We start from the raw sequence: 57,671 nt of genomic DNA, 5'->3' as shown, positions 1-57,671 counted from the left end.
CATCGAAAGATGTGCTAATACCGCATATTCTCTGAGGAGGAAAGTAGGGGATCGAAAGACCTTATGCTTTTGGAGCGGCCGATGTCTGATTAGCTAGTTGGTAAGGTAATGGCTTACCAAGGCGACGATCAGTAGTTGGTCTGAGAGGACGACCAGCCACACTGGGACTGAGACACGGCCCAGACTCCTACGGGAGGCAGCAGTGGGGAATTTTGGACAATGGGCGCAAGCCTGATCCAGCAATGCCGCGTGAGTGAAGAAGGCCTTCGGGTTGTAAAGCTCTTTCAGTTGAAAAGAAAAAGCCGTGACTAATAATCATGGTTCATGACGGTATCAACAGAAGAAGCACCGGCTAACTACGTGCCAGCAGCCGCGGTAATACGTAGGGTGCAAGCGTTAATCGGAATTACTGGGCGTAAAGGGTGCGCAGGCGGTTCTGTAAGTCAGATGTGAAATCCCCGGGCTTAACCTGGGAACTGCGTTTGAAACTGCAGAGCTAGAGTGCGGCAGAGGGAGGTGGAATTCCATGTGTAGCAGTGAAATGCGTAGAGATATGGAAGAACATCGATGGCGAAGGCAACCTCCTGGGCTAGCACTGACGCTCATGCACGAAAGCGTGGGGAGCAAACAGGATTAGATACCCTGGTAGTCCACGCCCTAAACTATGTCAACTAGTTGTCGGGCCTTAATAGGCTTGGTAACGTAGCTAACGCGTGAAGTTGACCGCCTGGGGAGTACGGTCGCAAGATTAAAACTCAAAGGAATTGACGGGGACCCGCACAAGCGGTGGATTATGTGGATTAATTCGATGCAACGCGAAAAACCTTACCTACCCTTGACATGTCAGAAAATTTTCAGAGATGAATTTGTGCCCGAAAGGGAATCTGAACACAGGTGCTGCATGGCTGTCGTCAGCTCGTGTCGTGAGATGTTGGGTTAAGTCCCGCAACGAGCGCAACCCTTGTCATTAATTGCCATCATTTGGTTGGGCACTTTAATGAGACTGCCGGTGATAAACCGGAGGAAGGTGGGGATGACGTCAAGTCCTCATGGCCCTTATGGGTAGGGCTTCACACGTAATACAATGGCGCGTACAGAGGGTTGCCAACCCGCGAGGGGGAGCTAATCTCAGAAAGCGCGTCGTAGTCCGGATCGGAGTCTGCAACTCGACTCCGTGAAGTTGGAATCGCTAGTAATCGCGGATCAGCATGTCGCGGTGAATACGTTCCCGGGTCTTGTACACACCGCCCGTCACACCATGGGAGTGGGTTTCACCAGAAGCAGGTAGTCTAACCGCAAGGAGGGCGCTTGCCACGGTGAGGTTCATGACTGGGGTGAAGTCGTAACAAGGTAGCCGTAGGGGAACCTGCGGCTGGATCACCTCCTTTCAAGAGTATCTCTTTTAAGTACTCACAACCTATCGATTGTTTATGGACAAGATTTAAAATCAAAAGCTTGTGCTGATGTTTGAGTGGGATTTGGGCTCATCAAGGGTCTGTAGCTCAGTTGGTTAGAGCACACGCTTGATAAGCGTGGGGTCGGTGGTTCAAGTCCACCCAGACCCACCATATTTGGGGGTGTAGCTCAGCTGGGAGAGCACCTGCTTTGCAAGCAGGGGGTCATCGGTTCGATCCCGTTCACCTCCACCAATTTATAGTTACTATATTTAAGTAAACTATTATTTTGTCATCATGAGCTTATGTAATAAATTTCTTGTCTGTCGAAATTAATTTCGTTCTTTAAAAATTTGGAAAAAGTAAAATATTTATTTGTGTTAAATAATTGTGAATTTTTTATTATTTATGAAATAAATTATGGGTTAGATTGTATCTAAAAAATAATGCAACAAGTAGTAGAAACTACAACTTTAATAAGTTATTAAAGTTATAGGATCAAGTGAATAAGTGCATGTGGTGGATGCCTTGGCGATTACAGGCGATGAAGGACGTGGAAGCCTGCGAAAAGCTTCGGGGAGCTGGCAAACGAGCTATGATCCGGAGATATCCGAATGGGGAAACCTGACTCTTGCTTAATTAGTTTTGCTACGATATAAGAGTAAAATTAATTGAGCAAGAGTCAACCTTGGCTGAATATATAGGCTGAGTGTGGCGAACCTGGAGAACTGAAACATCTAAGTATCCAGAGGAAAAGAAATCAACCGAGATTCCCAAAGTAGTGGCGAGCGAACTGGGAGCAGCCTTCAATATTTAATATTTGAATTAGTCAAATTTTCTGGAAAGTTAAACCATAGTGGGTGATAGTCCCGTAGGCGAAAATTCAAATATAGAACTAAGATTGAGATAAGTAGAGCGGGACACGTGAAATCCTGTTTGAAGATAGGGGGACCATCCTCTAAGGCTAAATACTCGTAATCGACCGATAGTGAACCAGTACCGTGAGGGAAAGGCGAAAAGAACCCCGGAAGGGGAGTGAAATAGATCCTGAAACCGCATGCATACAAACAGTGGGAGCCCGTAAGGGTGACTGCGTACCTTTTGTATAATGGGTCAGCGACTTACATTCAGTAGCAAGCTTAACCGAATAGGGGAGGCGCAGCGAAAGCGAGTCTTAATAGGGCGTATAGTTGCTGGGTGTAGACCCGAAACCAGATGATCTACTCATGGCCAGGATGAAGCGAGGGTAACACCTCGTGGAGGTCCGAACCCACTAATGTTGAAAAATTAGGGGATGAGCTGTGGGTAGGGGTGAAAGGCTAAACAAATCTGGAAATAGCTGGTTCTCTCCGAAAACTATTTAGGTAGTGCCTCATGTATCACCTTTGGGGGTAGAGCACTGTTATGGCTAGGGGGTCATTGAGACTTACCAAACCATTGCAAACTCCGAATACCAAAGAGTGCGAGCATGGGAGACAGACATCGGGTGCTAACGTCCGGTGTCAAAAGGGAAACAACCCAGACCCTCAGCTAAGGTCCCCAAGACACAATTAAGTGGGAAACGAAGTGGGAAGGCATAGACAGTCAGGAGGTTGGCTTAGAAGCAGCCACCCTTTAAAGAAAGCGTAATAGCTCACTGATCGAGTCGTCCTGCGCGGAAGATGTAACGGGGCTCAAATTGTGCACCGAAGCTAGGGATTTACATTTTATGTAGATGGTAGGAGAGCGTTCCGTAAGCCTGTGAAGGTGGTTTGTAAAGACTGCTGGAGGTATCGGAAGTGCGAATGCTGACATGAGTAGCGATAAAGGGAGTGAAAGACTCCCTCGCCGAAAACCCAAGGTTTCCTGTGCAACGTTAATCGGCGCAGGGTGAGTCGGCCCCTAAGGTGAGGCAGAAATGCGTAACTGATGGGAAACTGGTTAAAATTCCAGTACCTTTGTTCAATGCGATGTGGGGACGAAGAAGGTTAGCTCAGCCGGGTGTTGGATGTCCCGGTTCAAGCGTGTAGATGTGCTGTTTAGGTAAATCCGAGCGGCTTAGTTGAGACGTGATAACGCAACACTCTTCGGAGTGCCAAGTGAGTGATACCATGCTTCCAGGAAAAGCCACTAAGCTTCAGTTGAATAGAGACCGTACCGTAAACCAACACAGGTGGGTAGGATGAGAATTCTAAGGCGCTTGAGAGAACTCAGGAGAAGGAACTCGGCAAAATAGCACCGTAACTTCGGGAAAAGGTGTGCCCTTTGTATGTGTAGCGCCTCGCGCGTGAAGCAGAACAGGGTTGCAATGAATTGGTGGCTGCGACTGTTTAATAAAAACATAGCACTCTGCAAACACGTAAGTGGACGTATAGAGTGTGACGCCTGCCCGGTGCCGGAAGGTTAAATGATGGGGTGCAAGCTCTTGATTGAAGCCCCGGTAAACGGCGGCCGTAACTATAACGGTCCTAAGGTAGCGAAATTCCTTGTCGGGTAAGTTCCGACCTGCACGAATGGCGTAACGATGGCCACACTGTCTCCTCCTGGGACTCAGCGAAGTTGAAATGTTTGTGAAGATGCAATCTCCCCGCGGCTAGACGGAAAGACCCCGTGCACCTTTACTGTAGCTTTACATTGGACTTTGATAACACTTGTGTAGGATAGGTGGGAGGCTTTGAAGTGGATTCGCTAGAATTCATGGAGCCATCCTTGAAATACCACCCTGGTGTTGTTGAGGTTCTAACCTAAATCCATTATCTGGATTGGGGACCGTGTATGGTAGGCAGTTTGACTGGGGCGGTCTCCTCCCAAATTGTAACGGAGGAGTACGAAGGTACGCTAGGTACGGTCGGAAATCGTGCTGATAGTGCAATGGCAAAAGCGTGCTTAACTGCGAGACTGACAAGTCGAGCAGGTGCGAAAGCAGGTCATAGTGATCCGGTGGTTCTGTATGGAAGGGCCATCGCTCAACGGATAAAAGGTACGCCGGGGATAACAGGCTGATTCCTCCCAAGAGTTCATATCGACGGGGGAGTTTGGCACCTCGATGTCGGCTCATCACATCCTGGGGCTGTAGCCGGTCCCAAGGGTATGGCTGTTCGCCATTTAAAGTGGTACGTGAGCTGGGTTTAAAACGTCGTGAGACAGTTTGGTCCCTATCTGCCGTGGGCGTTGGAAGTTTGAGAGGACCTGCTCCTAGTACGAGAGGACCGGAGTGGACGCACCTCTGGTGTACCGGTTATGACGCCAGTCGTATCGCCGGGTAGCTATGTGCGGACGAGATAACCGCTGAAAGCATCTAAGCGGGAAACTCTCCTCAAGATAAGACTTCCCGAGGGTATAACCCTCCTAAAGGTTCGTCGAAGACTACGACGTTGATAGGTCGGGTGTGGAAGCATAGTAATATGTTAAGCTAACCGATACTAATTGACCGTGAGGCTTGATCCTATAACTTTGATAATTTATGTTATTGATATATTCTGATCCAATTTACTTTTTCCTTTTTGAATAATATTTGTTTAATATTATTCAGTGTCAAGTTACGCTTGGCGGCCATAGCACTTTGGACCCACCTCTTCCCATCCCGAACAGAACCGTGAAACGAAGCTGCGCCGATGATAGTGTGCATTCGCATGTGAAAGTAGGTTACCGCCAGGCACTCTTATTTAGAGACCTCTCATCAATATTGATTTGATGAGAGGTTTTCTATTTTATGCTTAAAGAATTTGTAACACTTTAATTTTCTACAATATTTTTATTGACTGAAAATAGTCGACAAAAATTCTCTTAATATCAAATTGCAATTATTTGCATTATTTTCAATAATATTCATTTCTGATTTGAGTGGGCGGCTATGAGTGAGTCTGAAGTTAAAAAAGATGATTGGGAAAGAGATCTAATTGAAAATCTTGCTTTGGCATCTCTTCGTGAGCAGCGCCGCACGCGCAATTGGGGGATATTTTTTAAGCTAATTACTTTTTTGTATCTGTTCATTTTGTTATTTTTCGCCTTAGGCTGGATAGAAGACGGTAGAGTTCGTATTGCCGAAAAGCATACAGCACTGATTGATTTACGCGGCATGATTACTCCCGATAGCATGAGTAATGCTGATAAAGTTAATGCCAGTCTACGCTCAGCGTTTCAAGATAAAAATACTAAAGGTGTAGTATTACGCATAAATAGCCCTGGAGGAAGCCCGGTTCAAGCTGGATATATCAATGATGAAATACGCCGCTTGCGAACCAAATATCCGGATATACCGCTTTATGCAGTGGTTGGAGACATTTGTGCTTCGGGTGGATATTATGTGGCTGTGGCTGCTGATAAAATTTTTGTTGATAAAGCCAGCTTGATTGGTTCAATTGGTGTGCTGATAGATGGCTTCGGCTTTACCGGCACCTTAGAAAAACTAGGTATTGAAAGGCGATTGCTTACTGCCGGTGAGAATAAAAATTTCCTGGATCCTTTTGCACCTTTAGATCCTATACAAAAGGAACATGCGACACATTTATTGCGTGAAATTCACGAGCAATTCATTCAGGTAGTAAAACAAGGTCGAGGTGAACGTTTAAAAGATGCTCCGGAAATATTCAGCGGAATTGTGTGGACAGGTCAAAAAAGCATTGATTTAGGGCTAGCCGATGAAATGGGCAATGCCGAATATGTCGCACGGGAAATTATTCAAGCAGAAGTTTTGGTTGATTTTACGCCGCATGAAGGTTTGTCGGACTTGTTCAGTAAACGATTTGGTCAAATCGTTTTTAATATGCTTTCCGACTATGTGCTAACAATGCGCTAAGAGCAAATTTTTTTGCTTGATCATTTTCTTCAAATTATTCACTGAGCAGTTCTGTTAGTGTTCGTGCTGTTCCGGTTTGCCATGATGGCAAAATAAGACCAAAAGTTTTTGTCAGTTTTTCAATATTGAGACGAGAATTGAACGGACGTTTTGCAGGCAGAGGAAAATCACTGCTAGGAATAGGTTGCAATGCAGTGGATTGGATTTTGAGCTGATAATTCATGCGTTCTGCATTTTCCAGAATAAATTTAGCAAACCCATACCATGAAGTGCTTCCAGTAGCAGTTAAGTGATATAAACCGGAGACCTCGGGTTTTTGCTTAACCATGCGCAATGCATGAGCGGTAATATCTGCAATTAGCTCTGCTCCGGTTGGTGAGCCGACTTGATCATCCACGATGGTCAATTTATCGCGCTGCTGCGCCAAGCGGAGTATCGTTTTTATGAAATTATTTCCATGAGCGGCATAGACCCAGCTGGTACGAAAAATCAAATGTGAGCAGCCGGAAGTGAGGATATTTTTCTCACCCTCCAATTTAGATTTACCATAGACGTTGAGCGGATCGCAATCATCAGTTTCAAGATAGGGTTGACTGCTATGTCCATTGAAGACGTAATCGGTTGAGTAGTGGATGAGCCATGCGTTGAGTCTTTTTGCCTCTTGTGCCAGCACAGCAGGTGCTTGAGCATTGAGCGCATAAGCCCGTTCAGGCTCACTTTCTGCTTTGTCGACGGCAGTATAAGCTGCTGCATTGACGATAATATCGGGCGAGATTAGCCGCAGGGTTTGTTGTATACCGGCGAAATCGGTCAAGTCACCGCAAAATTCTTCACTGCTTGAACTTAATGCGATTAATTCACCCAGCGGTGCGAGACTGCGCTGCAATTCCCATCCGACTTGGCCGTTTTTGCCGAATAATAGAATTTTCATGACTGCAATCCGGCGTAATGCGTTTTGATCCATTCCTGGTAAGCACCGGTTTGCACATCAGTTACCCATTGCCGGTTGTTCAAGTACCATTGGATCGTTTTTCGTATGCCGGTAGCGAATGTTTCGACCGGTCTCCAGTCGAGTTCGCGTTCGATTTTCGTCGCATCAATGGCATAGCGTCTGTCGTGTCCTGGCCGATCCTGAACGTACGTGATGAGGTTATGAAAATTTGCGCTGGGATAAGATTCTTCTAGTAGGCTGCAGATGGTCTGCACAATTTCAATATTAGGCTTCTCGTTCCAGCCGCCTATATTATAAGTTTCTCCCGGAGTGCCGCGCTCCAATACACGCCGGATCGCACTGCAATGATCGGCAACATAGAGCCAGTCACGTACTTGTTGACCATCTCCATATACCGGTAAGGATTTTCCTGCTAATGCATTCACGATCATTAAAGGAATCAATTTTTCCGGAAACTGGAACGGGCCATAATTGTTAGAACAATTGGTGGTCAGTATGGGTAACCCATAGGTATGGTGATAGGCGCGCACTAAGTGATCGCTGGCTGCTTTGCTGGCTGAATGGGGGCTATTGGGTTCATAACGATGCGCTTCGGTAAATGCAGGTTCATTTTTTCTCAATGAACCGTAAACCTCATCGGTTGAAACATGAAGAAAACGGAAACTTTGTTTTGCAGCGGATTCCAGCTCGCGCCAATAGGCATGTGTTGCTTCCAATAAGCGAAACGTACCCAGGATATTGGTTTGAATAAAATCTTCCGGTCCGAGAATGGAGCGGTCGACATGACTTTCAGCTGCCAGGTTAAGGATTGCGCGCGGATGGTACTGAGTCAGCAATTGTGAAACCAATTGGGTATCACCGATATCGCCTTTAACAAATATATGCCGAGAATCTTGAGACAATGGCGCTAAATTTTGTAAATTCCCGGCATAAGTCAATTTATCAAGATTGATGATCTGCTCATCCGATTGTGCCAACCAATCGAGAATAAAATTACTGCCAATAAATCCTGCGCCTCCCGTGACTAAAATCATGCAATTTTCCAGTTGAGTAAATCGGTAATCTGAATTCCGGTCTTGTTCATGCGGAATCCCACAGCGGTAAAATCCCCGTTTCTCCCGATTTTACTTGAAATTCACAATCGATGCCGATTCCCGGAACCCATACCAGTTGTTCACCGCAGAACAGTAGCGGTAGAGTATTGCGTTGCCAGGGCGGGATGGATGCTTCTTGCAGTAAGTTTTTCAAGCTTCTGCGCGGGCGATTGCAAGCTGGCATGAAACGTTCGCCACCCTGCCGGGAACGGACGGTTACCGGTGCACTTGATAATTTTTGTTGGTTGATACCTTGATCCTTTACGTGCATAAAGCGGATGCTGCCGCTCAGATTCCGCAGTGCTAAACACGATTCTCCCTGCCATGTGCATTGTTCCGGATTTTGCGGTGAAGATTGCTTAGGCAGGATATGAACGGCACCTTTGAAACAACGAATTTCGCTATGACCAAAAACGATATGGAGGCGGTTGTCCTTATTCGCGGACAAAAGCTGATTCACAATATCTTCCAATTTTGCCGTGCTGGGAAGTAGCGCACCCTGTTGCGACAACCTATAGCGTAGGAGATTTTTTGCACGCGCAAAACTGAGCTTGCGCATGCGCTCGACTTGCAGCAAGCCGGAGACAACACAATTTTCACTGTCCATTGCAGCCAGTTCGTCCAGTAATAACGATGCTTCAGACAGGTGACGGCTGGTGCGCAGCAATGTTTTCGGATAACTGGGATAGCGTTTCTTCAGTATGGGCAGAATCTCGTGCCGCAGGAAATTCCGATTGAAACCAGTGTCGTCATTGCTTTCGTCGTTGATCCAGGTTAATTGATTTTTATGAGCGTAGGCTTCGATTCTACTCCGGGAGATTTCCAATAGCGGGCGCAGAATTTGCGGCGCGGTATCGGAATCTTGCTTTCTGATCAGCGGCATCGCGCTCAACCCGCGGATTCCAGCGCCGCGAAATAATTGCAGTAGCAGTGTTTCGGCCTGATCGTCCAAGTGTTGTGCAACAACCACGTAATCCGCATGCATACGGCTGAAGATGCGATAACGTTCTTCCCGGGCAATGGCTTCAAGGCTAACCCCGGCTTCTTTTTTTATTTGCAGAGAAGCTACGTGGATCGAAACACCATAAGCTGCGCAGAGATTGCTGCAAAAATTGCTCCAACCGGCTGCATTGCGGCTGATACCATGATTTACATGCACAGCGGAAAGCGTAAAGGGTATCTGTTGGGATAATTGAGCGAGTATATCCAGTAACACGACTGAATCGATACCGCCGCTTAGTGCAATGGTGAGATGATCGCCTGGTTTGATATACGCGAGTAATACTACTTCAGCGTCACCTAGCAGGCTATTCGATTTTGACTTCCTTGAATGAGCCATATGCCATAAGCCGGTCCAGACGTTTTGCCAGAAGCGTTTCACTGGAATGATCCTGAAATTTGCGCAGTGATTCCTGCAACACGGTTTTTACCGATTGCATGATGGCCGGGTAATCCCGGTGGGCGCCCCCGATCGGTTCCGTAATGATGCTGTCGATCAAATTCATTGCTTTCAAGCGGTCGGCGGTAATACCCATGATTTCTGCAGCTTCCGGTGCTTTGTCGGCACTTTTCCATAAAATGGAGGCGCAGCCTTCCGGTGATATGACGGAATAGGTGGCATACTGTAGCATGTGTATCACATCACCAACGGCAACAGCTAAAGCACCGCCGGAACCACCTTCACCAATAACGATGCAGATAATGGGAATTTTTAATTCCGCCAGGACATAAAGATTTCTGCCGATGGCTTCGGATTGTCCGCGCTCTTCCGCATCAATGCCGGGATATGCGCCGGGTGTATCGATAAAAGTAATCAGCGGAATCGAAAATTTTTCTGCCAAGCGCATTAAGCGCAATGCTTTGCGATAACCTTCCGGTTTCGGCATGCCAAAGTTGCGGTAGATTTTTTCCCGGGTGTCACGCCCTTTCTGATGGCCGATCACCATAACGGTCTGGCCGTTAAATCGCGCCAAACCGCCGACAATCGCATGATCATCCGAGAAATTCCGGTCACCATGCAGTTCTTCGAAGTCGGTAAATAGATGTTCTATATAGTCCAATGTATAAGGACGTTGCGGATGACGGGCTACTTGCGAGATCTGCCAGGGTGTCAGTTTTGCGTATACATTTTTTGTCAGAGATTGGCTTTTTGCTTGTAAGCGTGCAATTTCAGCGGAGATATCCAAGGCCGAATCATCTTGCGCAAAGCGTAATTCCTCAATTTTTGATTCAAATTCTGCGATATTTTGCTCAAATTCCAGAAAAGTGATTTTCATGTGGGCTAAGATATAATCCTAAAAACGAAATGATACAGGATTTGCGGCTAAATCTGCACCGCCGGATGCAGCAAAATCTTGGTTAGCGCGACCTGAGCATGGTACGTTTTAATTCAACTTGTCTGTTCAATGGACATTCTTTTTCAATGTAATAAGGCCGACGGGCCGTTTGGATGATATGAGGGTTTTTTATGAACCGGCGCATTTTTCTGCAACGGATGAGCGTATTGGCAGCGTTACCTGCCGTTTCGCTGATGTGGTCGTTGCGGCTCGCAGCAACAGGTATCAGTCCGGTGATTGTGCCGCTCAATAAGCCGCACGAAGCATGGCGCGGATTAGTGGCTCCGGAAGCTTACCGGATTTTGTTTGAAGAAGAAACCGAAGAGCCCGGTAGTAGTGAATTGAATAGCGAAGAGCGAGACGGGACATTTATTTGTGCCGCCTGTTACTTACCGCTGTTTGAGAGCCGGAATAAATATGAAAGCGGAAGCGGCTGGCCAAGTTTTACGCAACCGATTGCCGGGCATGTCGGCACCAAAGCGGATTATCAGTTAATTTTTCTGCGTACCGAGTATCATTGCGCGCGTTGCGAAGGGCATCAAGGACATGTTTTTAAAGATGGTCCGCCGCCCAAAGGGGAGCGCTGGTGCAATAACGGATTGGCGCTGAAATTCGTACTGCACACAGAATCATTGCCGGCATTGAGAAACTGAGAAACTGAGAAATGATAAAGGAATTGAACATCAGTAAGACAAAAACTATCTCATTGGGTGATGTGACCCCGAAGAATTTTTTGCGCGATTACTGGCAGAAGCAGCCTCTGCTGGTGAGAAATGCTTTACCGGGTTTTAATGGCTTACTAACACGCGAAGAATTGATGGCATTGGCGTGTGATGAAGATGCGCAGTCCCGTCTTGTCATACAGAGAAGCGGCAAATGGCATCTTACGCATGGTCCGTTAAGTGATCATGATTTGGCAAAGTTGCCTAAAAAACAATGGACATTGCTCGTGCAAGATGTGAATCATTTTCTTGCCCCGGCGCGCGATTTGTTATCAAAATTTCGCTTCATACCGCACGCCCGGCTGGATGATTTGATGGTGAGTTATGCCCCTAAGGGCGGCGGGATTGGCCCGCATTTCGATTCCTATGACGTGTTTTTATTGCAAGGGATGGGTTCCAGACGGTGGCAGATATCTGCGCAACTGGATGATGAATTTATCGCCGATGCGCCGCTCAGGATTTTGAAGAATTTTCAACCCGAGCAGGAATGGGTGCTAAACCCCGGTGATATGCTCTATTTGCCGCCTAAATACGCGCATAACGGTATTGCCGTGGATGATTGCATGACATATTCCATTGGCTTCCGTGCTCCGAGTCAGCAAGAATTGATAACGCAATTTCTCGTTCATTTGCAGGATACTATTTTAACGGATGGCTGGTATTCCGATCCTGATTTGCAATGGCAATCGCACCCTTCAAAAATTAGTGCTGCAATGCAATCCCAGGTTAATTCAGTCTTGAAGAAGATTAACTGGGGGCGTGATGACATCGAGGATTTTCTGGGTATTTATCTCTCGGAACCTAAATCACATGTTTTCTTTGCGCAGCCCGCTAAACTATCGTCATTGCGTGTTTTTCTCAAGCGAATTAAAGAAAATGGAGTGCAGCTGGATTTAAAAAGCAGAATGTTAAGCGGCCGTGATAAATTTTTTATTAACGGTGAGACTGTTAAGGTCGGTGCTGATGCATACAAGACATTGATTGAGTTAGCTGATAATTATGAATTGTCGCCCGCTTGCGAGATGGATAAAGAAACCGAAAATATTCTTTATCAGTGGTATGTCAGTGGTTATATTCGAGATAAAAACTAAGCGCTGTCTAAAGTAAAGTTTTTGTTCAATCGTTTTTGTTCAATCGAGTTGCTAGCTAATCTTCTCTGAAATAACCTGTAATAAATTGTATTAATTGAATAATTCATGGAAATGGGACGGAGTTTCATGAATCAAATTTGTATAATCGGATGAGTTCGATTATGCTATCGCACGTAAATCAAAACTAAGAAAATGGGAGATTGAATGTTTAGATTTTCACTTGTAGTAATCGCTTTTGCTATATTGACATTAAGTGCTTGTGAAGGAAAGAAAAGTCTTGATGGTTATCCAATGGATAAACCACCTCCATCCGCGTATGGACCTAGAGATTCTGAACCTCAAGAATTAAAATAAAAAGGAATAGCAAAGTTATTGCGAAAATATTATCGCAGTAATCTTCAAAAAGCTGTTTAGAAATGCGCTTTTTGAGTCACAGATTCTCGCAAGGAAATTTGTGACTTGCTGATTGATTATAGAAAGATAAATTTACTGGATATTGTTGGCGGTTTGTTTTTTTGTACATCAATCAAAATCTCTGGTTTCCATTTTCTCACTGCTATACTCAAGTAACAGGAAATGGATTTGCAGAAAGCAGGGATCATTTAGATATTTTTATTGTCCGGATGATTAAAACCTGAATGGCAGATATGAATGGATTCTTTCGGCTAAGTAACATGCTTGAAAGATGAGTTAAATTTTTTATATACTGCGTTGTTTATTTTAAGAACTTTTTATAAGGAAAATCATATGAAATATGCTCTTCTGGCTGCATTTTTACTATCTTTAACTTTATCAGCGTGTGGTGGAAAACCTAGCCAAGCACTGCCTGAAACTGAAAAAGCAAACTACGAAAAAATCATGAGTGGTGGGGAAGCAGATAGTAAAAAATAATTCTTCTGTTTGGAAGGATTAAATAAAAAACCGCCTTCGGGCGGTTTTTTATTTATAAACTTGTTTCTATTTTTTGTACTCTTCTTTTGTTACTTTGATAAGAACAGCTAAAAAACTAACTCTTCAAGAATCTGATCTGGGCTTCATTGCTCTTGCTATTTAAGCTGCTCATGCAATAGTTTCAAAATGCGGCTTGCGGTGGCAGAGCCTACGGCTGTTCCATCGTCATTCAGCAAAGTGACATTACTGGTGTTTGTGCCGGTGTTGTGTACCTGTATACGGTACTTCTCGGCTTTTGCGCTATCTTTATCCCCGCTACGCCAGAACATAATATTGGAAAGAATACCTTCGTCATCACCTTTTTTCTTACTGTCTTTGTCAGGGCTAACGTAACGTACAAAATAGATGCCTTGCTCCCGATTGCGATCCTCAACAGTAAAGCCAATTCGATCCAGCGCTAGGCCGACTCGCCGCCATGACCGGTCAAATGCTTCGTTAACGACCAGCGAAGTGCCCTCTGAGTTGATGAATGCGCGTTCCGTGGTCGAACTCCTGCCGGTGGTTAACTCCAGTTTTGCTTTTTGTTCTTCGACACCGAAGCGCATCATCAAGCGGGATAGCATTTCGGCTTCCAAATCAGGATCGGCCGGGCGTGGTTGCCAGACTGTGCGGTTGAGACTACCGCCTTCCAGTACTTCAGTCATACCGCGATGGCTGATATAGACCTCAGTGCTGGTGTCGTTGCGTTCCAGCCGGGTACGGAATTTGTCGCGTTCAGCGGTTGAATAAATACTATCCAGAAAGGTGGAGAGAAAAGTACGAATAATATCTTGTGGAATCTTGGCGCGATTCTCAGCCCAATCAGTTTCCATAATACCGGCTTCAGGAACTTCCATTTTGATCAGGAAACCCAGCTCTTGCCAGAATTCCTTAACCACCGGCCAAACAGCCTCGGGAGGCTGGGGAATGACCAGCCAGCGTTGTGTTCCGGCGCGCTCAATATGCACATTCTGAATGGATAGCGGTATTAAGGAGGAGCTGTCAGTTTTTTGTTGTCCGCCGCGTTCGTTGTTGTAGCTGGAGAAAGTGGTGCTGCCGGATGAATTCGCCTCGGGAATTGCGTAACGCTCATCAATAGCCGGTTGAATCAGGTCGGGCGGTATTTCCAAAGGCGGCAGTTTTCCTGCTGACTTGTAATCGATAGTTTTAGTTTCCGGGAACAGGTCGATCATTTTACAACCTGTACTTGCCAATGAAAGCGTCAATACCAGAGACGGTATGGTGACTTTCCGCCATTTCATTTTTGACATCTTACCTCTTCAAATCGTGGATATTGGCTGATTGCATTGCTTCGCGAATAAGTTGGTGGTACTGGCTGGATAAAGGCGTGAGCGGCAGACGTATTCCAGGGCCGATGAGTCCCATTTGCTCGACAGCCCATTTTACCGGGATAGGATTGGCTTCAACGAACAGATCAAGGTGTAAACGCAAAAGCTTATTATTGAGCGCACGCGCGGTATTGAGGTCGCCTGTAAATGCTGCAACGCACATGTCGTGCATCATCCGGGGCGCTACATTGGCCGTGACTGAAATCACGCCATGCCCGCCCAGCAGCAAAAATGCCAGCCCACTGACATCATCTCCGCTATAAATGAAGAAATCAGATGGCGCGCGTTGTAACAGATCGGAACCTCGTCCGATATCGCCGGTGGCATCTTTAATGCCGACGATGTTGGGAATCTGCGCTAAACGTAACGCCGTATCGTTACGGATATCAGCCACTGTCCGGCCCGGAACGTTATATAAAATGTGCGGGATATCCACGGCCTCGGCGATTGCTTTGAAGTGTTGATACAGTCCTTCCTGCGTCGGCTTGTTGTAATAAGGCGCAACCGAGAGGCAGGCATCAACGCCTGCATTCTTGGCGTAAACCGATAAATCGATCGCTTCTCGTGTTGAATTGGCACCCGTACCGGCAATCACCGGTATGCGTCCGGCTACATGATCGACCGCGGTACGCATCAACAGATGATGTTCCTCAAAATCTACTGTTGGGGATTCGCCTGTCGTACCAACGATGACGACACCGTCGGTACCCTGGTCTATGTGGAAATCGAGCAGAGCGCGGAAGCGATCCAGATCCAATCCATCTTCTTCATCCATCGGGGTGACGATAGCAACCAAGCTACCTTTAAACATGACAATCTATCCGGTAAAAAGAATACATTTTACCCGAATCTCGTCGCGTTTAAGTATATTCACCACGTCTCCCGGTCTATTTTTTCTGGCTGTTCATTTCCAATCCTATTTTGGGATTCACTGATAGCACGCGGTTATCCGCTCACACGCGTGAAACGGATCGTGTCATCGCTGAAATCAACCTTAATAGTATCTTTTGCAACAAATTTTCCTTCCAGAATCTCTTTGGCGAGCGGGTTCTCGATTTGCGTCTGGATCGCGCGTTTTAGAGGACGTGCGCCAAATACTGGGTCAAAACCTGTTTGTGAAATAGAAGACAATGCTGCATCACTGACTTCAAGCTTCATTTCCAGCTTGGCCAATCTTGCTTCAAGGTACTGCAATTGAATCTTCGCAATCGACTGAATATGTCTCTGATCAAGCGCATGGAATACGACCACTTCATCAATGCGATTAATGAATTCCGGGCGGAAGTATGTTTTCACCTCACCCATAACAGCCTGTTTGATAACTTGATAATCGTTCCCGGACATTTCCTGAATCATTTGCGATCCTAAATTGGATGTCATGACGATCACGGTATTTTTAAAATCGACCGTGCGTCCTTGACCATCGGTCATGCGTCCATCGTCGAGTACTTGCAGCAGCACATTAAACACATCCGGATGCGCTTTCTCCACTTCATCCAGCAAGATGACCGCATACGGTTTTCTGCGCACGAGTTCGGTTAAGTAGCCGCCTTCCTCATAGCCGACATAGCCCGGTGGCGCGCCGATCAGGCGTGCGACCGAATGTTTCTCCATGAATTCAGACATATCGACGCGGATTAAGTGATCTTCCGAGTCGAACAAAAATCCGGCCAAGGCTTTGCACAACTCGGTCTTGCCCACGCCGGTAGGGCCCAGGAATAGGAATGATCCGTAAGGCCGGTTGGGATCGGACAGACCGGCGCGGGAACGCCGGATCGCATCCGATACCAGCCGCACGGCTTCATCTTGTCCGACCACGCGGTCATGCAGCTTTTGTTCCATCAGCAGTAGTTTTTCACGTTCTCCCTGCATCATTTTCGATACCGGAATGCCGGTCGCGCGCGATACTACTTCGGCGATCTCTTCCGCGCCAACTTGCGTGCGCAATAACTTAGGCGCATTTGCAGCGCCTGGTTCAGCGCCTTCACTCTGTTGTTTCAGCTGGGATTGCAATTGCGCTTCCAGTTGCGGAAGCCGTCCATACTGCAATTCCGAAACTTTTTGCCAATCGCCTTTGCGGGTGGCCGCTTCGATTTCCAGCTTGATTTTTTCCATTTCTTCTTTGATTTGCTGCGAACCTTGCACCTGGAATTTTTCGGTTTTCCAGATTTCGGCGAGATCGGCATACTCACGTTCTTTTTGTCTTATTTCTTCTTCCAGCAACTGCAGCCGCTTTTGCGATGCTTCGTCTTTTTCTTTTTTGATCGCCTCACGTTCAATCTTGAGTTGGATTAAACGGCGATCCAGTTTATCCAGCGCCTCCGGTTTGGAGTCAATTTCCATGCGGATGCGTGCCGCGGCTTCGTCGATCAGGTCGATTGCTTTGTCCGGCAGAAAACGATCGGTAATGTAACGGTTGGATAATTCCGCAGCTGCGACGATAGCGGGATCGGTGATATCCACGCCATGATGCACTTCGTATTTCTCCTGTAAGCCGCGCAGGATTGCAATGGTGGCTTCCACACTCGGTTCTTCTACCAAGACTTTTTGGAAGCGCCGTTCCAGTGCAGCGTCTTTTTCAATGTATTTGCGGTATTCATCCAAGGTTGTCGCACCGACACAGTGCAATTCTCCGCGCGCCAACGCCGGCTTCAACATGTTGCCCGCATCCATCGCGCCTTCCGCTTTACCGGCACCCACCATGGTATGCAGTTCGTCGATGAAGACAATGGTTTTTCCTTCGTCTTGTGCGAGTTCTTTGAGTACCGATTTGAGGCGTTCCTCGAACTCACCGCGATACTTGGCGCCGGCCAGCAGGGCGGCCATATCCAAAGAGAGAACACGTTTGTCTTTCAAACTTTCCGGCACTTCACCGTTGACTATGCGCTGCGCCAAGCCTTCAACGATGGCGGTTTTTCCCACGCCCGGCTCACCGATCAGCACCGGATTGTTTTTGGTGCGCCGTTGCAATACTTGTACTGCCCGGCGGATTTCATCGTCGCGGCCGATGACCGGATCCAGTTTGCCTTGGCGTGCCCGTTCGGTAAGGTCCAGGGTATATTTTTTTAATGCTTCACGGCTGCTTTCCGCTTCCGCGCTGCTGACCTGTTCGCCGCCACGAATGGCGTTGATGGCGCGTTCCAGTGCTGCGGCATTGGCGCCGTGTTGCTTGAGCAGTGCGCTGATCTCGCCTTTGTCCTGCAAACAAGCGAGCAGGAACATTTCTGAAGCGATGAATTGATCATTGCGTTTTTGCGCTTCCTTATCCGCCAGATTGAGCAGATTATTCAGGGGGCGTGAGATATTGACTTCCCCGCCTGCGTTTTCAACTTTCGGCAGACGCTGCACATTCTGTTTGACGCTCTCCAGCAGCGGCGTGGTATTGACACCGGAGCGTTGCAGTAAAGAAACGGTACTGCCATCGTCTTGTTGCAGTAAAGCTAACAGAAGATGCTGTGGTTCGATGGCCGGATTATCCTGACCGACGGCGATACTCTGCGCATCCGCGAAGGCTTGTTGAAACTTAGTGGTTAGTTTGTCAAAACGCATTAAATTCTCCCATCGTAGGTTGTTATTGCCTACGTGGGGGAAATGTGTGAAATTTCAAGAGTGGATTAACCGGCCGAACGGATGGCGTGAATCTTTCTATGGCGTGATGCGGGTTTAATGAGCATGTGCTCGATTTCAGCAGCGGTGACCGGCTTGCTGAAATAATAGCCTTGATAGTGATTGCAATGCTGAGCACGCAAAAGATTGAGCTGTTCCTCTGTTTCTATGCCTTCTGCGATGACATCCATTTCCAGGCTGTGCGCCATCGCGATGATCGTTGCAACAATGGTGTGGTCGCTTCTGTCGGTGACGATGTCGCGCACAAAGGTGCGGTCGATTTTGAGCGTATGAATCGGAAAACGCTTCAGATAACTGAGACTTGAATAGCCGGTGCCGAAATCATCAATTGAGATACGAATGCCCATGGCGTTGAGACAATTGAGTGTTTCCACGACTTTCTCAATATTATCGATCAGCATGCTTTCGGTGATTTCCAGCGTGATGTAGTGGGCTGCTACGCCGGTTTCGTCCAAGATACGCGCAATATTATTGATTAACTCCTTATCACGGAATTGCCGCGCGGATAGGTTAATGGCTACTTTGGGGATGCGGTAGCCTCGCGCTTGCCAGGCGTTGATTTGTTCGCACACCGTTTTTACTACCCATTCACCGATCGGAATAATTAAACCGGTTTCTTCCGCCAGATTGATGAATTTATCCGGTGCGATCAGCTTGTGTTGCGGATGCCGCCAGCGCAACAACGCTTCGACACTGTGCAACTGATGATCCGGCATATCCATGATCGGCTGGTAATGTAAAACTAGCTCATTGCGCTCTAACGCATAACGTAAATCGAGGCCGAGCGTATGTCTTTCATGAGCTGATTTGTTGAGTTCATCAGTGAAGAACTGATAGTTGTTCCGGCCGTTTTCCTTGGCATGATACATGGCCACATCGCTGTTTTTCAGCAATGTTTCGGCATTAGCGCCATCGTCCGGGAAGACGGCGATGCCGATGCTGCCGCAGATATGTAATTCATTTTTGTGGATATAGTAGGGGCGAATCAATGCATCGAGAATTTTCTGCGCCACTTTGGCGGCATCCAGCGACTCCGCAATCGCATTCAGCACCACAATAAATTCATCGCCGCCTTGCCGGGCGACGGTATCTTCGCTGCGCACGCAAGTCAGCAGTCTCTCCGCGACCGCTTGCAGCAGCAGATCACCGATATCGTGACCGAGCGAGTCATTGATGGTTTTGAAATGATCCAAATCGATAAATAACACCGCCATTTGTTTTTGACTGCGTGTATCGTGAACCAGTGCCTGTTCGATGCGATCTTGCAGCAAATGCCGGTTGGGCAGGCCGGTTAGTGCATCGTGCGTGGCCATTTCGATGATGCGCTTTTCGGCTTCTTTACGCTCGTACCAGCGGCTCAGATCATGCGCAATCGTGTCAATAAGATTCTGCTCATAAGGTAAGGCGAATGGAATATCCTGCGTATAGGCTACTTCCAATCGTCCGCATGCTTCTCCATTAGCGATGATCGCGGCGTTTATCGTATGAGTAAGACTGTCTTGATATCCGGCAGTGGTGAACCGCGTACCGCCAAGTGTAATCGTAGCGGCGGCTATGTCAGAAAATTGCAGCGCCTGTATTAATGACCTTAATATGCTTTGGCAGGTTTTTTCGGTATCTTGATCCTGTTCCAGATAATTGCGCACCATATGCAAGCAATTGCTTTCTTTCAGCCGCTCGCTTAAGTCCAGATCATTTTGCTTGCGTGCGGTGATATCCACCCACACAGCTAGGTAACGATCGATTTCTCCGTGAACATTGACCAGCGGTACGATGGTCGAATCAACCCAGTAGAGCTTGCCTGATTTATCGCGATTGCAGACTTCCCGGTGCCAAGTTTGACCTTGTACGATAGTGGCCCACATTTCGTCGAAAAATGATTTTGGATGCGTGCATGAGTTCAGAATACGATGATTCTTGCCAATCAATTCTTCCTGCGTATAGCCGCTGACCTCGCAAAACTTTTCGTTGACCTGAATAATGTTGCCTGTGCGATCCGTGATTGAAATTAAGGCGAGTTTGCCTATCGCATTTAAATATGCGGTCAGCTCCAATGAAATTCTTTCAGCATTGTTTTTAGCTTGTAGCAATTCCTCATGCGCTTTGATCGAGGCATTTTTCGATTTAATCGTTTTGTGAATAAGTGGCTTGGTTAACCAATAAACAATCGCCATGCCAGCCAGAACAAGCAAGGCTAGGTAAAATAAGATCGTTCTGATTTGCTCGGAGAAATTGCCATAAAGTTCTTTTTCATCCATCTTGAGCACGGCGCCTAGGCCGTAGGCCACGGGCGAATGCGCCGCGACGACATCCATTTGCCGGTAATCCTTCGTAAATCTAACGCCGTTTTGTCCTTCAAGTGCAAAGTGCACCGGTAATGGTTTGTTGTGCATGATGCGTTGCATGCGTTTAAATTGGCTTCCATCCAGCTCACGCACGAAGCAATTCATATCGAGATTACTTTCTTGGATCGGCGCGCAAAGAAGAAAGTCGCCGGTTCTACCGATCAAAACGGCTTCTTTGAATATCCTCGTAAGACCGGGTATGTGTTCTTCGGTTGTGATCCGGCCAATGACGTGATTCTCGCCATTCAGTACCGGAAGGGAATTACGGATAATGAACTGTTCTTGCCACAATAGCATTGTGCGGATGCCGGGACCGGCGCTCAGTTCGATACCGGGGTGCGCGTGACTGGAATTAATGCCTGCATCGACGATAAGATTGTCTCCGGAGTCATAGATTTTGATGCCGGAGAAAGACGTGGTTAGTATTTTTTCCGTGGTTTTCAGTAGTACGGCAATGTCTTCGTGTTGGGATTCAGCGGCGTTAAGTTTTTCCAAGCTTTCAATCAGAGCCGTATTAACGGATATTGCCCGGCTATTTGCCAGGGAATGCGAGATCTGATTTTCTATCAGTCTAACGGTATTTTCTAAAGTGGCACGGAGTCCTGAAGTGGCCATGGCTTCGGTTTGCGGCTGCATGATGTTGTATACGGAAAAACCCGCTGACAAGATCAGGATACTCAGTGTCAATCCGCTGATAACACGGATTTTTTTATCGTCCTGATTGATGAAAAAAAGAAACATGTTTTGTCGTATGGCTATTGGCCGGTCAGTGGGTGTGGTTTCAGCGTAAGGCATGTATTATCGGTGGACTGACAATAGACTTAAGTCTTATTTAAAGGGCATTTTTACCCCTTATTTTCAGTATGATGAGGCGGGATTTAAATCGGGTTTTAATTCTTTAAGGCTGGGGCTAGCGTCCGATAAACAGCAGCTCGGCCGGAAAATGACCGGCGGATTTTTGAATCTATATTTTTTTCTTGCTAGGCTCCGGGTAAGGATAAAGGATATTCAGCGCTACGCTTTTGCCCGCCGTTTCGACGATACGCACATGTTCACGTTTAAATTGCCGCGCATGGCGCAAACCGCATGAATGGGCAATCATGTTGATTTCTTTGTTGACATTCCGGGCGTAATTCGCAACCCGCAGATATTTTTCTTCCACCACCAATCCGTTTTGCAGCCGTTCGTCATGCGTTGTAATGCCGGTCGGGCAGGTATTCAGATGGCAGCGCATCGCTTGGATGCACCCAAGTGAAAACATGAAACCGCGTGCGGTGTTGACAAAATCGGCACCGGCGCAGAGCGCCCAGGCCCCTTCTGCGGATGTCACCAGTTTTCCGGCTGCCACCACATAAATGCGCTTCTTCAGATCGGATTGCAGCAGCGCATCGACGACGCGTGGCAGGGCTTCCGCAATCGGCAGACTGACGTGATCCATCAAGGTTTGCGGTGCCGCGCCGCTGCCGCCTTCGCCGCCGTCGATGGTCAAAAAGTCCGGCGCATATTCGAGTCCACGGCGATTGATACTGTCGCACAGCTCATTGATGAAATTCCACCCGCCGATTGCCGTTTTGATGCCGACCGGGCGGCCGGTCAGCTCACGGATGTAATGAATTTTATCGAGCAGCTCGTCGATGTTGTTGATGTCCTTGTGGCGGTTCGGGCTGATCGAATCCTGATTGACCGGAATGCCGCGGATCGAGGCGATTTCTTCATGCACTTTACCGGCTGGCAGCAATCCGCCCTTGCCGGGTTTTGCGCCTTGCGATAGTTTGATCTCGAAGGCTTTGACGACTTTGCTGAGCTCTTTCGCGCGCTGCGCTGAGAAATTACCGTGCTCGTCGCGGATGCCGTACTTCGCGGTGCCGATTTGCATGATCAAATCGCAATCGCCTTCCAAATGATACGGCGCCAACCCGCCTTCACCGGTATTCATCCAGCAACCCGCCTGCGCGGCGCCGAGCGATAACGCCCGCACCGCCGGTTTGGAAATGGCGCCGTAACTCATGCCGCTGATATTGATGATCGATTTCGCTTCGAACGGCTGCTCGCAGTAGCCTTCGCCGATGCGTAACGACGGCGTGGGCAACTGATCTTCTTCTTGAATCGGGAAAGCGGCGTTGACGAAAATGATCGAACCTGGCTGGCGTAAATCATTGGTTGAACCGAAGCCGACCAGACTGCCCTTATTCTTGGAATTCTTGTAAATCCAGCCGCGCGTGGCCCGATTGAACGGCATCTCGTCGCGGTCGTTGGCGAAGAAATATTGCCGGAAGTATTTGCCCTGGATTTCGAAAAAATAACGCAACCGGCCAATCACCGGGTAATTGCGCAGGATCGAATGCTTTTTCTGCGTGACGTCCTGGATGAACCAAACGGCGATCAAACCGACAGCGGCTACGCCCAGCATTGCGGCAATACTGAAAAAGATCAAGTCAAAAGCGCTGGACATATACTCTCCTTATTTCGCAAGCCAATCGCTATACTAGCTGTTCGATTGGCGGAAGTGAACCACTTGTGTGCACTATAATGCATGGCTTCATGGCGGTTGAGGATAAAAATGCTGGATTTACACGATGAAATTCGCGCTAATGTGCAACGCGCGCTGCAAGAAGATATCGGCAGCGGTGATCTGACGGCGTCGCTGATTCCAAGCGGTAAAGTACTGAGCGCAACGGTTGTCAGCCGGGAAAATGCGGTGCTATGCGGGATGCAATGGTTCGAGACTTGTTTTCTGACACTGGCGGCGGACACCGAGATCGAATGGTTTGCCAAGGATGGCGATGCGGCGCAAGCCGGACAAGAATTATGCAAGATCAAGGGCAATGCTCGCACGCTGCTGACGGCGGAGCGTTCGGCGCTGAATTTTCTGCAATTGCTGTCTGCCGTAGCGACGCAAACTAAACGGTATGCCGATGCCGTCGCCGGTACCCGGGCGGTGATTGTCGATACGCGCAAAACGCTGCCGGGGTTGCGGCTGGCGCAGAAATACGCAGTGACGTGTGGCGGCGGGGTGAATCATCGCATCGGGTTGTACGACGGGATTCTGATCAAGGAGAACCACATCATCGCCGCCGGAGGGATTCAACCGGCTTTAAGTAGGGCGCGCGAAATCGCGCCGCCGGGCGTATTTATCCAAATCGAAGTGGAATCGTTGCAAGAATTGCAGGAAGCATTGGCAGCGGGCGCCCGGATGGTGTTGCTGGATAATTTTACGTTGAATCAGCTAGCGGATGCGGTGACGTTGACTCGCAAGCAAGCGGGGGAATCTGTCATATTGGAAGCATCCGGCAACATTACCTTGGATAACCTGCGGCAGGTGGCGGAAACAGGGGTGGATCGGATTTCGATTGGTGGCTTAACCAAAAATATTCAAGCGATCGATTTGTCGATGCGCTTTGCCGAGTCGGAATAAAACGGTCGAGCCGGGCGGGATTGTTAGTCGGATGATGGTTTTGCAGGTTGATCCAATGCCAGGAAGTGCGCCTGCGTATTTTCCGCTTCCGAAGCCGGTTCGAACCAAGCGAGATTCTGATGCAACTTGACGACTTGCCCGACGATGATCAGGGTCGGCGGGGTCAAATGAGCGGTTTCTGCAAGATCCGGCAGTGTTTGCAGGGTTCCGGTCACAATTCTTTGTTTTTGCGTGGTGCCTTGCTGAACGATAGCAGCGGGTGTGCTGTCCGGCAGGCCGTGCGCGATCAGTTGCTGGCATAGCACGGGCAGACCCAGGAGTCCCATATAAATCACGATGGTCTGATTCGGGCGGGCGAGATGGGGCCAGTCGAGATCGATACTGTTATTTTTCAAGTGGCCAGTGACAAAAATGCACGATTGCGCATAATCCCGGTGCGTCAACGGAATACCGGCGTAAGCGGCGACACCCGATGCGGCGGTAATGCCGGGCACGACTTGAAAAGGAATGCGGTGCGCAGCCAGGGTTTCGATTTCTTCGCCACCGCGGCCGAAAATGAACGGGTCGCCGCCTTTTAGCCGCAGCACGCGTTTGCCTTCCTGCGCCAGCCGTACCAGCAGTTGGTTGATCGATTCCTGCTGCAAAGTATGGCGGTTGCGCTCTTTGCCGGCATAAATGCGTTCGGCGTCGCGGCGCACCATGTCCAGAATCGCGGGTGAAACCAGACGGTCGTAAACCACGACATCGGCTTGCTGCATCAGGCGCATGGCGCGGAACGTCAGTAAGTCGAGATTTCCCGGCCCGGCACCGACCAGATAAACCTCGCCTTGCGGCGGTTTGTCTTTTTCCTGCTGCAAGGATTGCAATAAATAATCCTGTGCAGCTTCGTCTTTTCCCGCCAACACCATTTCGCTGAAACGGCCTTGCAGTGTCTTTTCCCAGAAAACCCGCCGCTTCTCCGGGTGTGTGAACTGTTGTTTAACTCGTTCGCGGAATTTTCCCGCCATTGCGGCGAGGTGCCCGTAAGCGGCCGGTATCATGGTTTCCAGTTGCGCGCGCAAAAGTCTCGCCAGAACGGGCGATTGCCCGCCGCTGGAGATGGCGATGAGCAACGGTGAACGGTCAACGATGGACGGCATGATAAACGTGCAAAGATCGGGATTGTCGACTACATTGACCGGAATCCGCTGCTGCTGCGCGGCTGCGGAAACTTGCTGGTTGGTGTCGCGGTCGTCGGTGGCGGCAATGACTAAAACGATATCTTCCAGATGTCCGGACTGAAAGAATTCAGCGTGGTGATTGATTTTGCCTTGCGCGTGGAATTCATTTAATGCGCTACTCAGCTCTGGCGATACCACCGAAACATGCGCACCGGTCTGAAGCAAAAGCATAACCTTGCGCGTGGCGACCTCGCCGCCGCCGACGACTAGGCAAGCTTTGTTTTTGATGTTGAGGAAGACCGGTAGAAAGTCCATGATGTTTCGACGAGTTCTTTAATCCCAATAATAAGGAAGCGCTGATCAATTCTAAGCCAAATACCGGCTTATGGGTTAATCAGCGCTTCCTTGAGTTGCGGCTATTTTCTACAGCGATATCCGTGTAGAAGTTTTTACCGGATGAAGGCTATAAGCTGGATTCCAGTTTAAGTATATCTTCCAGCTTGATGTTCGTTCCGGTTCCTTTGAACACAGTGCCTACTTTCTTCTTGTTCAGATGCTCGATGTTGAGGTTATAGACTTCTTTTGAGAGCGGGAAATATTTGACTTCCGTCACCAGCGCCGCGGCATTTTGCATATAAAAATTAACAAATTCCTGAATTTCGGGTTTTTCGGTGGACTTGGCGTTAATGTAGATGAATATCGGGCGCGATAATGGTTTATAGCTATTATTTTCAACCGTTGCAGCGGATGGCAGCACGCCGCCGTTGCCGTTGTCGATCGCGACGGCGCTGATTTTTTTACTATTTTCGATGTAATACGCGAAACCGAAGAATCCTAGCGCGTAAATGTCGCTGGCGACACCTTGTACTAGTACGTTGTCATCTTCAGAAGCAGTGAAATCGCCGCGGCTTGATTTGGCTTTGCCGACGACGGCTTCGGTGAAATACTCAAATGTGCCGGAATCCGCACCTGGACCGTAGAGCTTGATCTTTTTGTCCGGCCATTCGGGATTGATCTGATTCCAGTTGGTGATTTTACCTTGCGCACCGGGTTCCCAGATTTTTTTCAGTTCCTCGACAGTGATGGTTTTGCTCCAGGTATTTTTGGGATTAACAACGACGGTCAGAGCATCAAATGCGATCGGCATTTCGATATATTGCACACCCGCTTGCTTGCAGGCTTCCATTTCCAATTCAGTGATGGGGCGCGAAGCATTGACGATATCGATTTCATTGCGGCAGAATTTTTTGAATCCACCGCCGGTTCCGGAGATGCCGACAGTGACACGAACCGCACCGCGCTTGGCGATCTGGAAGTCTTCCGCAACCGCTTCGGTAATGGGGAAAACCGTGCTGGAGCCGTCAATCTTTACGATTGGACTGGCGATTGCTGTTGTAATAGCGGACGCGCTCAGCAGTGTAGCCGCTAGGAATGTTCTGAAGTTAAACGAGGTCAACATGAATATGTTCTCCAGGTGAGTCAATAAAATGGTCATGAAAGATTGTGCAACCGGTGCGGTATCTTATTTCAGAATTGTTACAGGATTATGACAATACTTTTTTTGTCTTAAGGCCGATGCGCGTGTGTTGATTTTTTGCGAATGTTTGTAAAAAATCTGCCGGTAAAAATAACGCCTGTATCAAGAATTGCTGGCCGTCTGTATGGTTGCAGCGATGCGCTCGGCCCAGTGGTTGATTTTATGCTTCGATTCACCTTCCACCATGACACGGATCAGCGGTTCCGTGCCCGATGCGCGAATCAGCACGCGCCCTTTGTCATTCAGATCGGTTTCGGCTTCTTCGCGTACGGCTTGGATCGCTTTATTGGCGCTGAAGTTAAACGGTTTGGGAGTTTTTACGTTGATCAAGCGTTGCGGGTAAAGCGAGACGCCGCGCAGGAACTCGGCCAGAGTTTTATTCGTATCGCGTAATGCATACAGCACTTGCAGAGCGGAAATAATGCCGTCGCCTGTCGTATGCTTATCCATGCAGATGATATGTCCGGAATTTTCACCACCGAGCTGCCATCCTTTCTCTTGCAATGCCTCCAACACGTAGCGGTCACCAACATTTGCGCGAAGAAATGGAATATTCATTTTTTTGAATTGCGCTTCGATCGCGAGATTGGTCATCAAGGTACCGGCAACTCCGCCGGTCAGCATTTTATTCTGCTGGCGGTGTTTGGCGATAATATAAATCAATTGATCGCCATCATAAATCCGACCATTTTTGTCGACCATCATGAGCCGGTCGCCGTCGCCATCCAACGCAATCCCTAAGTCGGCGTGGTGCTGTTTGACAGCTTTTTGCAACGTCGCGCAATGCGTTGCGCCGCACTCCAGGTTGATATTCAGTCCATTGGGCTGTACGCCAATGGTGACGACGTCTGCACCCAATTCGTGCATGACGTGACCGGCGATATGATAAGTGGCGCCATGTGCGCAATCGACGACGATACGTAGTCCGCGCAAATCAAGGTGATAAGGGAAAGTACTTTTGCAAAATTCGATATAACGTCCAGCGGCATCGTCAATACGCTGTACTTTTCCTAATTGCGCGGAAGGTTTGGTTTCGATCGGTGCATGGATGCCGCTTTCGATTTTATGCTCTATTTCGTCCGGCAGTTTTCTTCCTTCGGCAGAAAAGAATTTGACGCCGTTATCCTCGAATAGATTGTGCGAAGCCGAAATCACGATTCCGGCTTGCAGCCGCAAGGCGCGAATCAGGTACGCGATGGCCGGGGTCGGCATCGGCCCGGATAGAATGACATCCACACCGGCGGCGCATAAGCCTGCTTCCAAAGCGGATTCCAGCATATAACCCGATACCCGGGTATCCTTACCGATCAGAACGGTTGGACGTTTGCCTTGCATTAGATGCCAGTCCGCAGCAGCGAGAACTTTGCCGGCGGAGTAGCCTAGATGCAGAATAAAATCCGGCGTGATGGGTTCTTTGCCGACACGCCCGCGGATACCATCTGTTCCAAAATATTTTTTAGTCAATTTGAGTGGTGTTGTCAGTTGCGATTCGACGCGGTTAAGTTGATTTCCTGTGCAGCACAATTTTTCATGGCATTGTAGATCGCAAGTGCTTCCCTGGTTGCTTTGACATCGTGCACACGTACAATTTTGGCACCTTTGGTTACTGCTAGCAAGGCTGCCGCGATACTTTCATGAATGCGGTGATCTACGTTGTTTCCGGTAATCGCCCCGAGCATGGATTTGCGCGATAAGCCTGCTAACAATGGAACGCCAAGCGTAGTCAATTGATCCAGCTGGTTTAACAGGGTGAAGTTATGGTGCAGTGTTTTGCCAAAGCCGAAGCCTGGGTCGATAACTAGCCGGTTTTCCGCTATACCGGCTGCGGCTGCTGCCTGGATGCGTTGTTGCAGGAAATCGTTCACTTCATGAACGATATTCTGGTATTGCGGGTTTGCTTGCATCGTCTGCGGTGTGCCTTGCATATGCATTAAGCAAAGCTGCACATGATCGCTTTGTGCGACGGCTTCCAATGCGCCGGGGCTGCGTAGCGCATTCACGTCATTGATCATGAAAGCGCCCGCGGCTATGGCGTGTTTCATCACTTCGGGCTTTGAAGTATCGATCGATATAGAAATTCCGGTATCGGCAAGCGCTTCCAGCACAGGGATAACGCGCTTTAACTCTTCTCCGGTGCTGACTTGCTGACTCCCCGGGCGCGTTGATTCTCCACCGATGTCCAGGATGTCGGCGCCCTCATCGATCAGATTCCTGGCATGCGCAATGGCTTGCTGCGTTGATAAATACAATCCGCCATCCGAGAAAGAGTCCGGCGTTACGTTGATGATGCCCATGATCAACGGGCGGCTGCTTGAGAGAATAGGGTTTTGCTGTAATGAAGACACTATGCGTTAAGGAATTGTAAAAGTGAAAACGGGATACGATTTTATGGTCGTATCCCGTTTATTTGGATCGCAGATGATTAGTCTGCTTCTTTAGCTATTTCTTGCGGTGCTGCGGGTTCCTTGGGCTCATCCGTTTTAACCGCAGTAGATGGTTCTTCGCTTGCCGCTGTGGAAGACATTGATTGAGGCGGTTTGGGTGGACGTGGTGGACGGCCGTCCATAATATCGTTGATTTGATCACTATCGATCGTTTCCCATTCCAGCAATGCTTGTGTCATTGCTTCAATCTTGTCTTTGTTTTCTTCAATGAGTTTACGAGCAATCGCATACTGTTCATCCACAATGCGGCGAACTTCCGCATCAACGGCTTGCATCGTTTTTTCACTCATATTTTTATGCGTGGTTACTGAACGGCCGAGAAAAACCTCGCCTTCATTTTCACCATAAACCATCGGTCCAAGTACGTCAGACATCCCCCACTGGGTAACCATTTGCCGCGCCAATTCGGTAGCACGCTCAAAGTCATTGGATGCGCCGGTAGTCATTTGATGCATGAAAACTTCCTCAGCAATACGGCCACCAAACATCACGGAAATTCTTTGCAGAATTTCTTCCCGTTCCATGCTGAAACGGTCTTCCGTTGGCAATTGCATCGTGACACCCAATGCGCGGCCACGCGGAATAATCGTCACTTTGTGCACTGGATCGGTTTTCGGCAGCAACTGAGCCACTACCGCATGCCCCGATTCATGGTAAGCGGTATTGCGGCGTTCGTGCTCCGGCATGACCATCGAGCGGCGTTCCGCGCCCATGAAAATTTTGTCTTTGGCGCGTTCAAAGTCTTCCATGTCAACCAGCCGCTTGTTGCTGCGTGCGGCAAACAACGCTGCTTCATTGACCAGATTGGCCAGATCAGCGCCCGACATACCGGGAGTGCCACGCGCCAGAATATCCGCTTTGACATCGGGTGAAAGCGGTACTTTGCGCATATGTACATGCAGAATTTGTTCGCGCCCACGAATGTCCGGTAACGGTACCGTTACTTGACGGTCAAAACGGCCAGGACGTAACAATGCAGGATCCAATACGTCAGGACGGTTCGTTGCTGCGATTACGATCACGCCCATGGCACCTTCAAAACCGTCCATTTCCACCAGCAATTGGTTGAGCGTTTGTTCGCGTTCATCGTTCCCGCCACCTAGTCCGGCACCGCGTTGACGGCCAACTGCATCAATCTCGTCAATGAAGATAATGCAGGGCGCATGTTTTTTAGCTTGCTCGAACATGTCACGCACACGGGATGCGCCCACACCGACAAACATTTCAACGAAATCCGAACCGGAAATGCTGAAGAAAGGTACTCCAGCTTCTCCTGCGATGGCTCGCGCCAGCAATGTTTTACCAGTACCTGGGCTGCCTACCATCAAAACGCCGCGCGGGATTCGTCCGCCAAGTTTCTGGAATTTGGATGGGTCGCGCAGGAATTCAACCAGCTCTGCTACTTCTTCCTTTGCTTCCTCGCAACCTGCGACATCGTTGAAAGTCACTGTGTTGGCTGATTTATCTAACATGCGCGCTTTGCTTTTACCGAACGAGAATGCGCCGCCATTACGGCCGCCACCTTGCATTTGCCGCATGAAGAAAATCCATACTGCAATCAGTAATAGCATTGGGAACCATGAGATGAAAATACTCATCAGCATAGATGGTTCTTCTTCTGGCTTAGCTTCGACAATGACGCCAGCTTTGAGTAAATCACTGACCATCCATGGATCAGATGGTGCATAGGTTGTAAAGCGTCTGCCATCGGATTTCGTACCTTTCAGGGTACGGCCTTCAATGACAACTTTGGCAATTCTGCCTTGATTCAATTCAGAAATGAATTGAGAATATTCCATTGGTACTTGCGTCGGTTGACGTACGCTGAATTGGTTAAATACGGTCATCAACACAAGTGCAATTACCAGCCAAATGGCCATGTTTTTAATTAAGTTATTCAAGATAGCTCCTTGGTTTGCACCTTAAAAATCATTGATTGGACATTCTAACTCTATTTTGTCAAATAGAACAGAACAGTTCATGTTATAGAAATTTGCTATCAAACTATCATCCTACTCTTTACATTTGTCTTAATCACTGGGGGGATCCATTCATTTCTCAGCGGCTTCCGGTGTTACTTTTTTCCGAGTCCTAATAAATATAATTCGTTGCTGCGATCACGTGAGGCTTCTGGTTTTCGTACCACAACGCTTTTAAATCCGGTGCACATGTCGCGATGAAACTGCTCAAAATCCCTGCCTTGAAAAACTTTGACTAGGAAATTTCCGCCATAGTTCAGTTGTTCCATCGAGAATGCCAGCGCCAGTTCAGCCAAGTACATACTTCTGGCCTGATCGCTGACTACAATACCACTCATATTGGGCGCCATGTCTGAAATGACAAGATCCGGCTGCCGCTCCTCCAGATGTTTTCTTAATTCAAACAGAGCACGTTCTTCTCTAAAATCATCCTGAATAAATGCCACACCGGGCAAAGGCGCCATTTCCAGAATATCCAATGCAATTACTTTTCCTTTCTGGCCTACTTTCTGGCTGGCGACTTGCGACCAGCTGCCGGGTGCAGCACCTAAATCGACAACAATCATACCGGATTTAAATAGATGATCCCGTTCGGCGATCTCAAGCAGCTTGTAAGCGGCGCGAGAACGATAACCTTCTTTCTTGGATTGCTTGACGAAAAAATCATTAACATGTTCTTTCATCCAAGCTTTGCTGGTTTTAGCCCGTTTCATCAAGTAAAATAATACGTTTAAAGAGAATTTATGTTAACACTAACAATTGCTCAACGGCGCGAATTGAAAGCGCAAGCACACGCGCTCAATCCGGTTGTCATGATTGGGAAGTCGGGGTTGTCGGTCACGGTTATCGAAGAATTGGAGCGCGGGCTTACAAGTCATGAACTGATTAAGGTTAAGGTTCAAGTCGATGATCGGATCGCCAGGAATACGCTATTTGAAGAAATCTGTGAGAAGCTGAGTGCCGCACCGGTGCAGCATATTGGGAAAACTTTTGTTATTTACCGTCCCAAGCCGGAAGAGGCCGATAAAAAATCCGCGCGTCCTTCCCAGAAAAAGAAACGCGAGCCTTTTCGTACCAAACGTAGTTATCAGAATTGAGTTTTAGCGGCATCAAATGTATTTAACATCCAATATTTCGTATTCACGTATTCCGCCGGGTGCCTGAACTTCGGCGATATCGCCTGCATATTTGCCGATTAGAGCGCGTGAAATGGGGGAGCTGATGGAAATTTTTCCATTTTTGATGTTGGCTTCGTCGTCACCGACGATTTGATAGGTGACCGTATCACCGCTTTGCAAATCTTCTAGTTCAACAGTGGCGCCGAAAACACAAGCACCGTCGGCGTTAATCAGTGCGGGATTAATGATCTGAGCGCTGGAGAGTTTGCTTTCCAGCTCGGCAATACGGCCTTCAATAAACCCTTGTTTTTCCTTAGCAGCATCATATTCGGCATTTTCGGACAGATCGCCGTGCGAACGCGCTTCTGCAATCGCCGCAATGACTGCGGGGCGATGTACGGTTTTCATTTCGTGTAATTCTTTGCGTAGCGCTTCCGCTCCGGCTACTGTTAAAGGGATCGTGCTCATTGTGGTTGTTTGCCTTTCATTTTCATTCTGTTTCTTAATAATCAAGAAAAGTTAATTGCTTATGCCTTAAGTTGTACATGCAATTTCTGCAGATTATACGCTTGCAGTTCGCGTCTGTTGGTAATGCCGACACAGGCCGCACGCGCTCCCGCTAGCGTCGTATAGTAAGTTACTTTCGCCTGAAGCGCGGCGCGGCGGATCGAATACGAATCCTTTATCGCGCTGCTTTGATTCTTTACGGTATTGATGATTAGGTTAATTTCCCCATTTTTGATCATATCGACGATATGCGGACGGCCTTCCGCTACTTTATTAACGATGATAACGTCGATTCCCGCTTCGGTTATGGCGGCGGCAGTGCCGCGCGTAGCATAAAGGGTGAAGCCGAGTCCGGCCAGGTTGCGTGCGATTTCAATCGCATGTGGTTTGTCGGATTGCCGCACACTGATAAAAATTTTACCCGATTCAGGTAAGCGGACATCGGTTGCCAATTGAGATTTGATAAACGCCTCGGCGAAAGTGGCGCCCATTCCCATGACTTCGCCGGTCGACTTCATTTCCGGTCCCAGTATCGTATCCACACCGGGAAGTTTGATGAAGGGGAAAACCGCTTCTTTGACCGAATAATACGCCGGTATCACTTCTTCGGTAATGTTCTGAGCAATCAGACTATTACCCGTCATGCAGCGCGCTGCAATTTTGGCCAGCTGCAGACCGGTTGCCTTGGAAATGAAAGGCACCGTGCGAGATGCCCTCGGGTTGACTTCGAGGACGTATACCGTATCGTCCTGAATCGCGAACTGTACGTTCATCAGTCCGACAACATGCAGCGCCCGCGCCATATCGGCGGTTTGACGCCGTAGCTCATCCAGGGTTTCCGGTGATAAATTGAAAGTCGGCAGCGAACACGCGGAATCACCCGAATGAACACCAGCCTGCTCGATATGTTCCATGATGCCGCCAATCAGCACGGTTTCTCCGTCGTAAATGGCATCGACATCCACTTCTGTGGCATTGGTTAGAAAATGGTCCAGTAACACCGGGGAATCGTTGGAAACTTTAACCGCTTCACGCATGTAACGTTCCAGATCGGCTTTTTCATGCACGATCTCCATCGCGCGGCCGCCCAATACGTAGCTGGGCCGTACCACTAGCGGATAGCCGATTTCCTCGGCGGCGATCAGGGCGGCTTCCGGATTGCGTGCGGTGCGATTGGGTGGTTGCCGCAATCCCAGTTGTTGCAGCATTTGCTGAAAGCGTTCGCGATCTTCCGCGCAATCGATCATATCCGGGCTGGTGCCGATAATCGGCACACCGTTGGCTTCCAGATCGCGTGCAAGTTTAAGCGGTGTTTGCCCGCCATACTGTACGATCACGCCATCGGGTTTTTCCACCGCAACGATTTCGAGCACGTCTTCCAGTGTCAGCGGTTCAAAATATAGACGATCCGATGTGTCGTAGTCGGTCGAAACCGTTTCCGGGTTGCAATTGACCATGATGGTTTCAAAACCGTCTTCGCGTAGCGCCAGAGCCGCATGCACACAGCAATAATCGAACTCGATGCCTTGCCCGATGCGATTAGGACCGCCGCCCAGCACCATGACCTTCTTTTTACCGGTTGGGCGGGACTCACACTCATCTTCATAAGTGGAGTACATGTACGCCGTACTGGTCGCGAACTCAGCCGCGCAGGTATCGACACGTTTATAGACCGGGTGCAGATTGAATTGATGGCGGCGCGAACGGACTGCGGTTTGTCCGGTATTGAGCAGTTTGGCCAGGCGCCGGTCGGAAAAACCGCTGCGTTTCAATTTCCGCAGCGCCAGATAATCCAGAGCTTCCAGCGCCGTACCGGTTAATGCTTGTTCCTGTTTGACTAAATCTTCGATTTGCGCCAAAAACCAGAGATCGATGTGTGTCAACTGATGCACTTCATCCAGTGACAAATGGCAGCGGAACGCATCGGCGATAAACCAGATCCGCTCGGGGCCGGGATTGGCCAACTCGGTGTGGATGGTTTCCAGGTTGTCGGTTTTTTCGTCCAGACCGTCAACTCCCGTTTCCAATCCGCGCAGTGCTTTTTGCAGGGATTCCTGGAACGTGCGGCCGATTGCCATCACTTCACCGACCGATTTCATTTGTGTGGTTAAGCGGTCATTGGTTTGCGGAAATTTTTCAAAAGCAAACCGCGGCACTTTGGTGACGACATAATCAATGGTGGGCTCAAAGGAAGCCGGGGTAATGCCGCCGGTAATATCGTTACCCAGCTCGTTCAGCGTGTAACCGACGGCCAGCTTGGCGGCAATTTTGGCGATGGGAAAGCCAGTCGCTTTCGACGCCAGTGCGGATGAGCGGGACACGCGCGGGTTCATTTCGATCACCAGCATACGGCCGTCGTCCGGATTAATGGCAAACTGCACATTGGAGCCGCCGGTTTCCACGCCGATTTCGCGCAATACCGCGATCGATGCATTACGCATCAGTTGATATTCTTTGTCGGTGAGTGTTTGCGCTGGTGCAACGGTAATCGAATCGCCGGTATGCACGCCCATCGGGTCGAGATTTTCGATCGAACAGACAATGATGCAATTATCGTTTTTATCGCGCACCACTTCCATTTCAAACTCTTTCCAACCGATCACGGATTCTTCGATCAGCAATTCCTTGGTGGGAGAGGTTTTCAATCCGCGTTCGCAGATATCCAGAAACTCTTCGCGATTGTAGGCAATGCCGCCGCCGCTGCCACCCATGGTGAACGAAGGGCGGATAATGGCCGGATAACCCAGCATCGCTTGAACCTGCATGGCTTCTTCCAGGCTGTGGGCAACCGCGGAGCGTGCCGAGCCTAAGCCAATACGGGTCATTGCCTGTTTGAATTTTTCCCGGTCTTCGGCCATGTCGATGGCTTCGCGCGAAGCGCCGATGAGTTCGACGCCGTATTTTTCCAGCACACCGTGTTTGACCAGATCGAGCGCGCAGTTCAACGCCGTTTGTCCGCCCATCGTGGGCAGTAGTGCTTGCGGCCGTTCGATCGCGATGATTTTCTCAATCATGGTCCAGGTAATTGGCTCGATATAGGTGGCATCGGCCATTTCCGGATCGGTCATGATGGTGGCGGGATTCGAATTCACCAGAATGATGCGATAGCCTTCTTCACGTAAGGCCTTACAGGCTTGTACGCCGGAATAATCAAACTCACAGGCTTGGCCGATAATGATCGGGCCAGCGCCGATGATGAGAATGGACTGAATGTCGATACGTTTAGGCATACTCTCTAGCGGATGAACATGGCGTAATTATTGGGAGTGCTGGCTTTTATAGCGCTGCATCATGGTGATGAATTTATCAAACAAATAATCCGCTTCATGCGGCCCTGGGCTTGCTTCCGGGTGACCCTGAAAACAAAAGGCCGGTTTATCGGTTAACTCGAATCCTTGCAGACTTCCGTCGAAAAGTGACACATGCGTGATCCGCGCGATCGCGGGCAATGTATCGATATCGACGGCGAAACCGTGATTCTGGCTGGTAATAATCACCTTGCCATTGGCCACATCCTGCACCGGATGGTTGGCGCCATGATGACCGAATTTCATTTTAATGGTGCGCGCGCCACTGGCTAAACCGAGCAATTGATGGCCCAGGCAAATGCCGAACAACGGGATATTTTTTTGTAGCAACGCTTGCGTGGCGGAGATGGCGTAATCGCACGGTTCCGGATCACCGGGGCCATTGGACAGAAAAATGCCATCAGGTTGTGCCTTCAGAATCTCCTCAGCCGGGGTTTGCGCCGGAAATACCGTCACCTTGCAGCCGCGCTGCGCCAGTTTGCGCAGAATCGTGCGTTTGATGCCGAAATCAAAAGCGGCGACGTGAAATCTGGGATTGTCCTGAGTCCGTAAACCGGATTCGAGCGACCATTCGCCTTCTGTCCAGGTATACGGCTGGCGGCAGCTCACCACTTTGGCGAGATCCATCCCGGCTAGTCCGGGGAATGCCCGGGCAGCGTGCAATGCTTTTTCCTCGTCGATATCGCCCGCCATGATGCAACCGGCTTGCGCACCTTTTTCGCGCAAAATCCGCGTCAATTTGCGCGTATCGATTTCGGCGATGGCGACGACATTCTGTTCCTGGAGAAACTCCGGTAATGTGCGGGTTTTACGAAAACTGCTGGCCATGAGCGGCAAATCACGGATCACTAATCCGGCGGCATACACTTTATCGATGTTACCGGATTCAAAATCTTCCGGATTGGTGCCGGTGTTGCCAATATGCGGATAAGTCAGCGTGATGATTTGCTGGCAATACGACGGATCGGTCAAGATTTCCTGATAACCGGTCATCGCCGTATTGAACGCCACTTCGCCGGTATTAATGCCTTCAATGCCAATAGACACGCCACGAAAAATTGTTCCATCGGCAAGTGCGAGGATGGCGTGCGGTCGTTGTGACACAAAAAACTCCTTGGAAACTGACAAGATCTGGAAAATGGACCGGGGTTATTCATTGAAATGCCCCAGCTATTGAAGACGGAATTATACGTGAAAAAGGTTTATTTTTGTATGTATGTGCGCGGTTTCGCATGCTACAAAGTTGTTCATACATTCCGGATAATCGGGTGACCGGGTTGCGCATTCACTGTTGGAAGGAGGAAAGTAAGTTCCGGTTTCCTTGCGTTTGTTTGCATTGATCATCAATGCAGCGATCGTCACTCGGGCTTTTTAAAGTAATGGTGGCGCAAGTTTTGTTTTTAAAACGATAATAGGGCAAAATTTGCCCATTTTTCTTGGCTGGTATTTTTGTAGTGCGACCATTCATTGCGATCAAAACCAAGCAAGTTTTGTGCGCTTCATCGAATCAATATTTTAAGAACGAATAATCATGCATGTCTTCAAGTCTAAAATCGATAACTGGGTACTGGTTTGTTTATTGCTATCCGTCTCCGCCTGCTTGATGGGTGCATCCGTCCCGCTGATGATCGGCGGAATAACCAATTATGTGTTTGCGGCGATTGTATTGATTGCGGGTGCTGGCTTCCCCATTTGGATCTATGTTTCGACCCGGTATATCGTCAGTGGCGATGATCTCAAGATCATCAGCGGTCCATTTACATGGAATATCCCCATTCAATCGATCGTATCCCTGCAGGAAACCCAGATCGCGGCGACAAGCCCGGCTTTGTCGTTCGATCGCCTTCAAATTACCTACGGAGAAGATAAAGTCATTATCGTCTCGCCGGTCGATAAAGAAAAATTCATACAGAAATTGGGTAAGGAAAAATTGATCGGTAGCGCTCAGCGGAATGGAACAAAAGCTGCTGCTAAAGATTCCAGAAAAAAGGCTAGGAAAAACAAAATAAACCGGAACAATCCATAGGTCATGATGGCAAGCGGAAAGGACGCAAGGGCAGAGTGCCGTCATACTATTTTTTCCGGGATCATGCCTATCCATCATCACTTGCAAAATCCTAATTTAGATGGTTATCTTCGCATATTGATTTATCATTGAGGTAACCATGGGTAATACCAAGCAAACTAAGTCTCAACTACTGGAAGAACTGCAACGATTGCGTTCCGAATTGGCTGCTGTCGAGTTGATGACCGAGAAACGTACCCATGAGCTTTATGTTAGTGAGGAACGGTTTTCGTTGGCGATGCGCGGTGCCAACGATGGACTGTGGGATTGGAATCTGGAAACGGATGAAGTGTATTACTCGCCACGCTGGAAAAGCATGTTGGGTTATGCGGAGAATGAGCTGGCGAATCAAATAAGCACCTGGGAGAACCTAGTCAATCCCGATGACAAAATCATCGCACTGGAGAAAGTGCAAGATTACTTTGATGACCGCAAGGATTCGTTTGAAGTTGAAATGCGCATGCGGCATAAGGATGGCCACGAGGTTTTTGTACTATCGCGTGCATTTCTGGTCACGCGCGCGTTGGACAATAAGCCGTTGCGTCTCATTGGTACTCATGTCGATATTACCGAACGCAAAAAAGCCGAAACCTTTGATAATCAATACGCCGAAATACTCGAGATGATTGCGATAGGGCGTCCCGCGCCGGATATTTACGATGCGATTGCACTTATGTACGAAGCCCGCCACCCCGGCATGCGCTGCTCGATGCTCGAATTGAGCGGTAATAAACTACTGCACGGCGGCGCGCCCAGTTTGCCGCAGGCTTATTGCGAAGCCGTGCACGGCCTGGAAAACGGGCCGAGTGTCGGTTCCTGCGGGACATCCACTTATACCGGGCAACGGGTGCTGGTGGAAAACATCGAAACCGATCCGAAGTGGGCGGAAATCAAACATATTGCGTTACCGCACGGTATGCGGTGTTGCTGGTCCGAGCCGATCAAAAGCTCCAGCGGAAAAGTTTTGGGTGCGTTCGGCATGTACTACAATCACCCCGCACTGCCGGACGAGAAAGAGTCAAAAGATCTGATATCTGCTGCCCGGCTGACGGGGATCGTCATGGAACGGGATCAAGCGCAAAAACGCATCCGTACGCTGGCGTATACTGACGAGCTGACAGGATTGGCCAGCCGCGCCTCGTTTATGCAGCACATGGAAGAAATCACCAAATCCTCCAGCCGGCACGGCCGCCGCTTCGGGTTGCTGTACATTGATCTGGATAACTTCAAATACATTAACGATAGCCTGGGACACGACGCTGGCGATTTGTTGCTCAAAACCATTGCAACGCGATTAATCCATACCTGCCGCGACATAGACTTCATTGCTCGCCTGGGTGGCGATGAGTTCTGTATCCTCATTGAAGAAGTCGAAGCGGATTATGCCGCCAATGTCGCGAAACGCTGTCTTGAAGCCATATCCCAACCGATCGGGATTTATTCCAGAAAAATCGCCCCGGCTTGCAGTATTGGCATCGCCTATTACCCCGATGACGGTGAAAATCTTTCCGCTTTACTCAAAGCGGGTGATATCTCGCTGTACACCGCCAAGGAAAATGGGAAAAATCAGTATGCATTTTATAAAGCCGAGCTGACTCACAAGGCGGAGTATCGTTTTCAAATCGAGCAAAACCTGCGGGAAGCCATCGAAAAACAGCAACTGTCTTTGGTGTATCAACCGCAAATCAATATCAAAGGCGGGGAAATTTTTGGTGTCGAAGCGCTATCGCGGTGGTATCACCCGCAACTGGGGCAAGTCCCGCCCAACGATTTTATCGCCACTGCCGAAAGAATCGGCATGATCAAACCGCTCACCGAATGGGTGCTACGCACCGCGTGCAGCCAACTGGTGGCCTGGAAGCAAGAAGGTTTCCGCACGCTGCGCATGGCCGTCAATATTTCCCCCAGTCTTTTTCTGGACAAAGGATTTGTGTTGCTGGTTAAGCGCATCATCGATGAAGTTGACATCGCGCCAGCCGAATTGGAACTCGAAGTGACGGAAGGCATCGTGCAAACCGATCCGCGCAATCTGACCATTTTTCAAGACTTGAAAGACCTGGGCGTGTTACTGTCCATCGACGATTTCGGCACCGGTTATTCCTCTTTCGCATCGCTTAAGCACCTGAAAGCGGATTACCTGAAAATCGACAAATATTTCATCGACGATATGCTGACTGACCAAAAAACCCTCACCCTAGTCAGCTCCATGATAGAAATGGGGCAGAAACTCGGTTACGGCATCATTGCCGAAGGCGTGGAAACGTCAGAACAACTGGATATTCTCAAGAACCTTGACTGTGAAATGGTGCAGGGCTATCTGTTCAGTAAACCGGCCACTCCCGCCAGCATTTCAGAATTTCTGAACAATCAAGCGCACAAGGCGATTCTTGCTCAAGGCCGTCTGGGTGAGACCGCGTAGTTGATTATGCTTTGTGGGTAGAGCTGCTGCGGTCAATTCTTGTAAACTGTAAGGCCTGACGCTTTTGGTGTGTTTATCTTCTTGTTCGACGAATGAATCAACGCTTCCCTAATCGACATTTTTTAATTGGCGTTCTATTGTTGTGGTGTTGGACGTCGTTTGCCGCAGCGAATGAAAAAATTGTTCATGTCATCGATTTTTCCGGCAATTCGAATGGCAGCGCCGTTTCCTGGTTGGAGGAAAGAGGATTCGAGCTTCAGCTGGATGCAAAAAAACTGAACCCTAGATTTGAAAATGATGCCCTGGTGATTAGCGCGGACGGTGAGATGGCCGGATTGTTTGGCTTGCAGCTGAGGCAACAAAACTTTATTCACAATGTTAAGCGGGTGGAAATCGTTTGGGGCGTGAATAAGTATCCCCAGGGCGCAAATTGGAATGCGGGAATTAACAGTGTGCCCATCGCCGTGATGTTGTCATTTGGAACCGAAAAGCTCTCCAGCGGTTTGCCGCTGGGTATCTATGCAGCGCCCTATTTTTTGAGCGCGTTTATCGGCAAAGCTGAAGAACTGGGCCGCATGTATCTGGGCAAACTATGGAAAAAGGGCGGGCGATATTTTTGCGTGGCATCTGGTGATCAGCAGGGTAAAGTGATTACCACCGATTTTGAAGTCGACGAAAAATTCCGTACCACTTTCAAACACCCCAAAACACCACCGATTACAGGAATTGCTCTCCAAGCCAATACCAACAATACCCAAGGCGGCGCTGAGGCGTTTATCAAGAAGATTACCTTTTTGTCCCACTAGGGGCTTTGTCTGCTGGACTTTAAGCTAATTTACTACACCATCATGAACGGGATCAGGCCTTAAATTTGTGGTCGCTATGTAAATGTAAAGCGCGACCCCATTGTTCCAGAGAGATTATTAATAAATGCCAGTTGGATTAAAAGGCGTAAATGGCAAAAAGAAGGATTTAGGCTTGTACCATAATTAATTCGCTTTTGGTTTCATTAGTTTTGCTCGTTGCTCTTTAATTAATTCAATGAATTCATTGTGGGAAGAGGTTTCAAGTAACGATTCATCCTTTCCCTTAATAGATTGGATAATACCCCGCTTTAATTCGTTAGTAGCATGATCCAAACTTTCTTGGGTAAAGATTTTTAGAAAAGCAGCCAATCCTTTTTCCGTTTTGCACATTTGATCAATCGCTGCATAAGATTCAGAATTATCACCGCCATTTATTTTTGTGAAGAATTGTAAAATCAAATGAAGATAAATTTCTTGGGACAAATTGTTTTCCTGAATGGATTCTCTTACTTGATTGGACCAAGTTTTAATCGCCTGATCGACTAATTCATTACTGAAAATTAATCGTTGTTCAGTGTTTACTTTGTCGTTAGGTTGAATAATCCATTTTTCTTGATTTTTTTCAGCGATAAATAGCACTATCATAGAAATAGACAATGGTGAGTTACTTGCAATGTCTTGAAAGCATTGTTCATAATTCGGAGGCTCTAATCGCAGCAGGCGTATCATTAAATCGCTGATACCATGTGCAAGTTCTTTGGTTAGCAGGGAGTCGCTAGTTAGTTTTTGTGAAACTTTCGTTAGTTTATTAATACATCCTTTAATATCCCGTTTGTCACACGAAGGTGCGTAAGTGCTCAACCAATTCAACAGAAACAGTTTTTCCTCGCTATCTGCACGATTCAATTTTTTTTCTAGCTCTTCCGGTTCCATCAGAAGTTTATGGATATATTTAACTTCAGGAACTTCTTCAATTGAAGTTAATGAGAGTAAACGAGCTAACTGATCCGGATCAGCTATTCTTAAGTCATCTACACCATTTCTTGCTTTCTTTTCAAAAAGAAACAAGCAAGTTTTGTTTGCAATTTGAAGATCATGTTCATCATCTTTTGGTAGATGTTTTAACCAAGTATGTTCTGCTTCATCTTCTCTTGATCCAATGAGCATCCCCCAATCAAATGCATCTTGCTCACTGATTAAATCGCCTCGAAAGAAATGCCCAGTGAAGTCAGCCGAATGCTTATGAATAGCTTTACGAAGTGTAGGAAAGCGTTGAGTAAGCGCTTCAAACGCGATGACGTCAGCAGCATTAACTTCACCATGTGTAGCTGGCAGGCTTAGACAAAGCCTATTTGTGATTCTGATGACATCGCGGGGATGACGTGATAGCTGAGTCATCAAGACGATTGCTTCTTCATAGCGATCTTTCTCGTATGTTCGCAGCGTGATATTTAATTGCTTTAAAAGCTCTTGTATTTTTCCGTCAGCAAATTGCTTGAGCTGCCGCCTTGATAGCGGTGGGAGCGGATAAGCAACTTGCACAATTTTTTCCAAATAGGAAAGGCCGGATTTTTCATTTTCGGCTATGGCCCGGGCAATGATGTTTGGATCATAGGCCAGCAGGTAGGTGATTTGAGGAAAATCGGCTACAGCTTTGATTGCCTGAATCATAATCCGTATTTCCTCAGCAGGGAGGCGATCAAGATCATCGATGACAATGATAATCGGGCGGCTTAATTCTTTTAGTGCCTTAATGACTTCATCTTTTTTTTGAGACAGATCCAGATCAGGCAGTAGCTTTTTTATGTCATCAAGAGTTTCCTGCCCAGCTTTAGCAGCGTCTTCAGCCGCGTGACCAGCACAGGATAATCCTGGAATGTATTTGAGTGGTTTAAGTAAGTGTACATAGTTGATTAATTTTTGGCTGACATCGAATCCTTTTCGTCCTTGAGTGATGCTCTTATTAATTGAAGCTGCAATCTGTCCAACCAAAGCTTCGACCAAGGCACCGGTAGTGCTAACCATCCAAGGATTGAAATCGATGACGATTGTTCTTTTGTTCTCTCTCAGATTTCTCGCAATGAAACCAATTAGCGTGCTTTTACCCGAACCCCATTCTCCCTCGATCCCTACAACCAATCCAGGGCTGTTATTTGGTAGAGCAAGAGAGCAGGCCAAACTTTCTGCAAAAGGCTTGCGGCCGAATGCATCGTCCGCAGCAGGTTGATCATGACGAAAGGTGGGATGTGATGTCATTGCAAAATCCTACTTGAAGTCACATTTTACGCAGACATTTACTATGTTCAGAAAAGGGAAGTAAGTATGTGGTGCGTTACGCGTACACCAACCTGCCTTTGGGTTCCGGGATTGGTTTACCCAGTTCGCGAGCGGTTTCTATCCATTGACCGATGACGATTTTCGCATTGATGACTGCTTGCTCGTAGGTTTCTCCATCCGCCATACAACCGGGTAGTTCCGGTACTTCGACGATGAAAGCGTGATCTTCCTCGCTCCAGTAGATAATTAATTCGTATTTAATCAATGTCATGCTCTCCCATGCGATACTTTGTCAATAGAATTCTAACTTGTTTGACCTGATACGGCTTTGCCTTACTGTTCTTCGGTTGCAAATTAATAATCTCTTCAATGTTCTCGCGAGTGAATAAGTGATGACTTCCTTTTATTCGCTCGATGAACCCTAACCGAGTCAATAATTGGCAAAGCTCGGAAAATGCAATGTCGTTGTCTGCACTTCCCATCAGGATTTTCATCCTGAGTTTTGAATACTTTCCCATTTAAATCGTCCCGATTTAATCAACTTACACAATGATTACTGTACGTAAATATTGAATTCATCGCTTATACGCAATCACCCCGCCACAATCTCAATCAACACCTCATTCGGATTCACCGATTCGCCTTTGACGACGTGCACGGCTTTGACGATGCCGCTGATCGGGGCGGTGATTTCGGTTTCCATTTTCATGGCTTCGGTGATGAGTACCGGCTGCCCGGCGGTGACTTTTTGGTCGATTTTGACTAGCACGTCGAGAATATTGCACGGCATGCTGACAACGACGTCGCCTTCATTGGCGGGATTGCGGCGTTTGCTGGCGATGGTGCTTTTGACGGCGCCTTGGGTGCCACCGTCGAGCACGATTTCATCGAGCGTTTCGACGACGATTTCTTCGGGCATGCCGTCGACCATGAAATAGAAATGGCGTAAGGATTCGTTTTTCGGACTGGTGCCGGTGACTTTGACGTGATACGACTCGCCGTGCAACGCGACGTTGAATTCAGTCGGTGCTTTTTGCACGCCGCTACCCGCTGCTGACGCTACTTCCAGCGGTTCCGGCACGAGGTGGCCGGTGGAGCGCAGTTCCAGGAATTGCTTGCCGACTTCGGGAAACATGGCGTAGCTCAGTACATCTTCATCGTTCAATGCCAAGTGGCCGATTTCCCGGCGCAGATGATCGAACTCCGGTTTCAACAGATCGGCGGGGCGGCAGTCGATGATGTCTTCCTTGCCGATGGCGCGTTTTTGCAGTTTTGCATCGATCGGTGCGGGCGCTTTGCCGTAACCGCCTTGCAGATAACGTTTCACTTCATTGGTGATGGTGTCATAGCGCTTGCCGGTCAGTACGTTGAGCACCGCTTGCGTGCCAACGATCTGCGACGTCGGCGTGACCAGCGGCGGATAACCCAAGTCTTTGCGCACGCGCGGAATTTCCGCGTAAACCTCGTTGATGCGATCCAGCGCGTTGCGTTCCTGCAATTGATTGGCCAGATTTGAAATCATGCCACCCGGTACTTGGAACACGTGCACGCGGGTGTCGACGCCGGTGAATTCGCTCTCGAAACGGTGGTATTTTTTGCGGATTTGCGCGAAATAGTCGTTCACTTCCTGCAATTTTTGCGGATTCAGTCCGGTATCGTGTTCCGTACCTTGCAACGCCATGACCAGACTCTCGGTCGGCGGATGGCTGGTGCCGCCCGACCACGACGACAACGCCGTGTCGATATGGCGGCAACCGGCTTCGATGGCTTTCAATTGGCACATTTCGGCCAATCCGGCGGTGGCATGCGAATGCAAATGGATCGGCAGATCGACGGTATCTTGCAGCGCTTTGACCAATTCGCTGGTCGCATACGGTGTCAACAGACCGGCCATATCCTTGATTGCGATCGAATCGCAGCCGAGCTCGGCCAGATCCTTGGCCAGTGTCACGAAGCTCTTGGTGTCGTGCACCGGGCTGGTGGTGTAGCAGATCGTGCCTTGCGCGTGTTTGCCGGATTCCTTGGCGGCTTCGATGGCGGTTTTGAGATTGCGCACGTCGTTCAGCGCGTCGAAAATGCGGAAAACATCCATGCCATTGGCTGCGGCTTGTTTGACAAAAGCGCGCACGACATCGTCGGAATAATGACGGTAACCGAGCAGATTCTGGCCGCGCAGCAGCATTTGCAGCGGCGTGTTCGGCAACGCGGCCTTGAGTTTGCTCAGGCGCTCCCACGGATCTTCCTTCAGAAACCGCAGACAGGCGTCGAACGTTGCGCCGCCCCAGCATTCCAGCGACCAGTAGCCGATGCTGTCGAGCATCGAACAGGCCGGCAGCATGTCTTCGGTACGCATGCGGGTGGCGATCAGGGATTGGTGCGCGTCGCGCAAAATGACGTCGGTGATATGAACTTTTTGCATGGATTTTCCTTGATTAACCAATGAATCCGGTATTTACAGACCGGTATGCGAGGCCACGACCGCGGCAATCACGCTGGCCAGCACTTCAGGCCGGGGTTTGTCGGAATATTGGATGAGATTGGGATTTTGTTCGACGAAACCGGTATTGAAGCGGGCGGCGCGAAACTGCGGATGTTTCAGAATCCGCAAATAATAGGGAATTGTCGTTTTGATGCCGAACAATCCCATATCGCGCAACGTGCGCTCACCGCGCTTGATCACGTCTTCCCAGGTCAGCGCGCTAACGATGACTTTCGCCACCATGGAATCGTAAAAAGGCGGAATTTCGTAACCGGTGTAAATCGCGGTATCGGTGCGCACGCCGGGGCCGCCCGGCGCGTAATAGCGCGAAATACGGCCGAAACTCGGTAGAAAATTGTTTTTCGGATCCTCGGCATTGACCCGGAACTGGATAGCATAACCGCGCCGGACAATTTCTTCCTGCTTGAAGCGCAAGGGCAAACCCGCAGCCACGCGAATTTGTTCCTCGACGATGTCGACGCCGGTAATCGTTTCAGTGATGGTGTGCTCGACCTGCACGCGTGTGTTCATTTCCATGAAATAAAAACGGCCGCTATCGTCGAGCAGAAACTCCACCGTACCGGCGTTGGTGTAACCGACCGATTTCGCCGCGATGACTGCGAGACCGCCAATGTATTGGCGCTGCGCTTCATCCAGTTGCGGTGACGGCGCGATTTCGATCAGTTTTTGATTACGGCGCTGAATCGAGCAATCGCGCTCGTAGAGATGAATTACATTGCCGTGATGATCAGCCAGCACTTGCACTTCGATATGCTTCGGATTGACGATGCATTTTTCCAGAAATACGTTGGCGCTGCCGAAGGCTTTGGTTGCTTCGGAAATCACCCGGGCGTAATTGCGCTGTAGTTCTTCGGCATTGTCGCAACGCCGGATACCACGCCCGCCGCCGCCGGAAGTGGCTTTCAGCATCACCGGATAACCGATCTGCGCCGCGACTTTGAGCGCTTCGTCAACCGAATGCAGGTTGCCATCCGATCCCGGTGTCACCGGAATCCCCGCCGCGATCATCGCTTTGCGGGCTTCGGTTTTATCACCCATGCGATGAATCACATCCGCCTCGGGGCCAATGAACGTCAGTCCGCGTTCCTTGCAGGCGCGGGCGAATTGCGCATTTTCGGACAGAAATCCATAACCCGGATGTATCGCATCGCAACCGGTCGCGAGAGCCAAATCGACCAGCGCGTGAATATTTAAATAGCACGCCATCGGCTCGCTGCCGATGCAATACGACTCATCGGCCTTCTTGACATGCAACGCGAAACGATCCGCTTCCGAATACACCGCCACCGAACGGATACCCATCTCGGCACACGCGCGAATGATACGAACTGCAATCTCGCCGCGATTGGCGATGAAGATTTTACGTAACATCATTTTTTGAGCCGCTTTGAAAAACGTAATGCCGGTATTCTACCCGATTGATTCCGGTTAAGGCGGTTGCGGTTAGGTTTGCGCAACGGCAGCCTGAGAAATGATCGCGTTTTTACCCTGATCATGGCCTTCCCTTGCAGCCGCTCGCATCATTTTCCCGGGCTTCTTTGGGCCGGAGTTTATTTTTAAAACGGTATCATTGCATCCAGCGAGAATAACCACTGATCCTTTTTGCCGTCGAAAGGGTGAAACGCCATGTCGATGCTGTCCACCCGGTCGTAGCGGATATTCTTGCGGATATTGAGATTGCGCACCGGCCTCCAGCCTTTGTTCCAGTGCATCGCTGGTTTCCAGTTCATGCCCAGGGTAACGGCGTAATAATCCGCGGGCGCGCTGACCAAAGGAATATTGCCGGCGTAACTAACGCCCTTGTTATTCATCGCCGACAGAATGCGGTAAGGAGAGAACACCCGCCAGCCGTTGCGGTCGTGAAACCGTTCGGCGCGAATGCCGATCGACAGGTTTTTTTGCAGATCGTAAGTCAGATGGGTATTGATGCTATACCAAGCGGCGTTGCGGATTCCTTCGGGGAGATTGATATCAGCCGCCCAGCCGTGCGTATGCTGCAATACGCCGTGCATCTTGGGCGTAAGCCAATGTTGCAGCACCACGCTGTACATCATCCAAGGCTCATTCACAGCGGTTTGGCCGTAGGTGCCGCCCAACGCCATCCTGGTTCGTTTATCGTCACTGTTCCATGATAGATTGGCCAGCCCGCCCCAGTTGTCGAGCTGTTTGTCAAAGCCGCCGTCCCATCCGCCGGTGGCGCTGCCGGTAGTCGCCGCGCCTTGGATGGTCCAGTTTTTATCGATAGTGTAAGTGCCTAAAAAACCGGTGTGGGTGAAGGGTTCGCCGCTGTTCAGGATATAAGCGCGGGTGTAAAAAAAATTGTCGGGCGCGGGAACGCTTTCATAACCCAGCGGTGTATAAAAATGTCCCGCCTTGACATTCAAACCGTTGCCGACCGGTACGTGCGCTTCCAGATAAGCTTGCGGCAGCGCGATACCATAGGTGCGTGTTGATTTGCAGCAGAGATTCAGGTCCCAATTGCCGCGACCCGACGGTTCACCGGTATTTTCGTCGAACGCGGAAATACCGAAGGCCTGCGTGTAAATGGCATCGGTTCCGAACAGGAAATCGAAGCGCCCGCCCAGACTCCAATTCGAAGTTTCCGTATCGACGCTGCGTTCGATGAATAAATTGAGCTGATTCAATTGAAACCGGTTGGCGCGATCAGCGAAAGTAACCGGGCCATTGAAACCATCGGACGGATTATTGGCATTGTAGGTTGCTCCGCCGTTGATCCAGCCGCCGATTTCCAACCCGCTGCGTTTGTATAAATCCACTAAGCTGCTGGCAAAAGCATGGTCAACCGTGATGATCGCCGATAAAGTTATTCCGAGTACTGCGCTGATCGTTTTAATGTGGTCATTCATATTGTTTCCTGATTTTGGATCACGATAACGTAGAAGTTGTTGAAAAGCTGATGTATCGCGCTTTAAAGTGTTCAAATCGAGTGCATAACACTCAATGATTTTTCAAAAACTTGCGTTTTTTGCTTGATTCCGTCTTGCTGGATCGTTTGTTAGCTTCTTTCTTCAGAATTGCCCAAGCTAAAGTGATCGCATTGTACCTTAATGCGGTTGATTGTTGAGATAATAGGTTAAAAAATTGATTATAATTAATAACATAGAGTGTATTGTGTGGCAATAAAGAACTATATTCCGACGGCTAAAATAGTACATGGGAAGCCATGAAAATAGCGATGACGAGCAGTGGAGGAATGCTCGGGTTTGCAGTAAGCAATAAGTTTATGTGTATTTATATGCGTTTCTGTCTCGTTTTTCTTGTGATGTGCTTTATCCCGTCAGGAGGTTGCCCAAACTTTTTAATTTCGTTTCAACTGATCAATTACCGTTTGGCGGATGTCGGTGTTTTCTCCCGGATTGATGATGACGAAATCCGGATTACCTGGTTTCAGATAGTCCAAACCATGGTCTTTGCCGGAAGCGAGAAAGTCGTTGATCGCCAGTTTGTAGGTTTTTTTCGCATCGATTGGGGTGCCATTGATTTGCCAGGTGCCCTTGACTTGCTGCGTGTTGGCGGATTGTAGAAAGCCGCCCGCGCCGATGTTTGCCATGCCTTGGTTCAGCACTTTGATGAGTAGACTGCCTTTGATCGTAGCCAGTTGCACTTTGCCGCCGAACGGTAGCACCCGGATGACGTCGTAGACGGTGATTGGACCGGCGGGCAGCACGTCGTCGATGCGGATCGAACCGCTGTTGTACAGCGAAAGATCGGCTTCGGGGTAGGGGCGTAGCAGGCTTTTGGCGATCAGTTCGGTCAGATTGGTTTTGCGGGTGCGCACATTGGACTCGAGTCCGTCCAGTGCTTCCGTGGTGGTCGTGACTACCGCTTCGGGTTCAAACCCTTGTTGCCGGAAGGCGTCGAAGGCGATGTTCATCCATTTATCGACTACGGTTTTGACTGCGGGATCTTCCGTCAGTGTGTCGTTGATCGGGACAAATTCCGGTTTGACTTGGGTTTTGCCGGTTTTCGGATCGAAATAAAGATCGATCACGTAAACCGAGCGTACATTGGCGTCGCCTTTCAGCAGCGGCGTGAAATTGCCGCGCCAGTTTTGATAGTTGACATGCTCATGCCCGCCCAGCAGCAATCCGATTTGTGGAAATTTTTGCAGTAGTTCGATGTCGTCGTCAATGGCTTGATGCGTCAGGGCGATCACAAAATCGGTTTGTCCGTTGAGTTGTTTGATTTGCTCGGCGGTGGTTGTGATGGGGTCGGAATAACGCACATAACCCGGATTATTGGCCGCCAGCGTTAAGCCGAACATGCCGATTCTGTAAGTTTTTCCGCTTTTTTTATCCGTGATCGGAATCACCAGATTCTGTTTCACACCGGCATAAGGCTGGCCATCCGCGGCAAACACATTGCTCGATACCCAGGTGAATTTTGCTTCTTTCATGCGTTGATTGAATTGATTTTCTTTGACGTCGAATTCGTGATTGCCGAAGGTGGCATAGTCGAGTTCAAAGTGATTCAGCACATCGACCATTTGCCGCCCGGCGAGCCGGTCGCCTTCATATTGAGCGGTGCCGATCGCGGACGGACTGAACAGATCGCCACCCAAGGTGGTGATGGTATTCGGGTTGCGCGCCAACAGTTGCTTGCGCAGCGTGGCGACACGAGCGATGCCGCCTTCCTTGCCGCCGCTGACCGGGGTGATTTCGTAAATATCGTTAAAATGCAAAATGGTTACATGAATCCGGTCATCATCAGCGGGCGCAGTGGGTGCTGTGGCGCAGGCAGTCAGCGCAAAGGCAATAAGGACCGAGAGTAAAACGGCGAATGGTTTTTTCATGATAACCCCCTGTATTTTGATAGTTGCTGTATTTAAAGTGTCGCTCAATGCCAGTTCATGACTCATAGCGAGAAACCGGCTGTTGCCAATTCGCTTCCCCATCCGGGCGCTTTAGTTGCTGGCAAACGGTTTTAAACCGGTGCAGCGAAAAAGCTAATGCGATTCCTTAAGGTTATACCGTAAAGTTGCTATTTGTATCAAATATGTTTCTGAGATGTGCGAGTATTGCTATGATCAGCAACGGATTGTGCATATAATCGAGAACTGCCAGTAAGAAAAATACAATCCGCCAAGATTGAGCTTTAGCGTCAAGCACACGGGCCTCGAGAAGAAATAATCCAAAGTCAGGTAATGTAAGGAGCAAGAGTTTACGGGTATTAGTAATGCACATTGTCCTAACAATGCTGATTAAACAAATTCAAATGAAAGGGGATTTATCGTGAAACAATATTTCATTTTGTCAGAAAAACGATCTTTATTTTCTTATGCCGCCGCGATGCTTTCCATCGGCATACTAGCCGCTTGCACTCTTATCCCGGGAAACGAACCTGATGATCGCCACGCATCTGCTGTTGAGAACGATCATCTTGGCGATAGCTATACAAAGGTCCAATACCTAGATCAGGGTTGGAATTCTGCCGAGAGCTTGTGGTTTTACTACACCACACAGGGATCAAACTTGATGCCCTATGATTTCTTTCTGGCGCTGGAGAAACCGGGACAGACTCAGCTTTTCCGTTCCGATGAGAATATGAATTTTTACCGCTATTTACCTCAGAAGGCCTCATCGATAAACCCGGATGCACTGCCGGTCGGTTGGGTTAAGGATAAATACAAAGGCAAAGAATATATCGGTTTGACTTGTGCGGCTTGCCACACCGGGCAGATCAACTATAACGGTGTAGGTATCCGTATTGATGGCGGTCCGGCCAGTGCGGATATGGAAAACATCATGATCGATCTGGCCAAAGCCTTGAAACATACGCGCGAAGATGCGGAAGCTAAGCAGCGGTTTGTCAAAAATGTATTGGCCAAGGGCAACTACAAGTCGGAAGCTGATGTGCTTGCTGATTTAAGTAAGTATGAGCAGCGCATATACAGTTATACCTATATCAATGCCAGTCAAACTTCTTATGGCTATGCACGGCTGGATGCCTTCGGACGCATATACAACCGTGTGCTTGAACATACCATTAACGCAAGAGAGCTGAGAGAAATACTGAGCGACCGGAAGATAATGGATGATAAAGTGATGACGAAGGAGCAAATCGATGAAATCCTGGCAACATTTGATAATGTGATAACGGGAGAGCAGCGTGATCATTTGATGGAGCGTCTGAGTAAGTATCTGACATTTGAGCAAATAGCGCTGTTGAATAATGAGATTTTCAATCGGCCTGATGCACCCGTTAGCTATCCTTTCTTGTGGGATATTGCGCAACACGATTATGTGCAATGGAATGGGATCGCTGACAATGCCGGGCTGGGGCCGATTGGCCGGAATACCGGTGAAGTGATTGGCGTATTTGGCACGCTTGACTGGAAAGAAGAAAAAGGAGCGTCATTGACATCGATTCTTTTCCAAGGCTCTGGCAATACGCGAGTCAAATTTGATTCTTCCGTTGATGTGCAAAACTTGCACAGAATTGAATCGCACCTGAAGAAATTAAATTCTCCGGTATGGCCGGAAGAGATTTTAGGGAAGATCGATAGGGAGAAAGCTGCTAAAGGCAAACTATTATTCGACGAGTATTGTGCGGCCTGCCATGCCAGAATTGATCGTGCCGACCCAAACCGGCGCGTCGTTGCTCATATGACGAAAGTCAGCGCGATAGGAACTGATCCCAAGATGGCGGAGAATAGCTTCAAATATCAGGGATATTCCGGCATTTTGCGCAACCAGTATGTAGGACTTGGTGTGGGTAATATTTTGCTGGATAAGGAAGCGCCCGTTGCAGCCTTGCTGACTCAAGCGACAAAAAATGTAGTGGCTACTCCTGATCCCGATAAGTGGTTTTTCCAACGTTGGACAGATTGGGCTGCGAATCTCGTAACAGCCTATGCGGAAAATGAGATTAAATCCTCAATCAAAAATGGTAACTATGATCCGGATACTACAGTCAATCCATTGGCCTCACTCAATGCCTACAAGGGACGGCCTTTGAATGGAATCTGGGCAACCGCGCCGTATTTGCACAATGGTTCTGTTCCATCATTGTATGATTTGTTATTACCCAAAAAGCGTGAAGGTGATCCGGAAGATGGGGAATACCGTCCTGATCAATTTGAAGTGGGTTCGCGCGAATTTGATCCGGTCAAAGTGGGATTAAAAAGTAGCGAGTATAAGAGCTTTACTTTTGATACCAGTTTTCCTGGCAATAGCAACGCCGGGCACGAATATGCATCCGGTAAAACAGCGCAACCGAATGGTGTAATTTTAAGACCGCTGAATAAGGATGAAAAACTCGACGTGCTGGAATATCTCAAAACTTTGTAATCTGGGCACTCTTGAGTAATCATTCTTAACTTGCACATCCCTGTGGTCTTGCCACGGGGATGTTTATTGAACAAGGAGTATTGAAATGAGTACAAGCTATCTTGAACGGTATGATGCGACTCCCGATGCGGAAAAATTTCCATTGGTGCGCCGCTGGATGGATACGGAACCTTTACCTTTTTTTAAGGAATTGCGCGCTAAGCGTCCGATCCTGGTGACGCCGGATTGCACCTTGGTGACCCGGTTTGACGATGTCAGGGAAATACTGCTGATGTACAAAGTATTCACCGTCAAGCCGTACGTTCCCAAAATGGACAATTACCTCATGGCGCACGATGACGATGCACTGCATACCCGTGAGAAATCGCTGATGCAATTTATGCTGAATCGTGATGATTTGCCCAGAGTGCGCAATATGGTTGCGGATATTGCTGGTGGCATTCTCGGTAATGCCAGCGGGCAGATCGAAGTTGTGAATAAATTTTGCCGGATGGTTCCCGCGACATTGGTGCAAAAGTATTTTGGACTGACGGGCGCTAATAGGGAAGACTTGATCGAGTGGTCGTATTGGAATCAATACGATACGTTCCATAATCAGCCATTTGATTTATTGCCTCCGGAACTGTCAAAACGCATTATCGACCGGCATAATGAGACTTCCAAAAAACTGGGAGACTACATCACGATGCTGATTGCGAAACGGTTACTGGCAGTGAAACTCGAGAAATTGACGTTTTCAACAATCGTCAGATTGGATGATGACATCGTTACCCGGATGCTGCGCACCAGTTTTGCGAAAGAATTGGATTTTGATATCAAACGGTTGGGTGTGAATGCCGGCGGCTTGTTGATCGGTGCGATCGAGACCACTGCGCAAGCCGTAGCGCAAGTGCTGCAATATTTGTTCCAGCATCCGCAATGGCTGGCGGCGGCTAAAGCGGCTGCACAGAAGGAAGATACAACCGAGTTCGACGGTATCGTGTGGGAAGCATTGCGTTTTGTTCCGATCACGTCGTATCTATTCCGCACTACAGTGAGCGATTACACGGCTGCGAAAGGAACAGACCACGAAACGGTTTTGCGTGCCGGTACTTATGTTTTGCCGGTGACGTTATCCGCGACGTTCGATGAACGGGCATTTGAGTCGCCGGATGAGTTTATTCCGCAGCGCAATTGGTATAACTATTTTCACTTCGGATTCGGTAACCATGAATGCCTGGGACGTTACGTGGGTATGGTGATGATTCCTGAAATGGTTCGGCAAGTAATGCTGAAGAAAGATGTGGAACCGAAAGGGAATATAGACTACAAATCCGGACCGTTCCCCGAAGCATACGACCTTTCCTGGGCAACAGCGTAGGTCATTGGTTTTGTGGTGGTTAAAGTGTGCAGAGCTGGTGAGATAGGTTGGGCAGGGTGTCCAGACCAGTGTTCTCTCTGTACTGTGTAAGTAATTTTTTCTCGCATGATAAAAAGACAGCGCTCTATAGCCTCAGTTGCTTGTGATTTTCAACTATAGAGCACTGTCCACCCTCTAGCAAACTTTAGTAACTCGATTTTTCTTCAGTTGATCTGGCTTTTCCACCGCCTTCCTGATCGCCCGATGGTATTTGATGGAAAGGCTGAATGGTTTTACCGTAAGCATCCGGATCAGGTGATTCCGGCGCTGTCGGCTTTCCACCGCAGGCAACTAGAACTAAAACCGCCGATACTGCCAAAAATTGTGTAATTCTCATATAGAACCTTCTGAATGTTATTTGCTAATTAATTTTGTATGACGACGATTAGCAGAATACCGTTTACAGTTACGCGAAATATTGATCTTGATCAAATTAAATTCACCTTGACATCAAACACCTGCAGGCAATCCGAATCTAAGCGATAACTCATGCTGGGAATGTAATCAGTGGCTCAGTTCGGAATACGCTTTTATCAATCATTGAATGATTTTCTTGCGCCCGGTCTCTGTGATACGGAGATTATTCACAACTTAGAGCGAAGTGCTTCGATTAAGGACATGATCGAATCTTTTAATGTGCCGCACCCGGAAGTTGAACGAATTGTGGTGAATGGTATTGCAGTAGATTTTAACTATACTGTGCGGGATGGAGATCATATCGAGGTTTTTCCGGCGGGTGAAAATTTTAACGGTATACCGGTACTGCAACTGAGGGTAGAGTTATCGCAACAACCGCTATTCGTGGTCGATAGCAATCTTGGAAGATTAGCACGCTATCTGAGGTTGCTCGGATTCGACTGCCTCTATCGCAATGATTACGATGATGGCGCGGTGGCAAAAATAGCCAGTGAGCAGCAGCGCGTTGTGCTGACCAGGGATCGTTCGCTATTGAAACGCAGGATCATTACGCACGGGTATTTTGTGCGCGCGGATAGGCCGAAAATTCAAACCCGGGAAGTTCTGAAAAGATTTGCGTTATATTCCCTGATCAGACCGTTAACGCGTTGTACCCAGTGCAATGGAACATTGATAGAAACCGGCAAGAAGCCTATTGAACATCGCCTGGAACCGTTGACAAGACAATATTACGATAAATTTCTGATCTGTCCCGGATGCGACCGGATTTACTGGCAAGGGAGTCACAGTATGCGCATCAAACAGCTTCTTGACGAATTCGTTGACGAGCAATCGTAATCAACACCTTAACTCGAAGCTGATGTTTTCTGTCGTTTGAATCATATTCTGCTCGGATTTTTATTCAGTATGCATTCAGATTTACCTCGTTATGATAGTGTCAAATAGCAGGCTAAGCGGGTTGATGACTGAGGAAGCCTGAGGTGTTGTTTAGAGATTTGATTAACGGGTAAAAGTTGTAGTGAATTCTGATTGAGGTTGATATGAATAAATATAAATTAGCGTGCTTGGCTATCGCCCTCTGCGGAATATTTTCAGTGAATCCAGCTGGCGCTGAGGGAGACGGTGGTGGCTTTGATGGCGGGTTCGATGGTGGTGATTTCGGCGGCGATTATGGCGGTGACTACGGTGGCGATTTTGGTGGTGATCTCGGCAGTGACTATGGTGGTGATTTCGATTCGGGCGGATATTCGGATTACTCCGATCAGGGTGGTTTTGACCAAAGCGATGCTTTCGACCAGAATGATGAATTCAACCAACCGGAAGACTTTGGGGCAGCCGATGATGCGTTTCAGGGAAATGATTTAGAACAAACCGATGCAGCGAGTCAGCCGAATGATTTCGCTACGGAAGATACCCCGGATAACAGCACTGATACAGCATCCGGTAGCGATGGGCCCGCAGATGAATCCTTGAAAAAAGAGTTACCGGATCAATCCGTTGATACCGCTTCCGATCCAAGCCAAGGCGCTCAAGGGGATGCTCTGGGTCAGCACAATGATTCAAATCCGAATGCTGAATCTACCGATTCAACTCAATCTGCGGGAACAACCGACTCTCCTGGGGCTGCCGAAACTGCTTCTACTGCGGCTGACCAATCTGCCCAGAATGATAGTACTGTCGTTCAAGACGGTTCCTCCACGCAAAATGTGAATATTCAGAACAATACGAATATAGATCAAAATACGACAGGCCATCATCACGGGGGAGGGCATCATCATCACGATAACTTTGGTTTGGGATTCGGTTTAGGCCTGGGCGTGGGGCTAGGATTCGGATTTGGGCCATTTGGTTATTACAGTCCGTTTGTTCCCTTCGGTTATTATGGCTTCGGCGGGCCATTCAGCAGCTTTGGTTTTTACGGCGGTCGTGGTGTTGGTTTTGGATTCTATAATAGTTATGCCGGTTTTGGCCCTTACCGCTATTTTGAACCGTATTATCCCTTGGGCGGATATCTGGTTGCCTCGCCGGTATTTTCGTCAAACATGGCATTCGCTCCAGCCAGAGCACCCACCTATGTTCAACGTAATGAAGTTTCTGGCCCTGCGCCTGTGCAGCAAAGGAACTATTGGTATTACTGCCGCAAGCCCGAAGGATACTATCCCTATGTGAAGCAGTGCTCAGGCCAATGGATCAAAGTTCCTCCGCAACCTTCCTGAGTCTTTGACTGCACCGCGCTCTGATCAAGAGTAAACAGACTTATACATTATTAAGGTGTAAGAAACCTCAGGGTTGTTTACAGATAGGTTGATTGAAATAAGCGTTGAGTATTTCATAAGGGGTGGCATTATTCAAACTCTTATGAGGCTTAACGGTATTGTAGAAGTTAATGAAAC

General features: G+C 48.5%; 39 protein-coding genes, 2 tRNA genes and 3 rRNA genes (1 of these 44 running past the window's edge). 18 read left to right on the top strand and 26 right to left on the bottom strand.

The features are described from left to right. The 6 genes from DU481_RS03410 to DU481_RS03385 all read left to right on the top strand — a co-directional run. Window positions 1-1,388: ribosomal RNA gene (locus tag DU481_RS03410) — 16S ribosomal RNA — on the top strand (it extends 150 nt beyond the left edge of the window). A gap of 103 nt (window positions 1,389-1,491) precedes the next feature. Beyond that, window positions 1,492-1,568: transfer RNA gene (locus tag DU481_RS03405), tRNA-Ile, on the top strand. A 5-nt stretch (window positions 1,569-1,573) separates the two neighbouring features. Continuing rightward, window positions 1,574-1,649, top strand: a tRNA-Ala gene (locus tag DU481_RS03400). Between the two features lie 241 nt (window positions 1,650-1,890). Beyond that, window positions 1,891-4,820 (top strand): 23S ribosomal RNA (locus DU481_RS03395). 97 nt (window positions 4,821-4,917) lie between these two features. Beyond that, a 5S ribosomal RNA gene (gene rrf / locus DU481_RS03390) occupies window positions 4,918-5,030 on the top strand. The 16S, 23S and 5S rRNA genes sit together here with 2 tRNA genes alongside, the layout of an rRNA operon. A 196-nt stretch (window positions 5,031-5,226) precedes the next feature. Continuing rightward, window positions 5,227-6,171: a S49 family peptidase gene (locus DU481_RS03385; protein WP_350132587.1), complete on the top strand. Its 945-nt coding sequence runs from the start codon at window positions 5,227-5,229 to the stop codon at window positions 6,169-6,171. 34 nt (window positions 6,172-6,205) lie between these two features. Here the strand turns inward: DU481_RS03385 and rfbD are convergent, their stop codons facing one another. The 4 genes from rfbD to DU481_RS03365 are packed head-to-tail and all read right to left on the bottom strand — an operon-like array spanning window position 6,206 to window position 10,493. Next, window positions 6,206-7,102 (bottom strand): dTDP-4-dehydrorhamnose reductase, encoded by an 897-nt coding sequence (gene rfbD, locus DU481_RS03380; RefSeq protein WP_350132585.1) that lies wholly within the window; start codon window positions 7,100-7,102, stop codon window positions 6,206-6,208. Then, window positions 7,099-8,157 (bottom strand): dTDP-glucose 4,6-dehydratase, encoded by a 1,059-nt coding sequence (gene rfbB / locus DU481_RS03375; protein ID WP_350132583.1) that lies wholly within the window; start codon window positions 8,155-8,157, stop codon window positions 7,099-7,101. Before rfbB ends, rfbD begins: the two co-directional genes overlap by 4 nt. A gap of 46 nt (window positions 8,158-8,203) precedes the next feature. Next, window positions 8,204-9,598, bottom strand: a complete 1,395-nt coding sequence (tilS, locus tag DU481_RS03370) for a tRNA lysidine(34) synthetase TilS (protein ID WP_350132581.1) — start codon at window positions 9,596-9,598, stop codon at window positions 8,204-8,206. Beyond that, window positions 9,525-10,493 (bottom strand): acetyl-CoA carboxylase carboxyltransferase subunit alpha, encoded by a 969-nt coding sequence (locus DU481_RS03365; RefSeq protein WP_350132578.1) that lies wholly within the window; start codon window positions 10,491-10,493, stop codon window positions 9,525-9,527. The genes tilS and DU481_RS03365 overlap by 74 nt, the downstream gene beginning before the upstream one ends. Before the next feature lie 191 nt (window positions 10,494-10,684). On the opposite strand from DU481_RS03365, the gene msrB reads away from it, so the two are divergent. The 3 genes from msrB to DU481_RS03350 all read left to right on the top strand — a co-directional run bounded on the left by msrB (window position 10,685) and on the right by DU481_RS03350 (window position 13,257). Continuing rightward, window positions 10,685-11,206 (top strand): peptide-methionine (R)-S-oxide reductase MsrB, encoded by a 522-nt coding sequence (gene msrB / locus DU481_RS03360; protein WP_350132575.1) that lies wholly within the window; start codon window positions 10,685-10,687, stop codon window positions 11,204-11,206. A gap of 23 nt (window positions 11,207-11,229) precedes the next feature. Further along, window positions 11,230-12,366, top strand: a complete 1,137-nt coding sequence (locus DU481_RS03355) for a JmjC domain-containing protein (protein ID WP_350132573.1) — start codon at window positions 11,230-11,232, stop codon at window positions 12,364-12,366. Window positions 12,367-13,044: 678 nt separating this feature from the next. After that, window positions 13,045-13,257: a hypothetical protein gene (locus tag DU481_RS03350; RefSeq protein WP_350132571.1), complete on the top strand. Its 213-nt coding sequence runs from the start codon at window positions 13,045-13,047 to the stop codon at window positions 13,255-13,257. Window positions 13,258-13,412: 155 nt separating this feature from the next. Here the strand turns inward: DU481_RS03350 and bamC are convergent, their stop codons facing one another. From bamC to DU481_RS03325, 5 genes are all read right to left on the bottom strand, one after another. Beyond that, the gene (gene bamC, locus DU481_RS03345; RefSeq protein ID WP_350132568.1) at window positions 13,413-14,567 is read right to left on the bottom strand and encodes an NlpB/DapX family lipoprotein; all 1,155 of its coding nucleotides are present in this window, start codon (window positions 14,565-14,567) and stop codon (window positions 13,413-13,415) included. 1 nt (window position 14,568) lies between these two features. After that, on the bottom strand, window positions 14,569-15,456 hold the full coding sequence (dapA, locus tag DU481_RS03340; protein WP_350132565.1) for a 4-hydroxy-tetrahydrodipicolinate synthase: 888 nt from the start codon (window positions 15,454-15,456) through the stop codon (window positions 14,569-14,571). A gap of 134 nt (window positions 15,457-15,590) precedes the next feature. Continuing rightward, on the bottom strand, window positions 15,591-18,194 hold the full coding sequence (clpB, locus tag DU481_RS03335; protein ID WP_350132563.1) for an ATP-dependent chaperone ClpB: 2,604 nt from the start codon (window positions 18,192-18,194) through the stop codon (window positions 15,591-15,593). A gap of 65 nt (window positions 18,195-18,259) precedes the next feature. Beyond that, window positions 18,260-21,412: a sensor domain-containing protein gene (locus DU481_RS03330; protein WP_350132560.1), complete on the bottom strand. Its 3,153-nt coding sequence runs from the start codon at window positions 21,410-21,412 to the stop codon at window positions 18,260-18,262. Between the two features lie 169 nt (window positions 21,413-21,581). Next, a complete protein-coding gene (locus DU481_RS03325; RefSeq protein WP_107802636.1) occupies window positions 21,582-23,069 on the bottom strand; it encodes an FMN-binding glutamate synthase family protein in 1,488 nt (495 codons plus the stop codon). A gap of 108 nt (window positions 23,070-23,177) precedes the next feature. Between DU481_RS03325 and nadC the strand changes: the two genes are divergently transcribed. Continuing rightward, on the top strand, window positions 23,178-24,032 hold the full coding sequence (gene nadC, locus DU481_RS03320) for a carboxylating nicotinate-nucleotide diphosphorylase (protein WP_350132557.1): 855 nt from the start codon (window positions 23,178-23,180) through the stop codon (window positions 24,030-24,032). 23 nt (window positions 24,033-24,055) lie between these two features. On the opposite strand, the gene cysG is transcribed toward nadC, so the two are convergent. The 6 genes from cysG to DU481_RS03290 form a co-directional block, all read right to left on the bottom strand. Then, entirely contained in the window at window positions 24,056-25,507 is a 1,452-nt protein-coding gene (gene cysG / locus DU481_RS03315) for a siroheme synthase CysG (protein ID WP_350132555.1), read from the bottom strand. A gap of 148 nt (window positions 25,508-25,655) precedes the next feature. Beyond that, window positions 25,656-26,651 carry a PstS family phosphate ABC transporter substrate-binding protein gene (locus DU481_RS03310; protein WP_350132553.1) on the bottom strand — a complete coding sequence of 332 codons (996 nt, stop codon included), beginning with the start codon at window positions 26,649-26,651 and terminating at the stop codon, window positions 25,656-25,658. A 180-nt stretch (window positions 26,652-26,831) separates the two neighbouring features. Then, on the bottom strand, window positions 26,832-28,193 hold the full coding sequence (glmM, locus tag DU481_RS03305; protein WP_350132550.1) for a phosphoglucosamine mutase: 1,362 nt from the start codon (window positions 28,191-28,193) through the stop codon (window positions 26,832-26,834). A gap of 14 nt (window positions 28,194-28,207) precedes the next feature. Beyond that, complete coding sequence (folP, locus tag DU481_RS03300) at window positions 28,208-29,023, bottom strand: dihydropteroate synthase (RefSeq protein WP_350132713.1); 816 nt, start codon at window positions 29,021-29,023, stop codon at window positions 28,208-28,210. A 128-nt stretch (window positions 29,024-29,151) separates the two neighbouring features. Beyond that, window positions 29,152-31,074 carry an ATP-dependent zinc metalloprotease FtsH gene (gene ftsH, locus DU481_RS03295; protein ID WP_350132547.1) on the bottom strand — a complete coding sequence of 641 codons (1,923 nt, stop codon included), beginning with the start codon at window positions 31,072-31,074 and terminating at the stop codon, window positions 29,152-29,154. A gap of 173 nt (window positions 31,075-31,247) precedes the next feature. Beyond that, window positions 31,248-31,865: an RlmE family RNA methyltransferase gene (locus DU481_RS03290; RefSeq protein ID WP_350132544.1), complete on the bottom strand. Its 618-nt coding sequence runs from the start codon at window positions 31,863-31,865 to the stop codon at window positions 31,248-31,250. Window positions 31,866-31,895: 30 nt separating this feature from the next. On the opposite strand from DU481_RS03290, the gene yhbY reads away from it, so the two are divergent. Next, a complete protein-coding gene (yhbY, locus tag DU481_RS03285) occupies window positions 31,896-32,249 on the top strand; it encodes a ribosome assembly RNA-binding protein YhbY (protein ID WP_107802652.1) in 354 nt (117 codons plus the stop codon). Window positions 32,250-32,261: 12 nt separating this feature from the next. Here the strand turns inward: yhbY and greA are convergent, their stop codons facing one another. From greA to carA, 3 genes are read right to left on the bottom strand one after another with little or no spacing between them, the layout of a single operon-like run. Beyond that, window positions 32,262-32,738 (bottom strand): transcription elongation factor GreA, encoded by a 477-nt coding sequence (gene greA, locus DU481_RS03280; protein ID WP_090315591.1) that lies wholly within the window; start codon window positions 32,736-32,738, stop codon window positions 32,262-32,264. A gap of 59 nt (window positions 32,739-32,797) precedes the next feature. Further along, the gene (gene carB / locus DU481_RS03275; RefSeq protein WP_350132540.1) at window positions 32,798-36,007 is read right to left on the bottom strand and encodes a carbamoyl-phosphate synthase large subunit; all 3,210 of its coding nucleotides are present in this window, start codon (window positions 36,005-36,007) and stop codon (window positions 32,798-32,800) included. A 27-nt stretch (window positions 36,008-36,034) separates the two neighbouring features. Then, window positions 36,035-37,189: a glutamine-hydrolyzing carbamoyl-phosphate synthase small subunit gene (gene carA, locus DU481_RS03270; RefSeq protein WP_350132537.1), complete on the bottom strand. Its 1,155-nt coding sequence runs from the start codon at window positions 37,187-37,189 to the stop codon at window positions 36,035-36,037. A gap of 427 nt (window positions 37,190-37,616) precedes the next feature. Between carA and DU481_RS03265 the strand changes: the two genes are divergently transcribed. The 3 genes from DU481_RS03265 (at window position 37,617) to DU481_RS03255 (ending at window position 41,375) form a co-directional block, all read left to right on the top strand. Continuing rightward, window positions 37,617-38,111 carry a PH domain-containing protein gene (locus DU481_RS03265; RefSeq protein WP_350132535.1) on the top strand — a complete coding sequence of 165 codons (495 nt, stop codon included), beginning with the start codon at window positions 37,617-37,619 and terminating at the stop codon, window positions 38,109-38,111. A 139-nt stretch (window positions 38,112-38,250) separates the two neighbouring features. Beyond that, entirely contained in the window at window positions 38,251-40,569 is a 2,319-nt protein-coding gene (locus DU481_RS03260) for a bifunctional diguanylate cyclase/phosphodiesterase (RefSeq protein WP_350132532.1), read from the top strand. Window positions 40,570-40,661: 92 nt separating this feature from the next. Beyond that, a complete protein-coding gene (locus tag DU481_RS03255) occupies window positions 40,662-41,375 on the top strand; it encodes a hypothetical protein (RefSeq protein ID WP_350132529.1) in 714 nt (237 codons plus the stop codon). A 183-nt stretch (window positions 41,376-41,558) separates the two neighbouring features. On the opposite strand, the gene DU481_RS03250 is transcribed toward DU481_RS03255, so the two are convergent. The 7 genes from DU481_RS03250 to DU481_RS03220 form a co-directional block, all read right to left on the bottom strand. Beyond that, complete coding sequence (locus DU481_RS03250; RefSeq protein ID WP_350132526.1) at window positions 41,559-43,631, bottom strand: KAP family P-loop NTPase fold protein; 2,073 nt, start codon at window positions 43,629-43,631, stop codon at window positions 41,559-41,561. Between the two features lie 76 nt (window positions 43,632-43,707). Continuing rightward, window positions 43,708-43,923, bottom strand: a complete 216-nt coding sequence (locus DU481_RS03245; protein ID WP_350132524.1) for a type II toxin-antitoxin system HicB family antitoxin — start codon at window positions 43,921-43,923, stop codon at window positions 43,708-43,710. After that, the gene (locus DU481_RS03240; RefSeq protein WP_256206091.1) at window positions 43,910-44,134 is read right to left on the bottom strand and encodes a type II toxin-antitoxin system HicA family toxin; all 225 of its coding nucleotides are present in this window, start codon (window positions 44,132-44,134) and stop codon (window positions 43,910-43,912) included. The genes DU481_RS03245 and DU481_RS03240 overlap by 14 nt, the downstream gene beginning before the upstream one ends. A gap of 110 nt (window positions 44,135-44,244) precedes the next feature. After that, on the bottom strand, window positions 44,245-46,071 hold the full coding sequence (oadA, locus tag DU481_RS03235; RefSeq protein WP_350132521.1) for a sodium-extruding oxaloacetate decarboxylase subunit alpha: 1,827 nt from the start codon (window positions 46,069-46,071) through the stop codon (window positions 44,245-44,247). Window positions 46,072-46,104: 33 nt separating this feature from the next. After that, the gene (locus tag DU481_RS03230; RefSeq protein ID WP_350132711.1) at window positions 46,105-47,523 is read right to left on the bottom strand and encodes an acetyl-CoA carboxylase biotin carboxylase subunit; all 1,419 of its coding nucleotides are present in this window, start codon (window positions 47,521-47,523) and stop codon (window positions 46,105-46,107) included. 185 nt (window positions 47,524-47,708) lie between these two features. Next, on the bottom strand, window positions 47,709-49,019 hold the full coding sequence (locus DU481_RS03225) for a porin (protein ID WP_350132518.1): 1,311 nt from the start codon (window positions 49,017-49,019) through the stop codon (window positions 47,709-47,711). 452 nt (window positions 49,020-49,471) lie between these two features. Then, window positions 49,472-50,965, bottom strand: a complete 1,494-nt coding sequence (locus DU481_RS03220) for a bifunctional metallophosphatase/5'-nucleotidase (protein WP_350132515.1) — start codon at window positions 50,963-50,965, stop codon at window positions 49,472-49,474. A gap of 439 nt (window positions 50,966-51,404) precedes the next feature. On the opposite strand from DU481_RS03220, the gene DU481_RS03215 reads away from it, so the two are divergent. Beyond that, the gene (locus DU481_RS03215) at window positions 51,405-53,462 is read left to right on the top strand and encodes a di-heme-cytochrome C peroxidase (protein WP_350132511.1); all 2,058 of its coding nucleotides are present in this window, start codon (window positions 51,405-51,407) and stop codon (window positions 53,460-53,462) included. Window positions 53,463-53,547: 85 nt separating this feature from the next. Then, window positions 53,548-54,822: a cytochrome P450 gene (locus DU481_RS03210; protein WP_350132508.1), complete on the top strand. Its 1,275-nt coding sequence runs from the start codon at window positions 53,548-53,550 to the stop codon at window positions 54,820-54,822. Window positions 54,823-55,006: 184 nt separating this feature from the next. Here DU481_RS03210 and DU481_RS03205 read toward each other — a convergent pair whose 3' ends face one another. Further along, window positions 55,007-55,198 (bottom strand): hypothetical protein, encoded by a 192-nt coding sequence (locus tag DU481_RS03205; protein ID WP_090315628.1) that lies wholly within the window; start codon window positions 55,196-55,198, stop codon window positions 55,007-55,009. A 170-nt stretch (window positions 55,199-55,368) separates the two neighbouring features. Here DU481_RS03205 and DU481_RS03200 point away from each other — a divergent pair, with 170 nt between their 5' ends. After that, complete coding sequence (locus DU481_RS03200; protein WP_350132505.1) at window positions 55,369-56,115, top strand: Mut7-C RNAse domain-containing protein; 747 nt, start codon at window positions 55,369-55,371, stop codon at window positions 56,113-56,115. A 203-nt stretch (window positions 56,116-56,318) separates the two neighbouring features. Continuing rightward, entirely contained in the window at window positions 56,319-57,494 is a 1,176-nt protein-coding gene (locus DU481_RS03195; RefSeq protein WP_350132502.1) for a hypothetical protein, read from the top strand. Window positions 57,495-57,671 lie beyond the last annotated feature (177 nt).

It is taken from the genome of Nitrosomonas sp., assembly GCF_040240425.1.
Lineage (GTDB): Bacteria > Pseudomonadota > Gammaproteobacteria > Burkholderiales > Nitrosomonadaceae > Nitrosomonas.
This window is presented reverse-complemented; position numbering and strand designations above follow the sequence as displayed.

Excerpts from the sequence above, each read along its gene's own strand:
- DU481_RS03385 (WP_350132587.1), top strand. The coding sequence starts at position 5,227 with ATGAGTGAGTCTGAAGTTAAAAAAGATGATTGGGAAAGAGATCTAATT.
- rfbD (WP_350132585.1), bottom strand. The coding sequence starts at position 7,102 with ATGAAAATTCTATTATTCGGCAAAAACGGCCAAGTCGGATGGGAATTG.
- rfbB (WP_350132583.1), bottom strand. The coding sequence starts at position 8,157 with ATGATTTTAGTCACGGGAGGCGCAGGATTTATTGGCAGTAATTTTATT.
- DU481_RS03365 (WP_350132578.1), bottom strand. The coding sequence starts at position 10,493 with ATGAAAATCACTTTTCTGGAATTTGAGCAAAATATCGCAGAATTTGAA.
- msrB (WP_350132575.1), top strand. The coding sequence starts at position 10,685 with ATGAACCGGCGCATTTTTCTGCAACGGATGAGCGTATTGGCAGCGTTA.
- bamC (WP_350132568.1), bottom strand. The coding sequence starts at position 14,567 with ATGTCAAAAATGAAATGGCGGAAAGTCACCATACCGTCTCTGGTATTG.
- dapA (WP_350132565.1), bottom strand. The coding sequence starts at position 15,456 with ATGTTTAAAGGTAGCTTGGTTGCTATCGTCACCCCGATGGATGAAGAA.
- clpB (WP_350132563.1), bottom strand. The coding sequence starts at position 18,194 with ATGCGTTTTGACAAACTAACCACTAAGTTTCAACAAGCCTTCGCGGAT.
- DU481_RS03330 (WP_350132560.1), bottom strand. The coding sequence starts at position 21,412 with ATGCCTTACGCTGAAACCACACCCACTGACCGGCCAATAGCCATACGA.
- DU481_RS03325 (WP_107802636.1), bottom strand. The coding sequence starts at position 23,069 with ATGTCCAGCGCTTTTGACTTGATCTTTTTCAGTATTGCCGCAATGCTG.
- nadC (WP_350132557.1), top strand. The coding sequence starts at position 23,178 with ATGCTGGATTTACACGATGAAATTCGCGCTAATGTGCAACGCGCGCTG.
- cysG (WP_350132555.1), bottom strand. The coding sequence starts at position 25,507 with ATGGACTTTCTACCGGTCTTCCTCAACATCAAAAACAAAGCTTGCCTA.
- DU481_RS03310 (WP_350132553.1), bottom strand. The coding sequence starts at position 26,651 with ATGTTGACCTCGTTTAACTTCAGAACATTCCTAGCGGCTACACTGCTG.
- folP (WP_350132713.1), bottom strand. The coding sequence starts at position 29,023 with ATGGGCATCATCAACGTAACGCCGGACTCTTTCTCGGATGGCGGATTG.
- DU481_RS03290 (WP_350132544.1), bottom strand. The coding sequence starts at position 31,865 with ATGAAACGGGCTAAAACCAGCAAAGCTTGGATGAAAGAACATGTTAAT.
- yhbY (WP_107802652.1), top strand. The coding sequence starts at position 31,896 with ATGTTAACACTAACAATTGCTCAACGGCGCGAATTGAAAGCGCAAGCA.
- greA (WP_090315591.1), bottom strand. The coding sequence starts at position 32,738 with ATGAGCACGATCCCTTTAACAGTAGCCGGAGCGGAAGCGCTACGCAAA.
- carB (WP_350132540.1), bottom strand. The coding sequence starts at position 36,007 with ATGCCTAAACGTATCGACATTCAGTCCATTCTCATCATCGGCGCTGGC.
- DU481_RS03265 (WP_350132535.1), top strand. The coding sequence starts at position 37,617 with ATGCATGTCTTCAAGTCTAAAATCGATAACTGGGTACTGGTTTGTTTA.
- DU481_RS03260 (WP_350132532.1), top strand. The coding sequence starts at position 38,251 with ATGGGTAATACCAAGCAAACTAAGTCTCAACTACTGGAAGAACTGCAA.
- DU481_RS03255 (WP_350132529.1), top strand. The coding sequence starts at position 40,662 with ATGAATCAACGCTTCCCTAATCGACATTTTTTAATTGGCGTTCTATTG.
- DU481_RS03250 (WP_350132526.1), bottom strand. The coding sequence starts at position 43,631 with ATGACATCACATCCCACCTTTCGTCATGATCAACCTGCTGCGGACGAT.
- DU481_RS03245 (WP_350132524.1), bottom strand. The coding sequence starts at position 43,923 with ATGACATTGATTAAATACGAATTAATTATCTACTGGAGCGAGGAAGAT.
- DU481_RS03240 (WP_256206091.1), bottom strand. The coding sequence starts at position 44,134 with ATGGGAAGTGCAGACAACGACATTGCATTTTCCGAGCTTTGCCAATTA.
- oadA (WP_350132521.1), bottom strand. The coding sequence starts at position 46,071 with ATGCAAAAAGTTCATATCACCGACGTCATTTTGCGCGACGCGCACCAA.
- DU481_RS03230 (WP_350132711.1), bottom strand. The coding sequence starts at position 47,523 with ATGTTACGTAAAATCTTCATCGCCAATCGCGGCGAGATTGCAGTTCGT.
- DU481_RS03225 (WP_350132518.1), bottom strand. The coding sequence starts at position 49,019 with ATGAATGACCACATTAAAACGATCAGCGCAGTACTCGGAATAACTTTA.
- DU481_RS03220 (WP_350132515.1), bottom strand. The coding sequence starts at position 50,965 with ATGAAAAAACCATTCGCCGTTTTACTCTCGGTCCTTATTGCCTTTGCG.
- DU481_RS03210 (WP_350132508.1), top strand. The coding sequence starts at position 53,548 with ATGAGTACAAGCTATCTTGAACGGTATGATGCGACTCCCGATGCGGAA.
- DU481_RS03205 (WP_090315628.1), bottom strand. The coding sequence starts at position 55,198 with ATGAGAATTACACAATTTTTGGCAGTATCGGCGGTTTTAGTTCTAGTT.
- DU481_RS03195 (WP_350132502.1), top strand. The coding sequence starts at position 56,319 with ATGAATAAATATAAATTAGCGTGCTTGGCTATCGCCCTCTGCGGAATA.